Source organism: Cupriavidus sp. SS-3, from assembly GCF_035818815.1.
In the GTDB taxonomy this organism is placed as follows: domain Bacteria; phylum Pseudomonadota; class Gammaproteobacteria; order Burkholderiales; family Burkholderiaceae; genus Cupriavidus; species Cupriavidus taiwanensis_C.
In genome coordinates, this window is record NZ_JAYLVT010000005.1 from 1 (window position 1) to 56085 (window position 56085).

The window sequence follows — 56085 nt, forward strand, 5'->3', positions numbered from 1 at the left end:
GCGCCGGCTGGCCCAGGGCCTTGCCCAGCGCGTCGATCTCGGCGGCCAGCAGCGGGCCGGCGCAGGCGATCGGCGCGAATTTTGCGATGCCGTGGGTGGTGGCTTCGGCGCGGTGCGCGGTGCCGAAGGCGTCGTTGACGTAGACGTCGCAGAGCTTGGCCATCTTCTGCGCCAGCTCGTCGCTGTTCTTCTTCTCGCCCTTGTTGACGCGGCAGTTCTCCAGCAGCACCACCTGGCCGGGCGCCACCTCGACGCCGTCGACCCAGTTCTGTACCAGCTTGACCGGCTTGCCAAGCAGTTCGGACAGGCGCGCGGCGATCGGCGCCAGCGAGTCTTCGGGCTTGAACTCGCCCTCGGTCGGGCGGCCCAGGTGGGACGTGACCATCACCGCGGCGCCGGCGCCCAGGCAGGCCTCGATGGCGGGCACGGAGGCGCGGATGCGGGTGTCTTCGGTGATGTTGCCGGCGTCATCCTGCGGCACGTTCAGGTCGGCACGGATGAACACACGCTTGCCGGAGAGTTTGCCTTGGGAAATCAGATCGGAAAGACGCAGGACAGAGGTCATGACGGTGGATGGCGCGAGATTTCGCTGCGGACTCGGGGAAACCGGCATTTTACCTGAACGCGATCGGGGCTTTGCCGAATCCGGACTGGCGCCGGCCATGATGCGGCCCGCAAGGCACAAACCGACCCGCCAGCCAGTGCCGACGCGCGCCCTGCCGCCCTGACTCCCCACCAAAGAAGGGGCGCACGCGTTTTCCGCGAGACCCCCAAGTGCGGTAATGTACGCAACGTCTGCTACAACAGACACACAATCACGCCAGAGCCGGTTTACAAACGGCCAGGACAAGCGGCAACCGACAAGAGGCTGGCAATACGGCCCGCCGCAAGCAGCCAGAACAACAAAGCATGCCGGGTTGCGAGCGGACGCACCACCGGCGCCGCGCATTTATTTTGTCGCGAATGCAAGGGGTAAGTCAGATGAATGAAGCCGACATTCACGGAGCGATCCGCGGCTTGTACGAGGGCATTCTGGATCCGGGAGCCTGGCAGGACAGCCTGCGCACCCTGACCGGGCTGGCGGGCGCGGCACATGCCTCGATGATGGTCTGGGACACGGTGCGCGACCAGATCAGCGTCAACGAGATCGTCAATCCGGTGGTCGAGCTGTTCACCGAATACGAATCGGATTACCAGGCGATCGACCCGGCCAAGCAGTTCGCGCCGGCCCTGCAGCCGGGCGGCTGGTATATCGACGCGCGCGAGCTGGGCGAAGGCACCATGGCGCGCCATCCGTTCTACCGCGATTTCTTCCACCGCTATGGCCTGCGCTCCTACGTGGCCTGCCTGGTCGAGCGGCAGCCCCATTACGAAGTCTATTTCTCGATGCAGCGCGCGCGCCGGCAGCCGCTGTTCTCGAGCGTCGACACCGGCGGCCTCGACTGGATCATCCCGCATATGCGCAGCGCCATGGCGATGCGCGACCGCACCCTCGGGCTGACGGTGCTGGCGCGGCTGTCGACGCAGCTGGTGGAGCGGCTCAATTTCGCCCTGCTGGTGTTTTCGCCGCAGCGCCACGTGCTGTTGTGCAACCGCGCCGGCGAACGCTGGGCGCGGCGCCTGGACCCGGCGGGCAAGGTGTCGGACTGGACCCTGTCGCGCCCGTTCGCCGACATGGTCCAGGCCGCCTGCGACCCGCGCCACGCCGTGGCCGCCCAGGCGGCGCGCGCCACCAGCGGCGACGCCAGCGCGCAGGTCATCGTGCTGCCGCTGCCGCCGTCGCACGCCTTTGCCGCGCAGTGGCAGGAACCGGCCGCGCTGGTGATCGTGCACGAGCAGGACCGCGCCCCGCTGTTGCTCGGTCCCGTGCTGCGCGACCTCTACGGGTTGACGCCGGCCGAGACCCGGCTGAGCGTGCAGCTGGCGCACGGCCAGGGCCTGCCCGAAGCCAGCCAGCACCTCGGCATCCGCCACGAAACCGCGCGCACGCAGCTCAAGGCGGTATTCCACAAGACCGGCTGCAACAGCCAGGCCCAGCTCACGCACCTGCTCTCGCGCCTGGGCGCGGCGCTGGAACAGGGCTGAACCCGCAAGCCGTGCCACGGGCCGGCGCCGCGCCGGCGGCACGCGCTCTGCCACGCGGGTAAAGTACCAAAAGTACAAGAAGTAAAAAGAAGGGAAGCCATGAGCGACACACAGATGCACGACACCATTCGCGCGCTGTACGAGGGGATTTTCGACGCCGATGCCTGGCAGCGCAGCCTGAGTGCGCTGTGCCAGGCCAGCGGCAGCAGCCACGCGCATCTGCTCGTGCTCGACACCGTGCACCAGCGCGTGCTGGTACACCAGGAGGTCAACCCGATGCCCGAGGCCGTCGCCGCCTATCGCGACCAGTTCGCCGCGATCGACCCGGCGCTGCCGTTCGCGCGGCGCATGGCGGTGGGCAGCTGGTATATCGATTCGCGCGAGCTGGGGCCGCAGGTCATGCGGCAGTCGCCCTTCTACGGCGAGTTCCTGCGGCCGATCGAACAGTCGTCGGTGATGGCCTGCCTGATCGAGCGCCAGCCGCATTACGACGTGTTCCTGTCGCTGCAGCGCCCGCATGGCCACGACCATTACTCACCCGAGGACGCGCGCGCGCTCGACTGGGCCATCCCGCACGTGCGCCAGGCCATGGCGCTGCGCGAGCGCACCCACCAGGTGTCGGCGCTGGCGCATGCGTCGTCGCAGTTGATGGAGCGGCTGCCGTTCGGCGTGATCGTGTTCCGCGAAGATGGCAAGGCGCTGCTGGCCAACAGCATCGGCGAAGCCTGGGTGCGCCGGCTGCTGCCGGCGGTGTCGATCGAGACCAGCGTCGCGGCGCCGCTGGCCGCGCGCGAGGATGGCGGCTGGACCCTGTCGCGCCCGTTCGCGGAAGCGCTGCGCGCGGCGAGCAACCCGGCCAGCGCGCAGCCGGCGCAGGCGCTGCGCGCCGTCGACGGCGCCGGGCGGCAGGCGCAGGTGATCCTGCTGCCGCTGCCCCCGGCGCATCACCTCGCGCTGGACTGGCAGCGCCCCAGCGTGCTGGTGGCGATCCACGAACCGGGCGCCGCGCCGATGACGCTGCCGACCGTGCTGCGCGACCTCTACGGCCTGACGCCGGCGGAGATCCGGCTGGCGCTGCAATTGTCATCGGGCATCGGCCTGCCCGAGGCCTGCGAGCTGATCGGCATCCGGCGCGAGACCGGGCGCACCCAGCTCAAGGCGATCTTCACCAAGACCGGCACCGGCACGCAGGCGCAGCTGGCGCACCTGCTGACGCGGCTGGGCGTGCGCCCCTAGCGCCGCGGGCGCTGCCGCCGGCGACGCATCAGTCGATCGACGCGCCCACGGTCTTGACCACGCCCGCCCACTTCTGGCGGTCGGCCTTCACCGTGGCCTTGAACTGCTCCACGGTCTCGACCCGCGGCGTGTTGCCGGCATCGATCAGCTTCTGGCGGATCGCCGGCGTTTCCAGCGCCACCTTGACCGCGTCATTGACCTTGCGGGCGATCTTCGGGTCCAGCCCCCTGGGCCCGAACAGGCCGAACCAGATGGTGCTGTTGAAGCCGGGCAGGCCGCTCTCGGCAATGGTCGGCACATCGGCGATCACCTGCACGCGCTGTTTGGTGGTCACGCCCAGCAGGCGCACCTTGCCGGCGCGGAACTGCGGCAGCACGCTCTGCACCTGGTTGAAGATGCAGCAGACCTCGCCCTTCACCACCGCCTGCAGCGCGTCGGGGCCGCCCTTGTAGGGCACGTGCACCATGTCCAGCCCGGCGCGCGCATTGAACTCGGCAAACGCCAGGTGGGTGCCGGTGCCGTTGCCGGTGGAGGCAAAGTTGTACTTGCCGGGATTGGCCTTGACCTTCTCGATGAACTCCTTGACCGACTTGACGTCGAGCACCGCCGGGTTGACGGTCAGCACGTTGGAGACCTCGACCAGCGGCGCGATCGGGGTGAAATCGGCGTCGGCATCGAACGGCAGGGTCTTGTACAGCGCCGGGTTGATGCCGTGCGTCGCGGCGGTGCCGAGCAGCAGCGTGTAGCCGTCCGGTTTGGCATGCGCCACCACCTCGGAGGCCACGTTGCCGCCGGCGCCCGGCCGGTAGTCATAGACGATGGTGGTCTTCAGCGACTTCTGCAGCGATTCCTGCAGCGTACGGCCGACGATGTCGACGCCGGATCCGGCGGTGAAGCCCATCAGGATCGTTACCGGCTGCGCCGGCCATTCGCCCTGCGCATGGGCGGGCAAGCTGGCCGTGCCGGCCACGGCGGCGCACAGCGCGGCCACGCGGAAGGCGGAACGGAAGGACAAGCGCGGAAGCAGGCGGGACGAGTTGGGCATGGGGGCACCGTCGGTGAATGTCACAAGGAAGCGGCCCGGCGCGGCGGACTTCGCGGCGGACCTGAGCAATGGCCGGGATCTGAGCCCCGGGCCAGCGCAACAAGATAGCAAGGTTCCTGCCAAAACCAAACGACTGAGTTTGCCTGAAGGTATGCCGTGCGGGCATATGGCAACCGCCTCGGCGCGCACTGCGCTTCAGCGCCGCAGCAGCCCCACCAGTTCGTCGACATCCGGCAGCGGCGCCCCGGTACCGGCGGCGTGGTCGTCGTCGGCTTCCAGCAGGCCGTCGGCGAGTGCGCGCTTGTCGCGGTGCAGTTCGACGATGCGCTCCTCGATGGTGCCCGCATTGATCAGCCGGTACACCGTGACCGGGCGCTGCTGGCCGATGCGGTGCGCGCGGCCCATGGCCTGGTCTTCGGCGGCTGGGTTCCACCACGGGTCGGCGATGATGACGTAGTCGGCCGCGGTCAGGTTCAGGCCGAAGCCGCCGGCCTTCAGGCTGATCAGGAAGACATCGCCCTCGCCCGCCTGGAACGCGGCCACGCGGCGCGTGCGCTCGGCCGCGGGGGTGGCGCCGTCCAGGTATTGCAGCGCCAGCCCGGCATGCTCCAGCCCCTGGCGCAGCAGCTGCAGGAAATCGACGAACTGGCTGAACACCAGGGTCTTGTGGCCGCTGGCGGCCAGCCCGCTGGCCAGTTCGACGAAGGCCCGCACCTTGGCGCCTTGGCTCAGTTGCCCGCTCACTTCCGGCGTGACCAGGCGCGGATCGCAGGCGGCGCGGCGCAGCCGCATCAGCTGCGCCAGCACGTGCAGGCGCGCCTGCGCCTGGTGCTGGGCCTGCGCCAGCGCCCGTTCCCTGGCGCCGGCGGGCGCATCACGGGAGGCCTTGCGCGCGGCTTCGACGCGTGCCAGCGCGGCCTCGGCTTCGGTCTGGGCCTGGCGGCGCAGCGCCTCGTAGTGCGCGGCTTCGACCGGCTCGGGCTCGACCCGGATCACCAGCTCAGTCCGAGGCGGCAGTTCATCCAGCACCTGCGCCTTGGTCCGGCGCAGCACGAACGGCGCGACCATGCGGCGCAGCCGCAGGCGCGCCTCGCGGCTGCCGGCGCGTTCGATCGGGTTGGCAAAATGCTCGTTGAAGCGGGCCAGCGAGCCCAGCAGGCCCGGATTGCAGAACCGCATCACCGACCACAGCTCGGCCAGCCGGTTCTCCACCGGGGTGCCGGTCAGCGCCATGCGGAAGTCCGACGGCAGCGCGAACATCGCCTGCGCCCGCCGCGTGACCGCGTTCTTGAAGGCCTGGGCCTCGTCGGCCACCACGGTATGCCAGGCGCGCGCGCAGAAAGCGTCGCTGGCCTGCTGCAGCAGCGTGTACGAGACAATCACCACATCATGCGGCCCCGCCTGCGCCAGCAGCGCGTCGCGATCGCCCTCGGCATAGACATGGACGTTGAGCGTGGGCGCGAAGCGCCGCGCCTCGGCGGCCCAGTTGCCGCACACCGAGGTCGGCGCGATCACCAGCGCCGCGCCGCCGCCGGCGCGCGCGACCAGCACGGCCAGCGCCTGCAGGGTCTTGCCCAGGCCCATGTCGTCGGCCAGGCAGGCGCCCAGGCCGGAGGCGGCCAGCGTCATGGCCCAGCGGTAGCCGGCTTCCTGGTATGGGCGCAGCTCGGCCGCGAGCGTGGCCGGCAGCGCGATCTCGCTCTCGCGCGCGGCGCGCAGCCGGTCGATGCGCGCGCGGAAATGCGCGTCGGGATCGACACCCGCGCCGGCCAGCACGTCGTCCAGCCACGGCGTTGCCATCTGCGGCACGCGGATGCCATCGCGGGTGCCATCCGTAAAGCGCTCGCCCACGCCGGCAAGATCGCGCAGCCGGCCGCGCAGCACCTGCGTCAGCGCCACATAGACCCCCTGCCCCATCGGCACGAAGCGCCCGGCATGGCTGCCGGTCCAGTCGATCAGCTTGCCCAGTTCCAGCACCAGCCCCTCGGCCACCCGCAGCTCGCCCGCCAGCTTGTACCACGCGCCACGGCTCTCGACCTGCACCCCCAGCTGCGGCAGGTCGGCGGGCAGCACGCGCAATTCCTTGCCGCGCGGCCATTCGACCGCCTGCACGGCGGGCAGCGACGGCAGCGCCTCGACCACCGCGAGCGCATCCTCGGGATCGTCGAGTGCCCAGGTGTACTCGCCGCCCGGCGGCGACAGCGCCACCAGCTGCGGCAGCGCGGCGAAGACCTCGGCCACGCTGGCCAGCTCGGCGTCGAGGTCGCGCTGCGTGGACAGGGTCTCGCCGCGCACCGTGGCCATCAGCCGTTCGCGTCCGGCACCCGGCGCCAGCCGCGGCCCGAGCGGGCCCAGCGGCGTCACCACCAGCCGCAGCGAGATGCCGCGCCCCACCGGCGCCACTTCGGCACGCAGCCGTGCCTCGGCCTCGACCGCGCGCGAGCCCGCCGCGGCATCGGCCTGGATCTGGAACTGGCCGGCCAGCGCGCGCAGGGTCTGGTCGAGCCGGGCGTGGCCTTCCTCGGGAATCGCCAGGCCGTCGCCGATCAGCCGCGCGGCCTCGAACTGCGCCGGGGTATAGCGGATCAGCCGCAGCCGGTGCGGGCCGTCGCGCAGCAGCGTGAACTGGCGCAGCGCCTCGGCCTCCTGCCGCGCGGCGGCGGGCAGCAGTGCCTCCAGCGCCGGCGCCCCGCGCACCGGCGGGAACAGGCGCAGCACGTAGCGGCCGGCGCTGCGCACGGCCTCCAGCGCGGGCGCGTCCTCGACCACGTCCAGCGTCTGCGTGGGCGCGTGGGCCAGCACCACGCCCGGGTGCCCGGCCAGCGCCATCAGCGCCATGGCGCGGTCGAGCACGTAGCGGCGGTTGTGCGAGGCATCGCGGCGGATGGCGCGCGCCACGCGCGCATCCCATGGCTCGAGCCGGTCATCCTCGGCGATGCGCGCCAGCGGCACCGGCCGGGGCTTGCCCCAGCCCTTGGGGCCGCGCACCTGCTCGAGCGGCTCGATCGTGCCGGGCGCGCCGTCGGCGTCCAGCGTCAGCGCCCACAGCAGGCGCCGGGCCGGTGCCGCCGCACCTTGAGCGGTGGCCGGATCGGTGCCGGCAAGGGCGCGCAGCGCGTCCAGCGCCTGCTGCCAGTCGACCTCCGGCGCGCCAGGGGCGTCCGGCAGCGCGTCAGGCTGGGCAGACTGGCGAGGGGGGCTGGAATGTGGGCTCGAAGGCACGGCTTGCAGGAAGGTCGACTGGCGGCACGCCGCCGCCTATGCAGGGACGATGCAGCGACAATGCGGCGACAATGCCGGGGAAAAGCGCATTCTAGACCGCCGCGGCGCCCGCGCCGCGTTGTGACCCATGCCCCCGGGGCTTACAATATCGTTTTTGCTATTTCCACGGCGCAGGGAGAACGGACATGTCGATGGCGGATCGCGACGGCAAGATTTGGATGGATGGCAAGCTGATCGAGTGGCGCGACGCCAAGATCCATGTGCTGACGCATACGCTGCACTACGGCATGGGCGTGTTCGAGGGCGTGCGCGCCTACAAGACCCCCGCCGGCACCGCCATCTTCCGCCTGAAAGAGCACACCCGCCGCCTGTTCAATTCCGCCAAGATCTTCCAGATGGCGATGCCGTTCGACGAGGCCACGCTCGAAGCCGCCACGCGCGAAGTGGTGCGCGCCAACAACCTGGAATCCTGCTACATCCGCCCGATCGTGTGGATCGGCTCGGAAAAGCTGGGCGTCTCGGCCAAGGGCAACACCATCCACGTCGCCATCGCCGCGTGGCCGTGGGGCGCCTACCTGGGCGAGGAAGGCATGGAGCGCGGCATCCGCGTGAAGACCTCGTCGTTCACCCGCCACCACGTCAACGTGTCGCTGGTGCGCGCCAAGGCCAGCGGCTACTACATCAACTCGATCCTCGCCAACCAGGAGGCCACCGGCCTGGGCTACGACGAAGCGCTGCTGCTCGACACGGACGGCTACGTCAGCGAAGGCTCGGGCGAGAACGTCTTCATCGTGCGCAACGGCGTGATCTACACCCCGGACCTGGCCTCGTGCCTGGACGGCATCACCCGCGACGCCACCCTGACCATCGCGCGCGACCTGGGCATCGAAGTGCGCGAGAAGCGCATCACCCGCGACGAGATGTACTGCGCCGACGAAGCCTTCTTCACCGGCACCGCCGCCGAAGTCACGCCGATCCGCGAGCTGGACGACCGCATCATCGGCGAAGGCCGCCGCGGCCCGGTGACCAAGCAGATCCAGGACGCCTTCTTTGCCGCCGTCGGCGGCACCGACGAAAAGTACAAGAAGTGGCTGACGCTGGTGTGAGCACCGGCCGCCGGCCCGCGTGCCAGTCGCCCGCCCCCGCGGGCGCGGCACGCGCCTTGTTTTGACAAACAATACGTTTTATTCCCTGCAACACCATGACGCAAACCGCGACCATCATCGAAATCGGCGCCGAAGACATTCCGCTGCACTGCCCGACCGCCAACACCCCGGCCTGGAACTACCATCCGCGCGTGTTCCTCGACGTGGCCGACACCGGCGAAGCCAAGTGCCCGTACTGCGGCACCGTGTACAAGCTCAAGCCGGGCACCGTGCTGAAGGGCCACCACTGACCCGAGCCGCCTGCCATCGCACTCCCCTGACGCTCCGGGCCGCCCACAGGCGCCCCGGAGCGTTGGCGTTGCCGGCGCCCGCGCCGCTGCGCCCGTGCCGGCTCCTTGCGCCCCTTCCATGAAGAAAGCCCTCGTCATCGCCCCCAACTGGATCGGCGACGCCCTGATGGCGCAGCCGCTGTTCGCGCTGCTCAAGGCACGCCATCCGCGCCTGGTCATCGACGCCCTCGCGCCCAAGTGGGTCGCGCCGGTGCTCGCGCGCATGCCGGAAATCGGCCGCGTGTTCCCGTCGGACCTTGCGCACGGCAAGCTGCAGCTGTCGGCGCGGCTGATGTTCGCACAGCAGCTGAAGAACGAAGGCTATGACCTGGCCTACGTGCTGCCCAACTCGCTCAAGTCGGCGCTGATCCCGTGGCTGGCCGGCATTCCGCTGCGCATCGGCTACCGCGGCGAAGCGCGCTTCGGCATGCTCAACGTGCGCCACGCCAATCCGCCGCGCGACCACCGCCCGCCGATGGTGGAGCACTACGCGCGCCTGGCGCTCAAGCCCGGCGCCCGCCTGCCCGAGAACCTGACCGAGCCGCGCCTGCGCGTGGACCCGGCGCGCGTGGCCGCCACCGCCGAGCGCTTCGGCCTGGCGCCGCACACGCGCGTGATCGCGTTCTGCCCGGGGGCCGAATTCGGCCCAGCCAAGCGCTGGCCCGCGGCGCATTTCGCCAGGCTGGCGCAGATGCTGCGGCGCTCGTATCCGTACGCGCAGATGATCGCGCTGGGCTCGGCCAAGGATGCCGAGATCGCCGCCGAAATCACCAGCGAGGCCCCGTTCGTGCGCAACCTGTGCGGCCAGACCTCGCTCGACGACGCGGTCGACCTGCTGGCGCTGGCCGAAGCCGCGGTCTGCAACGATTCGGGCCTGATGCACGTGACCGCGGCGCTGGGCCGGCCGCAGGTGGCGGTGTACGGCTCGAGCGACCCGCGCCACACGCCGCCGCTGTCACAGGCAGCGAGTATCATGTGGCTGCAGCTGGAGTGCAGTCCGTGCTTCAAGCGCGAGTGCCCGCTGGGCCACCTGCGCTGCCTGAAAGAGATCGAACCGGAAATGGTGTTCGTCGAGCTGCGCAAGCTCCTGCACCGGCCCTGACCTCCCCGCCCTAGCCACGTCCATTGCCAACATGCCTCGCTTTGCCCGCCTGTTCGATTCCGCCGAAGACATCGTCGACGCTTTCCGCGAAGCGCTGAAGCTGCGCGACGCCGAAGGCGCGCTGCGCCTGTGGCTGGACGAAGACTCGATCACCTGCGTGCTGCCCGACGGCCAGCGCCTGATCGGCCACGAACAGCTGCGCCAGGCCTTCTCGCAGCTGCTGGAAGAACAGCCAGTGCTGGTCGACGCCATCGAGACCAGCAGCCATGCGTCGATGGCCGTGTCGATCTTCGACGTGACCGAGGCGCTGCGCTTCGGCAGCGACCGCGTCGAGGCCGACCTGTACGTGCACACCACCTACGTGCTGATGCAGAACCACGAAGGCTGGCGCCTGGCCCACATCCACTGCAGCCCGGCCAACGCGGTGCAGGTTGCCGCGGTGGCCGCCACGCCCGGCCAGGCGCTGCACTGAACCCGCGGCCGCGCAGCGGCCTGCTGCAACACAAGCCGGCATGACGCAGCTTCCGCACCACCGACTGCCCTACGCGGTCCAGGCAGATCCCGCCAGCGCGCACGGCTATGGCGATGGCACGCCGATGCCCTGGTGGCTGCGCGGCGGCCACGCCCAGACCATCATCCCTGCGCGTTTCACCCGCCGCCCGCCGCGCGTGGGCTTTCGCCGCGAACGCTGGGCCACGCCCGACCAGGACTTCATCGACCTCGACTGGACCACACATGCGGTGCAGGCGCAGACGCCGCTGGTGGTGATGTTCCACGGCCTCGAGGGCGACTCCGGCAGCCACTACGCGCAGGCGCTGATGCATGCGCTGTCGCTGCGCGGCTGGCAGGGGGTGATCCCGCATTTCCGCGGCTGTTCCGGCGAGCTCAACCTGGCGCCGCGCTTCTACCACTCGGGCGATTCGGCCGAAATCCGCTGGGTGCTGGAGCGCCTGCGCCAGCACCACTGCGCCGGCGGCCGCAAGCTGCTGGTGGTGGGCATCTCGCTGGGCGGCAACGCCTTGCTGCGCATGCTGGGCGAAGACGGCAGCGCCGCCGGCCACGTGCATGCGGCCGCGGCGATTTCCGCGCCGCTGGACCTGGCCGCCGGCGGCGCCGCGCTGTCGGCCGGCTTCAACCTGGTCTACACGCGCATGTTCCTGCAGACGCTCAAGCGCAAGTCGCTGGCCAAGCTGGAGCAGTTCCCGGGCCTGTTCGACCGCGACACCATGCTGGCCAGCCGCGACCTGTACGCCTTCGACAATGTCGTCACCGCGCCGCTGCACGGCTTTGCCGATACCGACGACTACTGGCGCCGCGCCGCCAGCAAACCCGTGCTGCGCGAGATCGCCGTGCCCACGCTGGTGCTCAACGCGCGCAACGATCCCTTCCTGCCCGCGCGGCACCTGCCCGGCCCGGCCGACGCCAGCCCGCAGGTCTGGCTGGAACAGCCCGAGCACGGCGGCCATGTCGGCTTCATGACGCCGCCCGCGGACTGGCGCCGCCACCTGCCGCTGCAGGCCGACGGACGCTTCGGCGGTCATATCGAATGGCTGCCGGCACGGATCCTGAGATTTTTCGACAGCATGATGTAAGGCGGGCGCCGGTCCCGACAGCCCGCCGGGGAGACCGAGATGGACGACATCGTCAGGCAGGCCATGGCACGCTGGCCCAACGTGCCCAATGCCTACGGCTGGCTCACGCTGGACCGCCGCGGGCAGTGGCGCCTGCGCAATGAGTACGCGCAGCAGCACGGGCTTTCGGGCGACCCGATCCGCCATGAAGCGCTGATCGGCTTTATCGAACGCAACTACCAGTGCGACGAACGCGGCTGCTGGTACTTCCAGAACGGGCCGCAGCGGGTGTTCGTGACGCTGGACTATGCGCCGTGGATCGTGCGGCTGCACCAGGGCGCGCTGCAGACCACCACGGGGCAGCCCTTCACGCTGCAGGCCTGCTTTGCCGACGAGCACGGCAACGTGGTGCTGGCAGGCACCGTCGCCGGCATGGCGCCGGGCACCGCCCCGTCGTTGCAGGCGGCGCTGCTGCACGACCACGACCTGGAGCAGTTCAGCGGCGCCAGCACCTGGCATGGCGAAGCCTGCGGCGCCGACCTGGGCGTGTTCCGCCACGATGGCCGCGACCTGGCAATCGAGCCGATCGCCGAGAGCGAGGTGCCGAAGCGCTTCGGGTTCGTGCGCCAGCCGGCGGCGCCGGCCGGCTGAGCCGCGCCAACCTCGAACCTCAGTTGGGCATGCCCTTGTTGTCCTGCTTGTCCTCGCGGTACTGGCGCTCCAGCTGGTGCAGGCGCGCATCGACCTCCGACAGCGTGTAGAAATCGCCGTCGCCGGCCTTGCGCGCGATCTGCAGCTGTTCGATGGCGGCCTGGTAGGCGCCATCCATCGCATATTTCTCGGCCAGGGCCTGATGTTGCTGCAGCCGCTTGCCCTGGCCGGCGTACGCGCGCGCCAGCATCTCCCACCATTCGCTGCGGCCGGTCTCCTGGCGCGTGCGCTCGCGCAGGAAGCGCACCGCTTCGTCATGGCGGCCGGAGCCGATCAGGGTCTCGGCGTAGGCCACCGACACCGCGTGCGACAGCGGGAAGGCCTTCATCGAAGCGCTGGCCTGCGACAGTGCCTCGGGCACGCGGCCCTGCGCGCGCGCCAGTTCCACCGCCATCACGTCGAGCATCGGGCTGCCGGAACTGGCCCCGGGGATATTGCCGTACAGGCGGCGGGCTTCGGCAAGTTCCTGTTCGGCGGCCGGATAGCGGCGCAGGCGCTGCTCGACCAACGCCAGCGCGTAGTGCACCGCCGGCGCGCGCAGTGCGGAGGCTCCGGCCAGTTGCGTGCGTAGCGCCGCGCGCAGGTTTTGCAGCTCGCTCGGCGACGCTTCCTGGATCACGCGGGCGCGCATGCGCGCGAACTCGTACTCGGGCGTGTTGGGCACCTTGCGCTGGCTGGCATGGCTGACGCGGTCCTGCATGTCGGCGATGCGCTCGGAGGTCAGCGGGTGGGTGCGCACATAGGACGGCACCGAATTTTCGGCGGTGCCCGCGGCGCGCTGCAGCCGCATGAAGAAATCGGGCATGCCCTGCGGATCGAAGCCCGCCGCGGTCAGGATCTGGAAGCCGACCCGGTCGGCCTCGCGTTCCGCGCCGCGCGAGAACGACAGCTGGTTGGCAATGGCGGCGCCCTGCCCGCCCATGGCCAGCGCCGCCGCCGCATCCGGGCTGCGCGTCGCGGCCAGCCCGGCCAGCACCATCGACGCCAGCGCAATCCACATCGACTGGTCCTGCTGGGTGATGCCGCGCGCGATATGCCGCTGCATCACGTGGCCGATTTCGTGGCCCAGCACCGAGGCCAGCTCGGATTCGGTATCGGACTGCACCAGCAGCCCGGTGTGCACGCCGATATAGCCGCCGGGCAGCGCAAAGGCGTTGATGCTGCGGTCGCGCACCGCGAACAGGTCGAAGCCGGTGGCGAAGGTGCCCGCGCCGGTCGAGCCGGAGATGTTCTGGCGCCGCGCCGCCTGCACCAGCCGGTAGCCGAGCGCGTTCAGGTAGTCGGACAGCAGCGGATCGGGCACGTACAGCGGATCGCGCCGGATATCGCGCATGATGCGGTCGCCCAGGCGTTTTTCCATGTCGGGCGACAGCGACGCGGTGGACGGGTCGCCGAGGTCCGGCAGCTGCACGCCGCCCGCCTCCACCACCGCATTGTTGGTGCGCAGGCCGAACTCGGATTTCTGGCCCGCCTTGACGCTGCGGTTCAGGTTGTCATAGACCTGGTCCGCCGCCTCGGCCGAGGTGGCCGGCGCCGGCGCACGGGGCGCAGCCACCGGCGTCGCTGGCGCCGCTGCTGGGCGCGGCGTACCCTGTGGCCAGGCCGGTGCCGCGAACGTCAGCGCCAGCAGCGCCGCCAGCGGCCGCCGCCATGGCGCCCAGGCGCCGCCGGCGCGGCGGCGGCGGCCGGCTTCGCGATGTGACGCGGAACCGGCAGGAACGGCATCCGCCACGGCGCCACGGCCAGATGCGGCAGACCTGCGAAGCGATGGGTGTTTTGGCATGTTGCTATGATAGCGGCCTCCCGTGGCCGTTCCCATCGGACGCGTCGGTCGGACCTTTCGGGGCGACACTGGCGGCACCGGCGGCCCCATGCATGCAGTTCGCCCGAAGCTCTCGATCATGACCCAGCTCACCCATTTCGACACCGCCGGACAAGCCCACATGGTCGACGTCGGCGACAAGGCCAGCACCCATCGCGTCGCGGTGGCGACCGGCACCATCACCATGCAGCCCGCCACCTTCGCCCTGGTGCGCGACGGCAGCGCCAAGAAAGGGGACGTGATCGGCATCGCCCGCGTGGCGGCGATCATGGCCACCAAGCGCACCGCCGACCTGATCCCGCTGTGCCACCCGATCGGCCTGACCAAGGTGGCGGTCGAGTTCGCGCTGGACGAGGCCACCGCCACCGTCGCCTGCACCGTGCGCACCGAGACCCGCGGCCAGACCGGCGTGGAGATGGAGGCACTGACCGGCGTGCAGGTCGCGCTGCTGACGATCTACGACATGTGCAAGGCGGTGGACCGCGGCATGGTGATCGGCAATGTGAAGCTGCTGGAAAAGCATGGCGGCAAGTCCGGGGATTGGGTAGCGGCGGGTTGATTGCTCTGCTCGCGACACAGCGTACGTGACGTGTGCAGTACGCCGGGCCAGGGCGGACGTTGCCTCGTCTTACGCCATCTTCCTTCCCTGGTAATAAAGGTAACGCCGCATTTCCACACGCGCCGTCCCCACCATCCGCGCGCGACAATTTGGTATTCAATATGATTGCGGGCCGCCAGGGATTGCGGCTGGCTGACCCTGTCCGCGACGCGCGCGGGGATGAGGTGGACACCATGAACGGGCGCATGCTCTGCCAGATCGCCCTGGCACTCGCGGCCACGGCCGCCAGCGGCGCCGCCCTCGCCGGGCGGGCCGATCTCCACGATGCCGCCTGGCATGGCGGCGATCTGCGCGACGGCATGGTGAAGACGCGCACCAGCGTAGGCGTCGGCATCTATCTCGGGCCCGGCGCGTTCTACGGCGGCTATCCCTACGGCTACCCCGCGCCGTACTACTACCCGCCCGCCGTGGTCGCGGTGCCCGCGGCGCCGCCAGAATACATCGAGCAAGGCCCGAACGGCCCGGTGCCCGCCCCCGGCCCGGACGGCGTCATGCCGCAGCAGGGCTGGTGGTACCACTGCAGCCAGCCGGAAGGCTACTACCCTTACGTCGCATCCTGCCCGGGCGGCTGGCAACGCGTGCCGGCACAGCCGCCCGCCAATTCCTGACACACGGGGTGACACCATGCATGCCCTGACCCGCGCCACGCTGGCCGTGGCCACCCTCGCCCTCGGCGCCTGCGCCGTGCTGCCCTCCGGGCCCAGCGTGATGGCGCTGCCCGGAACCGGCAAGAACTTCGACCAGTTCCGCGCCGACGACTACAACTGCCGGCAGTTCGCCTTGGGGCGCGTCGGCGGCGTGTCTTCGGCCCAGGCGGCCAACAATGCCGCGCTCGGCAGCGCGGTGGTCGGCACCGCGCTGGGCGCTGCTGCGGGGGCGGCCTTCGACGGCGGGTCGGGAGCGGCGGTGGGTGCGGGCCTCGGCCTGCTCACGGGTGCGGCGGTCGGCGCCGGCAATGCGCAATACGCCGGCTATGGCACGCAGCAGCAGTACGACGCCGCCTACGTGCAGTGCATGTACGCCAGCGGCAATCGCGTGCCCGTGCCGGGGCGCGTGGCCGCCGCCCCGGCGCCGGCGCCGCGGTACTACTATCCGCCGCCCCCGCCGCCGGTCTACTACAGCCCGTACCCGTATTACTAGGTCAGTCCCGGCCCAGTTCCGCAAACCGCCGCGAGCGGTCGAGCACCCAGCCGCAGAACGCCTGCGGGCGCGCTTCCGCCTTGACGCCGCGGCACGCCTGCGCGATCGTCGCGTACTGCGCGGCCTCGTCGCCAAGGTAGTACCAGCGCAGGCGCTCCATCCACTGCCGGCCTTGCGCGGCATCGCCCGTCAGCGCCAGCAGCCATGCCGTGCGCGCGATCATGGTGGGGGTCGGCAGCAGGTGCACCGCCGCGACATGGGCAGGCAACAGTGACGTGGCATTCTCCGGCGTGATCGCGGCCTGTCCCGCCACATCGGCCTGCGCATGCTGGCGGAACCAGAAGCGCGGCATCGGCAGCGCCTGGCGGCCTTCGCTGCTGGCATACTCGCGCGCTTCCGCGCGGCGATAGTCCTGCCACATGGTGCCCAGCACCACCGCGGCCACCGCGACAAACGCCAGCGCCAGCCCCCGCGCCACCGGCAACGGCACCCGCCAGCGCCCAAAGCCCGATGGCTCCAGCCACCCCAGCATGAAGCAGAACGGGAGGAAGAAATACAGGTAATGCAGCGGGTATTCCAGCATCGAATGCGCGCACAGCATCGCCAGCCAGGTCAGCACCAGCACCGTCTGCCTGCGCTCTTCCGGATCGCCATGCCACAAGCGCACCCGCACCACCCGCCACAGCCACGCCAGCAAAATCACGGCGACGCCAACGGTGCCGACGACCCCGGTCTTCGCCAGCAGGTCGAGAATCGCGTTGTGGGCGTGCAGGGACATCTCGACCTTCACGCCCACCTGTTCCAGCTGCTGGAATTGCGCCCAGCCGAACTCGCCCCAGCCGACGCCGAACCACGGATGGGCGCGGAACATGGCGATGGCGTGCGCCCACAGCGCGCCGCGCGCGGAGATCTGGTCTTCGGCCTCGAGTTGGGCGACGGTGTCGAACAGGCGCCAGTCAAAGGCCTGCCCCGCCGCCTTGATCGTGGGTTGCAATATCAAGAGCATCGCCACCATGGCAACCGCGGCGACGACCAGCCCAACCGGGCGCTGCATCGGATCCGTTCCGCGTCGCTCGCCCCGCGCCAGCCATGCCGCAATCAACGCGTAGCACGCGGCAAGGCCCACATGCAGCACGCCGGTACGCGAGCCGGACAGCACGATGCCGCTTTCCAGCAGGGCCACCGCGGCCAGCCACATCGGGAAACGCAAGCGGCCGCGCGAGGCCAGCCACACTGACGCGACCAGTGCCAGGCCGTGTACGGTGGCCTGGTGGTTGGGCTGGTTCAGGTTGCCCCAGAGGCGGCGGTTGGTGTCGTAGAAGTAGGTGGAGACGAGGCCGAAGGAGCGGGGTTCTAGGTGGAAGAGCTGCGCCCATTGGGTGACGGTCCCGAGTAGGCCGGCAATCAACGCCGCAATGGCAAGGGCGTCCGCAGAATCCGACATGCTGCCATGGGTGCGGCGGTACCACCATGCAGCAGATGCCACAGTGGCGCCGAGCAGCAACGTGAGGACAGTCATCAGGCGGCTGCCGGAAACGTCGGCGTGGCCCTGGATCGCGAAGATCAGGCTGACGACAACAAGCCAGAGAAATAGCAGCGAGATGAGCGGCAGCGATGCGAAAGCAACTTCAGTCGAGGTCCCCGGCCGGCGAATCGCTTGAACCACGACGGCAGCAACCGCGACCATGCCGCACAGCGCGGCCGCCCATTCGCCATAGAACGTGGCAAGCGGCAGCGTGTGCCGGGAGACCAGCAGCGGGATGACGATTGCTGCGACGAGAACAGCCGACGAGAAGTTTGGCCGGGAAGGCGGCATTGCGGCGCCTGGGTTGGGAAAAGGCGCATGATAGCTTGGGCGCTAGGCAAAGAAAAAGCGCCCGAAGGCGCTTTCTTTGTTTGAGCGGATGATTAGCAGAGACCCGTGGTTCTGCAGGTTCCGGTTACCGCCCAAGCGATGGCGTTTGCCGCACCAGCTGCGTTTGGCGTGCCAGTCAGGATATAGGTTGCACCTCCCAGCCCGTTCGTACCCACTGCGGTCGCCGTGATAACTGCGGCGGTAGCAGGGTTCGCATTCCCAGTCAGAGCCACAGAGGCAACAAAGCCTGCAGCGGCCGGGTTGGCCGGGACTCCATTAGTACTCGGCGTAGTACAGTTTGCAATTGTTCCTTCCGATTGAAGACAAACTTCGACAGCCGTTTTAATCGGTGCAGTCGCTTGAATGACTTCAGCAAAGCGCGCCTTCGCGCTGTACTGCTGATACTGCGGAATCGCAATCGCAGCCAAAATACCAATGATCGCCACCACGATCATCAGTTCGATCAGCGTAAAGCCCTTCTGGACACGACGGCCCAGCTTCTTCAGTTGTTGTACCCGTTGCATGATTTGACCCCTCGAAGAGATTTTGGTTAAGCGTTGCACGTCTTCGGTTTCGTGACGCGGGGACGATTGAGCAGCAAGTGTGCCAGCGGCATCCCCCATCCGTAGGGGGTGAAAAGCGACAAATTTCGTCACCCGTGGGGGTGATGCTTGCCGCTTGCGCCAAAAATTGTCACCTGGGACCGCTAACACAGGCAAGCGCGACAAAAAGTGCGATCACTCACATGAGTTAGTGGGCATGGGCACCGACACCCCTGGCGCAGCCCCCAATGAAAAAGGGCGGCCAGCTTGCCGCCCCTTCGCGCATGCGCTGGTTGCCGTCAAGCCGTCTGTGCCGACCGGCGGCTCAGCAGCTTGCCGATGATCACGACCAGGATCGCGCCGGCGGCGCCGAAGACCAGGTGGGCGTGCGGCACGTGGATTTCGAACCAGGCGGCGTCGACCGGGTCGCTGACCAGCATTTCGCCGGCGAGATAGCCGAGCAGCGCGGCGCCCAGCACGATGATGACGGGGAAGCGCTCCATCACCTTGAGCAGGATGGTGCTGCCGAACACGATCAGCGGGATCGACAGCCCCAGGCCGACGATCAGCAGCATCAGCTGGCTGCCCTCGGGGCCCTTCTGCGCGGCGGCGGCCACGGCGACCACGTTGTCCAGCGACATCACCAGGTCGGCGATCAGGATGGTGCGGATGGCGGCCCAGATATTGTCCTTGCCGTCGTGGCCTTCCTCGTCGTCATCGCCGGTCAGCAGCTGCACGCCGATATAGACCAGCAGCACGGCGCCGACGATCTTGAGGTACGGCAGGCTCAGCAGCTTGACCGCGGCCACGGTCAGCACCACGCGCATGATGATGGCGGCGGCGCTGCCCCAGAAGATGGCCTTCTTCTGCTGGGCTGGCGGCAGGTTGCGCGAGGCGAGCGCGATCACTACCGCGTTGTCGCCGGACAGGACGATATTGGTCAGGATGATCGATCCCAACGCAATCCAGAAAGTGGTGGAAGACAGCAGTTCCACGGGGAGGCTCCTCGAGTTCTATGTGATGGCGCGCCTCGTCATCTGACGGGATTTCGGATGTCTGAAGGCGCAGACATGACTGTTTACCCGACCAACCTTTCGATTAGATTTCAATCTTGTAATGTTCGGGGTCATCAAGGCCCCTGAATCACTTCCGCGGAAAAGACAATGCCCCCGCCGAAGCGGGGGCATTGAGGGAACGGTCGATCCCGCTGTCGCGGGAAAGTCGGCCAGGGCTTACAGCATTGCCTTCAGCAGGCGGCCCATTTCGGACGGGTTCTTGGTCACCTTGATACCGCAGGCTTCCATGATTTCCAGCTTGGCCTGGGCGGTGTCGGCACCGCCCGAGATCAGCGCGCCGGCGTGGCCCATGCGCTTGCCCGGAGGCGCGGTCACGCCAGCGATGAAGCCGACCACCGGCTTCTTCATGTTGTCCTTGATCCAGTTGGCCGCGTTGGCTTCGTCCGGACCGCCGATCTCACCGATCATGACCACGGCGTCCGTTTCCGGATCGTCGTTGAACATCTGCATCACGTCGATGTGCTTCAGGCCGTTGATGGGGTCGCCACCAATGCCGACAGCCGACGACTGGCCCAGGCCCAGCGCGGTCAGCTGGCCCACGGCTTCGTACGTCAGCGTGCCCGAGCGCGACACCACGCCGATGCGACCCTTCTTGTGGATGTGGCCCGGCATGATGCCGATCTTGATTTCGTCCGGCGTGATCAGGCCCGGGCAGTTCGGTCCCAGCAGCAGGGTCTTCTTGTTCTCGCGGCGCATGCGGTCCTTCACTTCCATCATGTCGCGCACGGGGATACCTTCGGTGATGCAGACCACCAGGTCCAGGTCGGCGTCAACGGCTTCCCAGATCGCGGCGGCGGCGCCTGCGGGCGGCACGTAGATGACCGACACGGTGGCGCCGGTCTGGGCCTTGGCGTCCTTGACGCTGGCGTAGATGGGAATGCCTTCGAAGTCTTCGCCCGCCTTCTTCGGGTTCACGCCGGCGACGAACGCGTTCTTGCCGTTGGCGTAGTCACGGCAGCCACGGGTGTGGAACTGGCCGGTCTTGCCGGTGATGCCCTGGGTGATGACCTTGGTGTCTTTGTTGATCAGAATCGACATGCTTTCGTCCTTTGCTTGACTCGGGCAGCGCGGGCAAAGGCCACGCGCGCTGCCGAAGTTCGCTTGTATTGGGTAACGGCGCCTCGGCTTACTTGCCGGCGGCGGCAGCCACGACCTTCTGGGCGGCTTCTTCCATCGTGTCGGCCGAGATGATCGGCAGGCCCGAGTCAGCCAGCATCTTGCGGCCCAGCTCTTCGTTGGTGCCCTTCATGCGCACGACCAGCGGCACGTTCAGCGACACGGCCTTCGAGGCCGAGATCACGCCTTCGGCGATCACGTCGCAACGCATGATGCCGCCGAAGATGTTGACCAGGATGGCCTGCACGTTCTTGTTGCTCAGCATCAGCTTGAAAGCTTCGGTCACCTTCTCGGTGGTGGCACCGCCGCCCACGTCGAGGAAGTTGGCCGGCTCGCCGCCGAACAGCTTGATGGTGTCCATGGTTGCCATGGCCAGGCCGGCGCCGTTCACCAGGCAGCCGATGTTGCCATCCAGCGAGATATAGGCCAGGTCGAACTTCGAGGCTTCGATTTCGTTGGCGTCTTCTTCATCCAGGTCGCGGTAGGCGACGATTTCCGGATGGCGGAACAGCGCGTTCGAGTCGAAGTTGAACTTGGCGTCGAGCGCGATCACCTTGCCGTCGCCGGTCAGGATCAGCGGGTTGATTTCGGCCAGCGAAGCGTCGGTTTCGTAGAACGCCTTGTACAGGCCTTGCAGGGCCTGGCGGGCTTGCGCCACGCTCGCGTCGGGCACGCCGATCTTGCGGGCGATGTCGTCGGCGTCAGCGTCGGTCAGGCCGGTCGACGGCTCGACGATCAGGGTGTGGATCTTTTCCGGGCTGTGAGCAGCGACTTCCTCGATGTCCATGCCGCCTTCGCTCGACGCCATCAGGGCGATCTTCTGCGACACGCGGTCCACCACCAGCGAAACGTACAGTTCCTTCTTGATGTCGGCGCCTTCTTCGATCAGCAGGCGGTTGACCTTCTTGCCTTCCGGACCGGTCTGGTGCGTGACCAGCTGCATGCCCAGGATGTTGGACGCGTAGGTCTTGACCTCGTCCATGCTCTTGGCAACCTTGACGCCGCCGCCCTTGCCGCGGCCACCCGCGTGGATCTGCGCCTTGACAACCCACACCGGGCCGCCGAGTTGTTCTGCGGCCTTCAGGGCCTCGTCAACCGAGAACGCGGGGATGCCGCGCGGAACCGGCACATTGTATTTGCGCAGGATTTCCTTGCCTTGATACTCATGGATATTCATGCGTGTTTCCTTTCGGGTAGGCGTAAAAGGTAGAAGGGAAGAATCTGAAAGAAGACGAACTCTCTCGTCGGGCTGGCCGATCCTGAGAATCAGCCGGAGGTGCCGGTCGGCCGGTCGGCCGGGACAGCGTCGTTGCCGTCGATTGCGTGACCACCGCGGTCGCCATTGGCCGCGGGCTGCTGCGCCTGAGGCGCGGATGCGACGGCAGGCGCGGCCTCGGCCCTTGCCTTGGGCGTCGGCTGGTGACCATACCAGCGCGGGTAAAACTGACGAACCACCTCGCCGTCGAAACGCAGGGCGTGGCAGCCGTTCAACTGATAGGGCGGCTCCGGATTCGGATCGTCCTCGCCGTTGTCGCGGATACTGATGACCTCGCCGGCAAAGGCCTGGATCGCGGTGCTCGGCAGCACCCCGGCGGCTTCGGTCAGGTGCGAGCAGCCGTGCATGCCGCCCAGGCGCTCGCGCACCGCCTTGCGAAAGCCCTTGCGCAGGTTCAGCCCGATCAGCTTGCGGTAAGCCGGGCCGATCGTGTCGCAATGGGATGGGTACGGCACCCAGTCCGAGCAGGCCTCGGCATCCAGCACCGTCATTTCCTCGTCGATCGTGATGCGCAGCCACAGGTCGTGCAGCGGCTGGCCTTGCGGGCGGATACGGTCGCCGGCCAGTTCGATGTCGCGGGGCTTGGTGTCGGTCAGGCGCACCTCGATGTCCCACAGGCCGTCCTCTCTCTGGTACGCCTCGGCCGCAATGGCACGGCGGTGACGCAGGGAGCGGTTGACGGGCTGGGACAGAGGCATGGCCAGGCTGGGGATACGGAAGATACGGAAGCTACGGAGAATCCGGGGGGCTGGGGCACCGTGGTGCCGCGGCGCCGACGCGGCACCGATTAACCCGGGGAGTTTAACATGGCATGCCGCGTTGGCCGGGAACATCCTTGTGCGGCGACTGTCGCGCCCGGATTGTCGGCCGACCATGGCGCCGCGGCAGGGCGGGCGGCCTTGCCGCAATGCACCAGCAGGCACCGGCTCGCGGCCCCGACAAGAACCGGGGGCCGGCATGGCGAGATGACGCAACGCAGCGAAATACACATGACGGCAGCGCAGGTACTTCCCGAGGCCGCCTCGTCACTCGGCTCAGTCCACGTCGCCGTAGTCCTCGTCCGCGCCCTGGATGATCTTGCCGACCACCGCGCGCGAAAAGCCGCGTGCCACCATGAAGCGGATCTGCTTGGCCCGCGCCTCGGGCGTGTCGGGCGGCGTACCGAAGCGCTTGCGCCAGACCTCGCGCGCGCGCTCGACCTCGGTGGCACGCAGGCGCTCCTGCAATTCGCCCAGCTGCTCGCTGCCGAGCTTGTGGGTCTTGGCTTCCTGCATCACGCGCGCGGTACCGTAGCGGGCGCCGCGGCGATGCACCAGGCTGTCGGCAAAGCGCTGGTTCGACAGCCAGTTCTCGCGCTCCAGCGCGTCCAGCAGTTGTTCCAGCTGCTCGGGCGACTCGGCATGCGGCGCCAGCTTGCGCGCGAGCTCGGCGCGGCTGTGCTCGCGGCGCGACAGATAGCCGACGGCGCGCGCCTTCAGCGACAGCGGGGGACGGGTTGCCATGGGTGACCGGGATCAGCGGTTAACAGAAAGAACGGGCGCCGCGGGCCAAGCAAAAAGGCCGGGGCATCGGCGATGCCCCGGCCTTCCGGATGGCGCAGCGGCCGCCGGCGCGGTCAGTTGGCGCAGCGGCCGCCGGCGCGGTCAGTCTTCGACCGTTGCCGCGGCGGCTGCAGCGGTGGGATTCATGGCCACCACGCCCAGTGCCGCGCGCACCTTGTTTTCGATTTCGGCGGCAATGTCGGGGTTCTCGCGCAGGTATTCGCGGGCGTTGTCCTTGCCCTGGCCGATCTTGTCGCCGTTGTAGCTGTACCAGGCGCCGGACTTCTCGACGATCTTGGCATCCACGCCCAGGTCGATGATCTCGCCCTGGCGCGAGATGCCCTGGCCGTAGAGGATGTCGAAGAAGGCCTCGCGGAACGGCGGCGATACCTTGTTCTTGACCACCTTGACCTTGGTCTCGTTGCCGATCACGTCGTCGCCCTTCTTGATCGAGCCGATGCGGCGGATGTCCAGGCGCACCGAGGCGTAGAACTTCAGCGCATTGCCGCCGGTGGTGGTTTCGGGCGAGCCGAACATCACGCCGATCTTCATGCGGATCTGGTTGATGAAGATCACCAGGCAGTTGGTGCGCTTGATGGTGCCGGTCAGCTTGCGCAGCGCCTGGCTCATCAGGCGGGCCTGCAGGCCGGGCAGCGAATCGCCCATTTCGCCTTCGATTTCGGCCTTGGGCACCAGTGCGGCAACCGAGTCGATGATGATCAGGTCGATCGAGCCCGAGCGCACCAGCGCGTCGGTGATTTCCAGGGCCTGCTCGCCGGTGTCGGGCTGCGAGATCAGCAGGTCGCCGACATTGACGCCGAGCTTGGAGGCGTAGTTGACGTCCAGCGCGTGCTCGGCGTCGATAAAGGCGCAGGTGCCGCCCAGCTTCTGCATTTCGGCCACCACCTGCAGCGTCAGCGTGGTCTTGCCCGAGGATTCCGGCCCGTAGATCTCGACCACGCGGCCGCGCGGCAGGCCACCGACGCCAAGCGCGATGTCCAGGCCGAGCGAACCGGTGGAAACCACCTGGATGTCCTTTTCGACCTCGCCGTCGCCCAGGCGCATGATCGAGCCCTTGCCGAACTGCTTCTCGATCTGGGAGAGCGCGGCGGCAAGCGCCTTCTGCTTCTCGGCGCTCACGCCGGCACCTGCCTTCTTGTCGTCCATGGTCGTCCTTGAATCAAATGGTGTATAAATAGGCCGCATGTGGCGCGGCACCGGCATTTGCCGGCATCGGCGCCGGCCCGGCTGTCTGCGCGGCCGCACTCCAGGGGGTCTCCCCGGGCGGCCCCAGCGGAACGTGCGGGTACTGTATAAAAAAACAGTATGCTTGGCAAGCCCCTTCGCGCCCCCGTGCCGTTGCGCACCGGTGCCGGCTATGCCGGCCAGGGTGGAGACAACCATGCGCATTCTGATCGCCGAAGACGACGACGTGCTGGCCGACGGCCTGACCCGTTCGCTACGCCACTCTGGCTACGCCGTCGACCATGTCGCCAATGGCCTGGAAGCGGATTCGGCCCTGTCGACCCAGACCTTCGACCTGCTGATCCTCGACCTGGGCCTGCCGCGCATGTCCGGGCTGGAGGTGCTCAAGCGGCTGCGCGCGCGCGGCGCGATGCTGCCGGTGCTGATCCTGACGGCCGCCGACAGCGTCGACGAGCGCGTCAAGGGCCTGGACCTCGGCGCCGACGACTACATGGCCAAGCCCTTCGCCCTGTCCGAGCTGGAAGCGCGCGTGCGCGCGCTGGTGCGGCGCGGCGCCGGCGGCGGCGCCACGCTGATGCGCCACGGGCCGCTGGCCTACGACCAGGTCGGGCGCATCGCCTACCTCAACGACCAGATGCTGGAGCTGTCCGCGCGCGAGATCGGCCTGCTGGAGATCCTGCTCACGCGCAGCGGCCGCCTGGTGTCGAAGGAACAGCTGGTGGACCACCTGTGCGAATGGGGCGAGGAAGTCAGCAACAACGCCATCGAGGTCTATGTGCACCGCCTGCGCAAGAAGATCGAGGTCGGCGGCATCCGCATCGCCACCGTGCGCGGGCTGGGCTACTGCCTGGAAAAATTCCAGCCGGCGGTGGCCGCGCCGCACTGATTCCATCACCGCAGGCCGCGTGACCGACCTGAGCGCAATCTCGCCCACATGAGCCTGCTGCGACTGCCCTGGCGGCGCGTGCCGCGCGCCGCGCCCCCTCCTCCTTCCACGGACGCCACCGACCAGGACCTGGCCGACGCGCTGCCGCACCTGGAGGAAAGCACCGCCCATCCCGCGCCGCGCTCGCTGTTCGGCGAGATCCTGGACTGGATGCTGGCGCCGCTGCTGCTGCTCTGGCCGATGAGCATCGCGGTGACCTACCTGGTGGCCAAGTCGATTGCCAACGGTCCCTTCGACCGCGCGCTGGAAGCCAGCGCCATCGTGCTGTCGCAGCAGGTGCGCGAGGTCAATGGCCGGGTCACGCTGCAGCTGCCGTTGTCGGCGCGCGAGATCCTGCGTGCCGACGAGACCGACAACATCTACTACCAGGTGGTCGGCAAGCGCGGCGAGTACATCGCCGGCGACCAGGACCTGCCGCTGCCTTCCGAGGAAGACCAGGGCCACGCCGGGCTGGTGTCGCTGCGCGATGACCGCGTCGCCGGCAACGACGTGCGCGTGGCCTACACCTATATCGAGCTGAAGCAGGTCAGCGGCACCCAGCCGGTGCTGGTGCAGGTGGCCGAGACCCTGGACAAGCGCGCGCGGCTGGCCAACGAGATCATCAAGGGCGTGATCCTGCCGCAGTTCGTGATCCTGCCGCTGGCGGTGGTGCTGGTGTGGTTCGGGCTGTCGCGCGGGCTGGCGCCGCTGACCGCGATCCAGCAGCGCATCCGCGCGCGCAATCCGGGCGATACCAGCCCCATCGACGAACGCGCCGCGCCGCAGGAGATCACGCCGCTGGTGGGCTCGTTCAACGACCTGCTGGCGCGGCTGGACCAGTCGGTGCAGACCCAGAAGCGCTTTATCGCCGATGCCGCGCACCAGATGAAGACGCCGCTGGCGGGCCTGCGCATGCAGGCCGAACTGGCCCAGCGCGAGCAGTCGCCGGAAGAACTGCGGCGCTCGCTGGCGCAGATCGCGGGCAGCTCGGAACGCACCGCGCACCTGGTCACGCAGCTGCTGTCGCTGGCGCGCATGGAAAACCTGGCCGGCACCGGCGGCATGGCCGCGCTGGACCTGGCAGCGCTGGCGCGCGAGGTGGTCAAGGACTGGCTGCCGCAGGCATGGGCGCGCGACATCGACCTGGGCCTCGATGCCGACGACCATCCGGTGATGGTCCAGGGCAACCGCCTGATGCTGACCGAGATGCTGAACAACCTGCTCGACAACGCCATCCGCTACACGCCGCGCGGCGGCCGCGCCACGGTGCGGGTCAGCGCCGACGCCTTCGAACCGTTCGCCTACCTCGACGTGGAAGACACCGGCCCGGGCATTGCGCCGTCGGAGCGCGAGCGCGTGATGGAGCGCTTCTACCGCGTGCTCGGCACCAACACCGAAGGCAGCGGCCTGGGCCTGGCGATCGTGCGCGAGATCGTGCAGCAGCACGGCGGCGACGTCCAGATCTCGGACCACGTCTACCAGCAATCGCCACGGCTGGCCGGCGCGCACTTCCGCGTGACGCTGCGCCGCCCCGAAAACTTTCCGTCCGCATGAACGACACCCCTGCCCCCGGCAGCGCCGACGCTCGCCATCGCCTTGCCTGGCATCGCAACCTGCGCTGGATCTGCGGCCTGCTCGCGGTCTGGTTCACGGTCACCTTCGTGGTGGCGTGGTTTGCACGCGACCTGCGCTTCAATTTCTTCGGCTGGCCGTTCTCGTTCTGGGTCGGCGCACAGGGCGCGCTGGTGGTCTATGTGCTGATGGCCGCGCTCTATGCCTGGCGCATGAACCATGACGATGCCGAAGCCGTCAGCGCCGAGCCGCCGCCGGCGGCAATGCCATCGCAAGGCGCCTCGCGCGGACCCGGCGCGGATGCTGCATAGCCGCACGCCCGCAACGCGCATAACCATGCGGAGCGCATGCGCCGAGGACCCGCAGCGCAGCATCCACAGCCCCGTGCGCGCCTAGCGTATACCCCGACGTTTTTTGCTGGCGGCGCGCCGGAATCTGTCAGAACGCAGTAAGTTTCGCCACCCACAATCCTCTGCAACTCTGGGCATAGCGGCCAGCCGCGCGGCGCTTTCCGCGCGCCACGCCCGCCCCGGGATCCATTCCAGACGGAGGAGACAAATGGCAAACGTGCAAAACGTTGCGGTGCCCGGAGGGGGCGCGCAGAACGCACCGATGACTGCCGAAGAGCGCAAGGTGATCTTTGCCTCGTCGCTGGGCACGGTGTTCGAGTGGTACGACTTTTACCTGTATGGCTCGCTGGCGGCAATCATCGCCAAGCAGTTCTTTGCCGGGCTGGATCCGACCTCGGCCTTCATCTTCGCGCTGCTCGCGTTTGCCGCCGGCTTTATCGTGCGGCCGTTCGGCGCGCTGGTGTTCGGCCGGCTCGGCGACATGATCGGGCGCAAGTACACCTTCCTGGTGACGATCCTGATCATGGGCGTGTCGACCTTCATCGTCGGCCTGCTGCCGGGCTACGCCACCATCGGCTGGGCCGCGCCGATCATCCTGATCGCGCTGCGCATGCTGCAGGGCCTGGCGCTCGGCGGCGAGTACGGCGGCGCCGCCACCTACGTGGCCGAACACGCCCCGCACGGCAAGCGCGGTGCGTACACCTCGTGGATCCAGACCACCGCCACGCTGGGCCTGTTCCTGTCGCTGATCGTGATCCTGCTGTGCCGCGAGGCGACCGGTCCGAACTTCGAGGTCTGGGGCTGGCGCATCCCGTTCCTGCTTTCGATCCTGCTGCTGGGCGTGTCCGTCTATATCCGGCTGTCGATGAACGAATCGCCGGCGTTCCAGCGCATGAAGGCCGAGGGCAAGACCTCCAAGGCACCGCTGACCGAATCGTTCGGCCAGTGGCGCAACCTGAAGATCGTGATCCTGGCGCTGCTGGGCCTGACCGCCGGCCAGGCCGTGGTCTGGTACACCGGCCAGTTCTACGCGCTGTTCTTCCTGACCCAGGTGCTCAAGGTCGATGCCAAGACGGCCAACCTGCTGATCGCCGGCGCACTGGTGATCGGCACGCCGTTCTTCATCTTCTTCGGCGCGCTGTCGGACAAGATCGGCCGCAAGTGGATCATCATGGCGGGCTGCGCGCTGGCCGTGCTGACCTACTTCCCGCTGTTCAAGGCCCTGACCCACTACGCCAACCCGGCGCTGGAGCGCGCCCAGCAAAGCGCCCAGATCGTGGTGACCGCGGATCCGAAGCAGTGCTCGTTCCAGGGCAGCCCGATCGCCCGCGAGATCGACTTCCGCAGCTCGTGCGACATCGCCAAGCGTACCCTGGCGCAGGCTTCGGCCAGCTATGAAGTGGTCGAGGCACCGGCCGGCACCGTGGCCACCGTCAAGATCGGCGACAAGGAGATCAAGGCCTTCGATGCCAAGCTGGTGAACGGCCACAGCTTCGACGACGCCAGCAAGCAGCAGATCGCGGCGTTCAAGAAGGAGGTGGGCAGCTCGATGGCCGCGGCCGGTTACCCGACCAAGGCTGACCCGGCGCAGATGAACACGATCATGGTGCTGGTGATCCTGGTCATCCTGGTGATCTACGTCACCATGGTGTACGGCCCGATCGCCGCCATGCTGGTGGAACTGTTCCCGACCCGCATCCGCTACACCTCGATGTCGCTGCCCTACCATATCGGCAACGGCTGGTTCGGCGGCCTGCTGCCCACCATCTCGTTCGCGCTGGTGGCCCAGAACGGCAACATCTACTACGGCCTCTGGTACCCGATCATCATCGCCGCGCTCACCTTCGTGGTTGGCGCGCTGTTTATCCGCGAGACCAAGGACGTGAACATCTACGCCAACGACTGAGCGGTCGTGCGGCACCAAGAAGAACGGCAGGCCCGCGGGCCTGCCGTTTTTTATGCACGGAAGCCTCGTGCAAAATCTTCACCGGAAGGTGTTGACAGCCGAGAAAGCCCAGGTATAATCTCAGTCTTCGTTGGCGAATTAGCTCAGTCGGTTAGAGCGACGGAATCATAATCCGCAGGTCCGGGGTTCGAGTCCCTGATTCGCCACCATCTATTTGAAAAGCCGCGATCCCGCAAGGGTTCGCGGCTTTTTGCCTTGGTGCCCAAGGACAGGCGTTCGTGGCAACGACATAAGGCCGCCCATGCCGGACGGCCCCGCGGGCAACGCTTACCAGTAGCGCACGCGCCCGGTGTCGATATGCACGAACTGGTCGGTCTCGTAGTAGCCGACGCCGCCGCGCTGCAATGACTTGGCGGCATCGCGCACATCGGCCAGCGACACGCCGGCGAGCCGGATGTCGATGGCCTTGCCGTCCATATGCAGGCTGTGCTTGGCCACCCCGCCGCCGCGCGAGTTGCGCAGGCGCGAATTGGTGGCCGGGCTGCGGTAGCCGGAAATGACCTGGAACGGCTTGTCGGTGCCCAGTTCGCGGCGCACCTGGAACAACAGGTCGAACAGCTGCGGATCGATGGTGCCGACCTTGCCGGAATAATGGTCGCGCAGGAAACCGTTGAGCGTGGTCAGCGCGTCGGGCACGAAACGGTCGCCCACGGCATAGACCAGCGACACGCGCTCGCCGGTGTGGGTGTGGTCGAAAGCCAGGGTGCGGGCATCCGGCAGGCCGGCCAGCGGCTGGTTGGCGGGCACGTTCGGGGGCAGGCTTGCCAGCGCGCGGCGGGACGCCAGCGGCATCAGTCCGGCGGCGAGCGCCAGGGTTCCGGTGGTATGAAGAAAGCGGCGGCGTGCCTTGCGCGTCGCGTCAGTCATGGTACTTCCTCTGAATATGCGGGGTGCGGCGCCTCAATGGATGACGCCGGAGGCGCTTGCCACAGCGCGCGGCTGGGGGCGACCGTTGCGTTGACGCAGCGCCTTGTCCAGCAATTTGTCGTGACCGTAGATGTCAGGCAGGAAGGATACACGACCATCGGCGCGCGCGATGACCGTGCCGTAAGCCAGCACCACCGGCAACGGCTGCTGCAGGCGCACCGTGTTCGACTTGCCACGTGCCATCGCCTCGCGGATCCGGGTCTCGTTCCAGTCCGGCATATCGTGCAATACGAATTGCGCCAGCGCTACTGGGGCTTCCACGCGGATGCAGCCGTGGCTGAAGTCGCGCCGGTCGCGCTTGAACAGCTGCGGCGACGGCGTGTGGTGCAAATAGATGTTCTCGTTGTTGGGGAACACGAACTTGATGTCGCCCAGCGCGTTGAGCGGGCCGGGCCGCTGGCGGATGCGCAGGCTGCCGTTCAGCACCGCCTCCAGGTTCTCCTCGGACAAGGTGGTCACGGCCTTGCCGTCGCCGCCGACGAACTCCAGCCCCTGCCGGTTGAAATAGCCCGGATCGCGGCGCAGCCGCGGCACCGTCTCGCGCCGCGCGATCGACGGCGGGATGTTCCAGTACGGGCTGAATTCGATATAGCGCATGTCCTCCTCGAACAGCGGCGTGCGCGTGTCGAGCGCCTTGCCGACGATCACCTTCATCTCCAGCTTGATGTCGAGCTTGCCGTCGCGGATTTCATAGGCGCGCAGCATGAACTCCGGCACATTGACCACGATCATGCGCGGACCGTCCAGCGGGGTCCAGCGCAGGCGCTCCATGGTCAGTTCGATCTGCCGCACGCGCTCGGCGATGGGCAGGTTCAGCTGCGCCAGCGTGGCCGCGCCGATCACGCCGTCGGGCTGCAGCCCATGGCGCGACTGGAAGGCCTTGACGCCTTCGACCAGCGCGCCCTCGTAGCGCGGCGGCGCCTGCGTGCCGGCCGGCAGGTCGCCCAGCGCCACCAGGCGCGCGGTCAGCGCGGCGGTGCCGGCCCAAGGCTGGCCCGGCGTGAGCTTGCTGGCCGGCAACGGCGGCAGCGGCTGCTGCCACACCGGCTGCCGGCCGATGTCGCGGTAACGGGCCAGGGCCTGGCGCAGCGTACCGTACAGCGGGAACGTCGGCGCGGCCTGGCGGATGGCATCGGGCAGGCGGTGCTGGGCAACGGCATCGCGCAGCCAGGTGGCGGCATCGAAAGGCCGTTCGGCCGGCGGCGCGAAATTGGCATGGACCGCGCGCGGGTTGATGCGGCCGCCGTGCAGGTCGGACAGCATCCGTTCCATGGCGGCGCTCAGCGCCGCATCGAGCCGGGCCGCGGCATCGGGGGGCAGCGCCGGGCCGTGGGTGGCCTGGGTCACGGCCTGGCGCAGGGCCTCGGCATCGTAGTCGCGCGGATCGAGGCCATCGGCGGCCACGGCGGCCAGCGCGTCCACCGCCTGGCGTGCCTCCGGCACTGGCCGGCCCTGCACGAACCACATCGGCTCGTTGGCGAAGGCGGGAGCGGCGAGCCACGTGGCGCCGGCAATGGCGACGGCGCCGAGGCGGCGCACGGCAGCATTCAGGATCTGGGGCATCGGGCGGATAGCTCGGATTCGTCACAGATGCCCACAGTCTACCCGCGATAGCCGATGGGCGCGGCAAGGCGTGGCAGAAGGCGCATGCCGCGGGCAAACCCGCCAGGCAACGTTCACCACACCAGCTGGTGCCGGCGCGCGTAGTCCACCATCTCGACCAGCGAGCCCACATGCAGCTTGGCCATGATGTTGGCCTTGTGCGTGCTGACGGTCTTGCTGCTGATCAGCAGCTGCGCGGCGATCGACTTGTTGGAGTGTCCGCGCGCCAGGTATTGCAGGATGGTGATCTCGCGGTTGCTCAGGCGCGGCAGGCCGGCCTGTTGCTGCTCGCCGAGCTGGCGCACCGTCTCCAGCGTCTGCAGCGGAAACACCAGATAGCCGCTCAGCACGCCGCGCACGGCCTGCATCACTTCCTCGACGCCGCGCTGCTTGACCACGAAGCCGTGCGCGCCGGCGCGCAGTGCCCGTACCGGCGCCTGGGCAGTGTCGTTGCCGGACAGTACCAGCAGCGGCACGCCGGGCAGCGTGGCGATCACCCTGCGGACAAAGTCGATGCCGGGATTGCCGAAGCGTTCGACGTCGACCAGCACCAGGCCGGGCCGGTGCTCGCGGGCGAGGCGGTAGCCCTCGCGGACTCCATCCGTTTCCAGGACCTCGTCGGTGTCAAACTCGGCGGCGAGTTCGGCGCATAACAAGGTGCGGAACCTCGAGGGTTCGTCGACGATCAGCGTTGGGGGCAATTCAGGGCTCCTTAACAACTGGCGGGGAATTGGCCAGGGAACTGGCTATGCCAAGGTTAAGGGCCCTGAGGAACCTTGATGCGCCGAATCCTCACTGCGCGGACGCAGCAGATTCTGCACAAGAGTCAGGCTTTTCCTTCGATGACGCGGCTGGCGTCAAGTGGCTGCAGCGCCGGTCATTCCGACCCGCTCATTCCGTCCCGGCCGGCAGGAAGCGCGGCGCGGGCGCGGAGCGCGGCACCTCGCGCTCGCCCTGCTGGTAGAGACGATACGTGCCCCGTGCCTGGTTGTGCGGATGGCGTGCGGCCTCGTCCAGCGTCAGCACGCGCGCGAAGCACACGTCGGTGCCGCCCAGCACGGACTCCCAATGCGTGCTGGGCCTGGCGGCAATCGCCGCGGCGATGCGTGCCTTGACCGCCGGCCACTGGGCGCGGTCGTACTGCGCGGCCGGGTCGATATCGGTCAGTTCCAGGCGCTCGAGCAGTTCGCGGTAGAACTGCGGCTCGAGCGCGCCGAGGGTGATGGCACGCCCGTCCGCGCACGGGAACACATCATAGAACGGCGAGTCATGGAACGGACTCGGTTGCGGGCCGCCCAGCGTGCCGGCCGCGCGCGACACCTGCACCAGCGAGCCGAGCATGGCAACGATGTCGGTGATGGCGGCATCGACCACGCAGCCCTCGCCGCTGGCGCGCGCGCTGAGGATGGCGCTGGTGATGCCGAACGCCAGCCCGAGCGCGCCGGTGGCATCGCCCATCACGGTCGGCGGCACCATCGGCAGGCTGCCTTCGCGCGCGGCCATCGACAGCAGGCCGGTCAGCGCGATGTAGTTGAGGTCATGTCCGGCGCTCTGCGACAGCGGGCCGCTCTGGCCCCAGCCGGTCATGCGGCCGTAGACCAGGCGCGGATTGCGCGCATGGCAGGCCTTGGGGCCCAGCCCCAGGCGCTCCATCGCGCCCGGACGCAGGCCCTCGATCAGCGCGTCGGCGCCGGCGACCAGGTCGAGTGCGGCGGCCACGTCCGCGGGCGCCTTCAGGTTCAGCTGCACCACGCGCTTGCCGTGTTCCAGCTCCATCTCGGCCGGCACCGACTGGCCGCGCAGGATGCGGCGCGCGTCGGGAGCCACCGGGCGGGTCACCAGCGTAACCTCTGCGCCGAGGCCGGCCAGCATGGCGCCGCACAGCGGGCCGGGGCCGATGCCTTCGAATTCCACGACCTTGATACCGCGCAGGGGCTGCAGGTTGCCGCGCTCACTCATGATGGTTGTCTCCGGTTCGCCGCCTGCGCGCACCGTGGCGGGAGGCGGCTGGTATTGGTGGTTGGATCGTGTGCCCGTTGCCGCACGGGCGGGCCATGCAGGCCGTGGGGCTCGGGAGCATGCTACGCGCCGCCGTGTTGACGGGGCAATGGCCAAATGCATCAGCCGGAATGACGGAATAAATCAACGGACCGGCCGACCGGTTATCGCACCAGGAAATCGGACAATTCCGATCCGACTTGATCTGAATCGCATCCTGGCGGGACACTAGGGGGCATGATGGTTCCAGATGGCGTTGCGGCCACATGGCCGCGGCGCTTCCGACAGCCCCCATCCAGGAGATCCCGCCATGACCAATATCGTCCTCGCCACCGACGGCTCGGCCTTCAGCGACGCCGCGGCACGCTTTATCGCCGAAGGCAAGCTGCTGCAGAACGGCTTCACCGTGCATGTCGTCCATGTCGCGCCCGAAGTGAGCGGCCAGGTGCGCGCCTTCGTCAGCAAGGAAACCATCGACGACTGGCACAGGGAAGCCAGCGACAAGGCGATGGCGGCGGTCTGCGATCTCCTCGCCGCGGCCAATGTGCCGTTCGAGCGGCACCCGTTGCACGGCTTCGCGCCCGAACGCATCGTCGCCTATGCGAACTCGGTGGATGCGGCGGCCATCGTGATGGGCACGCACGGGCGCGGCTCGTTCTTCGATGCCGTGATCGGTTCGGTGGCGGGCCGGGTGCTGGCCCAGGCGGAGTGTCCGGTGGTGCTGGTCAAGACCCCGGAAAAGAAGGGTTAAGCCCCCAACTGACTGGCGGTGCCGCAATGGCGCCGCCTTGCGGCAGGCCTCAGGCGCCCCACAGGGGCGCTTCGTCCATCAGCGCGACCTGTTCGCGCAATTCCAGGATCCGGTCCTGCCAGTAGCGCGCGGTGCCGAACCACGGGAAGGCGGCCGGAAAGGCCGGGTCGGCCCAGCGGCTGGCCAGCCAGGCGCTGTAGTGCAGCAGCCGCAGCGTGCGCAGCGCTTCGACCAGCCACAGTTCGCGCGTCTGGAATTCCGCAAAATCCTCGTAGCCTGCGACGATGTCCGCCAGCTGGCTTTGCATGGCCGCGCGGTCGCCCTCGAGCAGCATCCAGATGTCCTGGATCGCGGGGGCCATGCGGCTGTCGTCGAAGTCGACGAAGTGGGGGCCCGGCTCGCCATGGGCGCCGCCGCGGGCATCTTCTTCGTCGATCCACAGCACATTGCCGCGATGGCAGTCGCCATGGACGCGCAGCAGCCGCACGTCGCCGGCGCGTTCATAGCAGCGCTGCACGCCGTCCAGCGCCAGTTGCGCCACCGACTGCCAGGCCGGCAGCAGATCGGCCGGAATGCAGCCGCTGGCGAGCAGCCAGTCGCGCGGGGCAATGCCGAAGGTGTCCAGGTCCAGCGCCGGACGCGCCTGGTAGGGCTGGGCCGCGCCCAGCGCATGGATGCGGCCGATGAACCGGCCGAGCCAGGTCAGCGTATCGGCGCGGTCCAGCGCCGGTTCGCGCCCGCCGCAGCGGGGGAAGACGGCAAAGCGGAAGCCCGCGTGCTGCAGCAGCGTGCCGGCCTCCCCGGGCGCCAGCGCCATGGCCGGCACGGCGGGAATCTCGGCGTCGGCCAGCTGCTGCACGAAGGCGTGTTCTTCCAGGATGGCCGCATCGGTCCAGCGGCCCGGGCGATAGAACTTGGCGATGACCGGCGCGGCGTCCTCGATACCTGCCTGCCAGACCCGGTTCTCGTAGCTGTTGAGGGCCAGCAGGCGCCCGTCGGGGCGCAGGCCGGCGCCCTCGAGCGCGTCCAGCATCAGTTCGGGCGTCAGGCCGGCGTAGGGAACACCGGAATCGGCGGGGGCGTCGGACGCGTGCATGGTTGCCGGCCGGCTCCGCGTTAGCGCGCCGGCTTGCGGTTGCCGCCCAGCAGCGCCGCCTGCGGCGCCGGACGGCGGTTGCGCGCCGGTGCCGGCGCGGCGTCATTGGGCTGGCGCGCGGGCTGGGCCGCGGCGCGTTGCGGGCGTGCCGGGTCCTGGCCGTCGCGGCGCGCAGCGGGGCTGCGCGCGCCGGCGGGCTGGGCGGCACGGTTGCCGTTGGCGGCGCCGTTGCCGCGCTGGGCCTGGCCTTGGCCTTGGCCCTGGCGCGGCGCGCCCTGCCCCTGGCGGGCGGCACGCTGGCGCTGCGCGCCTTCGCCGTCGCCGGCCGGACGCGCCTCGGCCCGTCCGCGGCCCTGGCCCTGGCCGCCACCGCCGCGCTGCTGGCGGCCCTTCTGGATCGGCTCCGGGGCGATGCTCGGGTCTACTTCGAAGCCCGGCAGCACGGTCTGTTCGAGCTTGCGCTTGATCAGGCGTTCGATGTCGCGCAGCAGGCCCAGCTCGTCCACGCACACCAGCGAGATCGCCTCACCCTCGGCGCCGGCGCGGCCGGTGCGGCCGATGCGGTGGACGTAGTCCTCGGGCACGTTGGGCAGGTCGAAATTGACCACGTGCGGCAGCTGGTCGATGTCGATGCCGCGCGCGGCGATATCGGTCGCCACCAGCAGCCGCAGCGTGCCGGCCTTGAACTCGGACAGCGCGCGCGTGCGCGCCGACTGGCTCTTGTTGCCGTGGATCGCCAGCGCCGACAGGCCGTCCTTGGTCAGCTGCTCGGCCAGCCGGTTGGCGCCATGCTTGGTGCGCGTGAATACCAGCACCTGGTGCCAGTCGTGCTGGCGCACCAGGTGGGCCAGCAGTTCGCGCTTGCGTTCGCGGTCGACCGGGTAGACGCGCTGGTCCACGGTCTCGGCGGTGGTGTTGCGCCGCGCCACTTCGATCGACGCGGGATTGTTCAGCAGGCGGTCGGCCAGCGCGCGGATATCGTCCGAGAACGTCGCCGAGAACAGCAGGTTCTGGCGCTTGGCCGGCAGCACGTTGAGGATCTTGCGGATATCGTGGATGAAGCCCATGTCGAGCATGCGGTCGGCTTCATCGAGCACCAGCAGTTCCACCTGCGACAGGTCGATGGTGCGCTGTGACACATGGTCCAGAAGGCGGCCGGGCGTGGCCACGACGATCTCCACGCCGCGCTTGAGCTGCTCGATCTGCGGGTTGATGCCGACCCCGCCGAACATCACCATCGAGCGCAGGCGCAGGTACTTGCCGTAGTTGCGCACACTCTCCTCGACCTGCGCCGCCAGCTCGCGCGTGGGCGTCAGCACCAGCGCGCGCACCGCCACGCGTGCGCCGCGCGGGGCGCTGCTGGCATGGCGGGCCGCGGTTTCGGACAGCAGCTGCAGCATCGGCAGGGTAAAGCCGGCGGTCTTGCCGGTGCCGGTCTGGGCGCCGGCGAGCAGGTCGCCGCCCTTGAGGATGGCGGGAATTGCCTGGGCCTGGATGGGAGTCGGGGTGGTGTAGCCCTGTTCGGCTACGGCACGCACAATCTTTTCGGACAAGCCGAGTTCAGAAAAAGACATGAATTGCTGCTTGGGCCATCGCTGCGCACGCGGTGCGCCAAACGCCGGATGGCTCCTTGTAATCGATCGGAATCGGAACGCGAACGCCGGGAAGCCGGCCTGGCAGGGCACCGGCCCGCCCGCGAAGGAAAGAGCGGTAGTGTACCAGTCCGGCGCAGGCGGGTTCTGCACTGGATCCCGCCGCGCATGCGCGCCGGCGCACACGGGCTGCGCGCGGGTGGCGCTGCGCTATCATGACGGCCTCCGCCCGCCCCGCCGCCACGGGCCGGCACGTCGCCCCGCCTGCCCGGAAAGCCGCCATGCGCTTGCGTTTCCTCGAAGACCAGGAAGTCACACTGCTCGCGGCCATCCCGGTCGGGATCGTCGCCGCCATTGCCACCACGCTGTTCAAGGAGGCGCTGGACGGCGCGGGCATCGTGCTGTTTGCCAGCCACGCCGACGTGGTCACGGTGTTCGCGACGCTGGCGCTGGCATGGCGCGTGGTGGTGCCGGCCGTCGGCGGCGCGCTCGCGGGCGGCCTGCTGGTGCTGGCCAACCGGCTGGCCAGCGCCCACCCCGGCGCCACCGACTATATGGAAGCGGTCGCCAACGGCAGCGGCCGGCTGCCGGTGCGGATCACGCTGCTGCGCGCGCTGTCCTCCTTTTTCTCGATCGTCAGCGGCAGCTCGGTCGGCAAGGAAGGCGCGATGATCCAGCTGGCGGCGCTGTGCGGGTCGCTGTTCCCGTCGACCCGGATCGAGCGCGGCGGCGGCTCCAACATGCGCCGCATGCTGACCGCCTGCGGCGCCGCGGCGGGCCTTGCCACCGTCTACCACACCCCTTTTTCCGCCGCCGTCTTTGTCGCCGAAGTGGTGTTCGGCGCGCTCGCGGTGCAGCGCCTGATGCCGCTGTTCCTGGCCTCGGTCGCCGGCGCCATGGTCAGCCAGTGGCACGGCGGCCTGCAGCCGCTCTACCCCGGCCTCGATATCGCCCCGGATCTGCGCCCGCAGATCCTGCTGGCCGCGGCGGCGCTGGGCGTGGCCGCCGGCATCGCGGGCGCGCTGTTCCTGCGCGCCGCCGGCTTCGCGCGCAGCCGCTTCGCGGCGCTGCCGGGCGGGCCGGTGGCACGGCTGACGCTGGGCGGCGCGCTGGTCGGCGTGCTGGCGATGGCGGTGCCGGAAGTCGTCGGCAACGGCTTTTCCACCATCCAGACCCTGCTGCAGGAGCAGCCGCTGAGCGTGCCGGTGGCCGCCGTGCTGCTGGCCAAGCTGGCGGCCACGGTGATCAGCATGGGCTCGGGCGCGGTCGGCGGCGTGTTCACGCCGTCGCTATTCGTGGGGGCGGCGCTGGGCCAGCTGCTGGCGCTCGGCATGCAGGGCCCGGGCGCGGCGCCGCTGCTGCCGCTGGTGGGCATGAGCGCCTTCCTGGCGGCCACCAGCCAGGCGCCGTTGATGTCGGTGCTGATGGTGTTCGAGATGACGCTGGCGCCCGCGCTGCTGCTGCCGTCGATGATCGGCGCGGTGGCGGCGTACTACACCGCGTCGCGCTGCCAGACGCTGTCGCTGTACAGCGTGATCGCCGAGCGCGCGCAGGCATCGGCGGCCGCCGAGCATGCCCGCGCGCTGACGCTGGCGGGCCTGTGCGACCCGACCGACACCGTGCTGGATCCCAACGCCACGCTGGCCGCGGCCGCCGACAAGTTCGCCGAGACCGGCACCCGCTACCTCTACCTGGTGCAGGCCGACGGCCGCCTGCTGGGCGCGCTGTCGATCCATGCCTTGCAGCGCGCGCAGCGCGAAGGCGCGCCCGACGACGTGCTGGCGCTGGCGGAACGCGACTTCCCGGCGCTGACGCCGGATTCGCGGCTGCGCGATGCCCTTGCGGTATTCGCCGAGCACGGCATCAACCGGATCCCGCTGGTGCGCGACCCGGCCGGGCGCGAACTGATGGGGACGGTTTCCAAGCAACGCGTGCTGCAAGAGGCATCCTGCCTGTTCTGACGCCGCTTGCCTGCCACGCTGCCTGCCACACCAAGCCGGCGCCGGCGAGGTAAAATGCGCGGTTGCCCGCCTTTCGGCCACAGCCAGCGGGTCATCCACCCACCGCACTGCCCTATTTGTCGGAGTTCCCCATGCCAGCAGGTCGTGATACGCGCCGCGAGGCGCCGGAGTTCGTGACATCCAGCCGCCTGCGCAAGCGTTGGGCAGGACTGGCGTGCGGCGCGGCGCTGCTGCTGGGTGCGGCAATCGCGGCGGCCCAGCCGGTGCGCGCGATCCCGGACGATGCCGCGGCGGCCAGGCTGGTCATCGCCGCGCCGTCAGCCGGCGCGCCCCAGACTGCCACGCTCGACGGCAAGCGCGTGGGTGTGGCGCCGGGCCTGCGCCTGTTCGGCACCGACAACCAGTTGCTGGCCAGCGCCGTGGTGGCGGGCCAGAAGCTGCCGGTGCGGTACAAGCTGGACCTGTACGGCCAGCTGCTGACCGCATGGGTGCTGAGCGAGGCCGAACAGCAGGCGCTGAAGAAATAACCACCCCGAAGTGCGACCGGCGTGCCCCACGCGCCGGCCGTGTTGTTGCAACACCCTGATGCCCCCAGGTCAACCACTGAGATCGGCATATGAAGAAAGTTTTCGTCAAGACGTACGGCTGCCAGATGAACGAGTACGACTCGGACAAGATGGTCGACGTCCTCAACGCCAGCCAGGGGCTGGAGCCTACCGACAACGTCGAAGACGCCGACGTGATCCTGTTCAACACCTGCTCGGTGCGCGAGAAGGCGCAGGAGAAGGTGTTCTCGGAGCTGGGCCGGATGAAGGCGCTCAAGGCCGTCAAGCCCGACCTGGTGATCGGCGTGGGCGGCTGCGTGGCCAGCCAGGAAGGCGCCAGCATCGTCTCGCGCGCGCCCTATGTCGACGTGGTGTTCGGCCCGCAGACGCTGCACCGCCTGCCTGACCTGATTGCGCGCCGCCAGCGCACCGGCCAGTCGCAGGTGGACATCTCCTTCCCCGAGATCGAGAAGTTCGACCACCTGCCGCCCGCGCGCGTCGAGGGCCCCAGCGCGTTCGTGTCGATCATGGAGGGCTGCTCCAAGTACTGCAGCTATTGCGTGGTGCCATACACCCGCGGCGAGGAAGTGTCGCGCCCGTTCGAGGACGTGCTGGCCGAGGTCGCAGGCCTGGCCGACCAGGGCGTGCGCGAAGTCACGCTGCTGGGCCAGAACGTCAACGCCTACCGCGGCAAGATGGGCGATACCGCCGAGATCGCCGACTTCGCGCTGCTGATCGAATACGTGGCCGAGATCCCCGGCATCGAGCGCATCCGCTACACCACCAGCCACCCGAAGGAATTCACCTCGCGCCTGGTCGAGCTGTACGGCCGCTGCGACAAGCTGGTCAACCACCTGCACCTGCCCGTGCAGCATGCGTCCGACCGCATCCTGATGGCGATGAAGCGCGGCTACAGCGTGCTGGAGTACAAGAGCATCATCCGCAAGCTGCGCGTGCTGCGCCCGGACATGTCGATGTCGTCGGACTTTATCGTCGGCTTCCCCGGCGAGACCGATGCCGACTTCGACAAGCTGATGGCGATGATCGAGGAGATCGGCTACGACACCTCGTTCTCGTTCATCTTCAGCCCGCGCCCGGGCACGCCCGCGGCCAACCTGCACGACGACACCCCGCGCGAGGTCAAGCTGCAGCGCCTGCAGCGGCTGCAGGCCACCATCGAGGAAAACGTGCAGCGCATCAGCCGGAACATGGTCGGCACGGTGCAGCGCATCCTGGTCGAAGGCCCGGCGCGCAAGGACCCGACCGAGCTGCATGGCCGCACCGAGAACAATCGCGTGGTCAACTTCGCCCTGCCGGGGGTACCGCAGGCGGGCCGCGACCGGCTGGTCGGCCAGCTGGTCGATGTCAGCATCACGCAGGCATTCCCGCACTCGCTGCGCGGCGAGATCGTGGTGCGGCAGTAACGCTCCGACCCATCCACCCAGCAGCTTCCAGCGAGGCCATCGCCCACCGATGAAAGTCCCTTCCGCAGAATTTGTCGCCCCGCGGGACGACAACACCCGGCTGCAGAACCTGTGCGGCCCGCTCGACGAGAACCTGCGCCAGATCGAGCAGGCGCTGGACGTGACCATCCAGCGCCGCGGCCATCGCATGACCATCCGCGGCGGCCACGCGCAGGATGCCGCGCTGGCGCTCGAGCGCTTCTATAACCAGGCGCGCACGCCGCTGTCGATCGACGACGTGCAGCTGGGCCTGGTCGAGACGCGCCAGCTCAGCGCGCATGGCAGTTACCTGCCCGGCAACGGCAACGGCGATGACGACGAGGCCGAGCGCGAGGAAGGCGACGAATCGCCGGTGCTGCACACGCGCCGCACCGGCCTGCAGGGCCGCACCGTGGCGCAGCGCGACTACCTGCGCAATATCCTGTCGCACGACCTGACGCTGGGTGTCGGGCCGGCCGGCACCGGCAAGACCTACCTGGCGGTGGCGTGCGCGGTCGATGCGCTCGAGCGCGACGCGGTCAAGCGCATCGTGCTGACGCGCCCGGCGGTGGAAGCCGGCGAGCGCCTGGGCTTCCTGCCCGGCGACCTGGCGCAGAAGGTCGACCCCTACCTGCGCCCGCTGTACGACGCGCTGTACGACCTGCTCGGCTTCGACCGCACGCAGAAGATGTTCGAGCGCCAGATGATCGAGATCGCGCCGCTCGCCTACATGCGCGGGCGCACGCTGAACCACGCCTTCATCATCCTGGACGAGGCGCAGAACACCACGCCCGAGCAGATGAAGATGTTCCTGACCCGGATCGGCTTCGGCTCCAAGGCGGTGATCACCGGCGACACCACGCAGATCGACTTGCCCAAGGGGCAGAAGAGCGGCCTGGTGGAAGCGCAGCACGTGCTGCGCGACGTGCGCGGCATCGCCTGCACCCGCTTTACCAGCATCGACGTGGTGCGCCATCCGCTGGTGGCCCGCATCGTCGATGCCTATGACGAATACCACGCCCAGCACAAGGACGCGTAATTGAAATCCCCGAAATCCAAGTCTTCCGGCGTCAGCCTGACGCTGTTCGATAACGAAGGCCGCGCGCGCAAGAGCGCCGCGCATGCGCTGCGCGTGCAGCTGCCCGACGGCCGCAGCCTGACGCTGGACCTGTCGCAGGCCGCCGATGGCGTGGTCGCGCTGCTGGCCGAGCACACCGATACCAACCAGCAGGCCGGCCTGCTGGTGCGCCCGGACAACCATGACGCGCTGTCGGTGGCGGTGACCGCCGCGCCGCTGACCACCACCACCGGCACCCCCGCCACGCCGCCGGCGCTGGAGCTGGAAGTCCAGCACGGCGACGGCATCGCCAAGGGCAACGGACTGCCGGCGCGGCGCAAGCTCGAGACCTGGGTCAAGTCGGCGCTGTACGCCGACGCCGCGCTGACCATCCGCTTCGTGGGCGAGGAAGAAGGCCGCACGCTGAACCGCACCTATCGCGGCAAGGACTACGCCACCAATGTCCTGACCTTCGCCTATGCCGAGCGCGAAGAGGATCCGGTCACCGGCGACATCGTGCTGTGCTGCCCGGTGGTCGAAGCCGAGGCGCGCGAGCAGCGCAAGCCGCTCGAGGCCCATTACGCCCATCTGGTCGTGCATGGCGTGCTGCATGCGCAAGGCTACGAGCACGAGGACGACGCCGAGGCCGAAGAAATGGAAGCGATCGAGACCGAGACGCTGCAGGCGCTCGGCTATGCCGATCCTTACCGGGCGGAGAAGGCCGACCGGGCCGCGTGACGCGGCTGCCGCAGGCAGCGCCGGCGAGCGTCTCCTGCGGCACATCTGAAGTACGGCCGCGGCCCGCCGTCACGGGCCCGACAGGCTTTTAGTGTATCCTTCAGACGATCTCCACCACGCGCTCGCCGCGAAATGAACGACCCCTATCCCAGTTCGAAGCCCGCTTACCTGAAGCAGGCCGATCGGCCAAGATCGCTGCTCGAACGCCTGTCAGACCTGATCTCCCCCGAGCCGGACACCCGCGCGGAATTGCTTGAAGTGCTCCAGGAAGCGCATGAGCGCAGCCTGATCGATGCCGATTCCCTGTCGATGATCGAGGGCGTGTTCCAGGTTTCCGAACTGACCGCCGCCGACATCATGGTGCCGCGCGCGCAGATGGATCTGGTCAATATCGCCGACGCGCCGGAGACTTTCATCCCCTTCATGCAGCAGACCGCGCACTCGCGCTTCCCGGTCTACGAAGGCAGCCGCGACAACATCATCGGCATCCTGCTGGCCAAGGACCTGCTGCGCTACTACACCGATCCCGCCTTCGACCTGCGCGAGACCCTGCGCCCGGCGGTGTTCATTCCCGAATCCAAGCGCCTGAACATCCTGCTGCGCGAGTTCCGCATCAACCGCAACCACATCGCCATGGTGGTCGACGAATACGGCGGCGTGGCCGGGCTGGTGACGATCGAGGACGTGCTGGAACAGATCGTGGGTGATATCGAGGACGAATTCGACCTGGACGAAGACCAGGACAATATCCTGCCGATGCCCGACGGCAGCTGGCGCGTGCACGGCCTGACCGAGATCGCGCAGTTCAACGAGGCCTTCGGCACGGGCTTTTCGGACCACGATGTCGACACCGTCGGCGGGCTGCTGTCCAACCACGTGGGCCACGTGCCCCATCGCGGCGAGGTCATCACGCTGCCGCCGATCCGCTTCGAGGTGCTGCGCGCCGACGCGCGCCAGGTGCACCTGCTGCAGGTGCACCGCGAAGCCAACACCGACAGCGCCAGCGCGGCCAGCGCATGAAGCTGCCCGCCCCGCTCCCCGACGGCGCCGCTGCCGACGCCGGCGCCACCGGCGTGCGCGGCACGCGCGCGCAATCGCGCGCCGCGGTGCTCGCGCGCCTGCTGCTGGCCGGCGTGCTCGGCATCGCCCATACCCAGGCCTTCGCCCCGCATGACTGGTGGTGGCTGCAGATCCTGTCGCTGGCCGGCCTGGCCGCGCTGATCGCCGAGGCGCCGCGCACGCGCGCGGCCGGCGCCATCGGCTATGCCTTCGGCCTGGGCTGGTTCCTGTCCGGCATCTGGTGGCTCTATATCAGCATGCACGTGTACGGCGAGATGCCGTCGTGGATGGCCGCGCTGGCGGTGGTGCTGTTCTCGGGCTTCCTGTCGCTCTACCCTGCGCTGGCCGGCGCGCTCTGGCACCGGCTCACGGCCCGCCTGCCCGCGGGCACGCTGCTGGCGCCGCTGGCGTTCGGCGCGGCGTGGGGCCTGACTGAATGGCTGCGCGGCGTGGTGTTCACCGGCTTCCCGTGGCTGTCGGGCGGCTATGCGCACGCCGACGGCCCGCTGGCGGGCTTCGCGCCGGTGCTGGGCGTGTACGGCATCGGCGCGCTGGCCGCCACCGTGGCGGCGCTGCTGGCCGCCGCCGTGCGCGGACTCGGCCGTGGCGAACGGGGCCGCGCGCTGGGCGCGCTGGCGCTGGCCGGGCTGGTGCCCGCCGCCGGCGCGGCGCTGGTGCCGCTGGCCTGGACCACGCCCGCGGGCAAGCCGCTGACGGTGCGGCTGCTGCAAGGCAACGTGGCGCAGGACATCAAGTTCGAGCCCGCCGGCATCCAGCGCTCGATCGAGCTGTACCGCGACATGATCACCGCGGCGCCGGCCGACCTGGTGGTGACGCCCGAAACCGCGTTCCCGGTGATCCTGCAGGAGCTGCCGGTCGACGTCGCCGTCACCGTGCGCGACTTCGCGCTGGAAAGCGGCACCACGGTGCTGTTCGGCGCCGCCGGAGCCGATTCCCCGGTCGACTTCACCAACAGCGTGTTCGGCCTGGGCCCTGAAACCGAGCGCCTGTACCGCTACAACAAGCACCACCTGGTGCCGTTCGGCGAATTCATCCCGCTCGGCTTCCGCTGGTTCGTCGACATGATGAAGATGCCGCTGGGCGACTTCCGCAGGGGTGGCCTGGACCAGCCCTCGCTGCCGGTGCGGGGCGTGCGCGTGGCGCCGAACATCTGCTACGAGGATTTGTTTGGCGAAGAGATCGCGCAGACGCTGCGCCAGCAGCCGGCGCCGGCCAACCTGCTGGCCAACCTGACCAACCTGGCGTGGTTCGGCGACACCATCGCACTGGACCAGCACCTGCAGATCTCGCGCATGCGGGCGCTGGAAACGCGCCGCCCGATGCTGCGCTCGACCAATACCGGCATGACCGCGGTGGTGCGCCCGGACGGCTCGGTGCAGCAACGCCTGCCGACCTTCACCGTCGGCACGCTGACGGCCGAGGTGCAGGGCATGCAGGGGCTGACACCCTATATCCGCTGGGGCAACGCGCCGGTGCTGGCGCTGATTGCGCTGGTGCTGGGCATGGCGGCCTGGCGCGCGCGCCGGACGCGCACCACCGGCTGAAGGCGCAAGGCTGGGCGCCGGGCGCGGCGGATCACCGCTGCGGGCCCGGTACCGGTGGCGCGTCAGGTCCGCGCCGGCAGGTTCAGTTCAGCAGCCCGGTCACCACGGACACGGTGGCCGCGGCGATCATGACCGCGATTGCGACCAGATAAGGTTTGCGAGAAAGAAGTGCCATGATCCGAATGTCCCCATCAATAATCAGTTCCTGACATACGGCTGCCGCGGCAAGACCGGGCAGCCGCCGTGCCTGCATACCGGCACGGACTGTCAATCGCAACGCTCTGAAACGGGTTGCTTACTCATACTGTATACAAAAACGTTATCGGCAAGCAGCGGCGCGACTTGAAATCCGCGTCAGTATTTTCCCGATGCGTTGTGCGCGGCCGACATTGGCGCACCGCCGCGCGCCGGCCCGGCCATCGGTGCGTGCCCTATGCAGCCCTGCCAAACGGGGCGCCGCGCCAAAAAGCCGATAGAATTCAGGGTTTGGCAAAATCCGTATGCGGCGGCTCCGGCACGCGCTGCGCGGCCTCGGCTTGCCTCCGCTTGCCTCTACCTAGTCTTCCTATGCTGACCTTCCAACAAATGATTCTGACCCTGCAGGCCTACTGGGACCGGCAGGGCTGCGCGCTGTTGCAACCCATCGATCTGGAGGTCGGCGCCGGCACTTCCCACGTACATACCTTCCTGCGCGCGATCGGCCCCGAGCCGTGGCGTGCCGCCTACGTGCAGCCGTCGCGGCGCCCCAAGGACGGCCGCTACGGCGAGAACCCGAACCGGCTGCAGCACTACTACCAATACCAGGTGGTGCTCAAGCCCGCGCCGGAGAACATCCTGGAGCTGTACCTGGGCTCGCTCGAGGCGCTCGGCCTGGACCTGAAGCAGAACGACATCCGCTTCGTCGAGGACGACTGGGAAAACCCGACGCTGGGCGCCTGGGGCCTGGGCTGGGAAGTCTGGCTCAACGGCATGGAGGTGACCCAGTTCACCTACTTCCAGCAGGTGGGCGGGATCGACTGCAAGCCCATCACCGGCGAAATCACCTACGGCATCGAACGCCTGGCGATGTACCTGCAGAAGGTCGAGAACGTCTATGACCTGATCTGGACCGAGTGGGTCGAGAACGGCGAGACCCGCCGCCTGACCTACGGCGACGTCTACCACCAGAACGAGGTGGAGCAATCCACCTACAACTTCGAGCACAGCAACACCGAAATCCTGTTCCGTCATTTCGCCGAGCACGAGGGCGAGGCCAAGCGGCTGATGGGCAATGGCGACGGCGCCGACGCCGCTCAGGAATCCGGCGCGCGCCTGGCGCTGCCCGCCTACGAACAGGTGCTCAAGGCCGCGCACACCTTCAACCTGCTCGATGCGCGCGGCGCGATCTCGGTCACCGAGCGCGCGGCGTATATCGGCCGCATCCGCAACCTGTCGCGCCAGGTGGCGCAGGCCTACTACGACTCGCGCGAGGCCCTCGGCTTCCCGATGTGCGGCCAGCGCGATGGAGCGCGGGCATGAGGCTGCTGGCGCGCAGCGCGCTGGGCTGCGCCCTGGCCCTCGCCACGCTGGCCGCGGCGGGCAATGCCGCCGGCGCGCGTGCGCAGGCCGCTCCCAGCGCGCAGGTGCTGATACTGCCGGCCGAACTGAGCAATGTGTGCGAGGCCGACGCGCAGGCGCTGCAGCTGGCGATGGCGCGCCAGTGGCGGCCGTCGCTGAACGCGCTGGACCAGTGGACGCAGCTGGTGCGCTCGTTCTCGTGCGACCTGTCCGGCCAGCGCGACCTGGGCTGGCATCGGGTGCCGCTGCGCGCCTATGAAAGCGCGATCCGCTACCCGCTGACCTGGGTCGAAACCGAGACCCACAACGGCCGCACCCGGCGCAAGGTCAAGACCTACTACTCGGCCTCGCAGCTGCCGCCAAAGATCGATTTCTGGGTGGGCGGGCGCATCGACGAGATCCGCTACGACAAGCGCCTGCGCCGCATCGACGCGCGCTTCCCGGCGGCGGGCAGCCGCGGCGGCACCAATGGCGCCGCCAGCGCCGCCGCAGCAGCAGCAGCCGCGCAATGCGCCTACACCACGCTGCAATTCCGGCAACAGAACGGCCTGTGGCTGCTGTCCGGAGTCGAACCTAATCTTTCGCCGCGCTGCTGAGCCAGGCTGCGCGCGCTACAACCTGTTGGATACGATTCATGTCGCAACCCATGACCGACTCGCTGCTGATCGAACTGTTCACCGAAGAGCTGCCCCCCAAGGCGCTGGCGCGCCTGGGCGACGCCTTCGCGCAGGGCCTGTTCGCCGGCCTGGGCGAGCGCGACCTGCTTGAGCCGGGCGCCACCGTGACGCCGTTCGCCACCCCGCGCCGCCTGGCGGCGCTGGTCAGCGGCGTGCGCCGCAACGCGCCGGACCGCGAGCAGCGCGAGAAGGTCCTGCCGCTGTCGGTGGCGCTGGACGCCAACGGCGAGCCGACCGCCCCGCTGGCCAAGAAGCTGGCCGCGCTGGCCAAGTCAATCGGCGTTGCCGAGATCGACTGGCAGTCGCTGGAGCGCGCCTCCGACGGCAAGGCCGAGGCCTTCTTCTACCGCTATACCGCGCGCGGCGCCGAGCTGGCCGCCGGGCTGCAGGCCACGCTGGAAGACACCGTGGCCAAGCTGCCGATCCCCAAGGTCATGAGCTACCAGCGCCCGGACGGCAGCACGGTGCATTTCGTGCGCCCGGCGCACAGCCTGATCGCGCTGTTCGGCGCCGAGATCCTGCCGGTGACGCTGCTGGGGCTGCAGGCCAGCAACCTGACCCAGGGCCACCGCTTCCTGTCGCATGGCGCGATCGAGATCCGCCATGCCAACGACTATGCGCAGCAGCTCGAGTCCGCCGGCCGCGTGGTGGCGAGCTATGCCGAGCGCCGCGAGCGCATGCGCAGCGCGCTGCTGCAGGAGGCCGGCGCTGACCAGGTCATCATGCCCGAGGCGCTGCTCGATGAGGTCAACTCGCTGGTGGAATGGCCGGTGGTGTACGCCTGCCATTTCGAGGAAGCCTTCCTGGCGGTGCCGCAGGAATGCCTGATCCTGACCATGCAGACCAACCAGAAGTACTTTGCGCTGACCGATGCCGACGGCCACCTGCGCAACCGCTTCCTGATCGTCTCCAACCTGGCCACCGAGACGCCGCAATCGATCATCACCGGCAACGAGCGCGTGGTGCGCCCGCGCCTGGCCGATGCCAAGTTCTTCTTCGACCAGGACCGCAAGAAGACCCTGGCCTCGCGCGTGCCGCAACTGGCCAGCGTGGTCTACCACAACAAGATCGGCACGCAGCTGGATCGGGTGCAGCGCCTGCAGCAGATCGCCGGCCATGTCGCCGATGCGCTCAACGCCGCCGGCGTGGCCACCGACAAGGCCGCGGCGATGCGCGGCGCCGAACTGGCCAAGGCCGACCTGCTGACCGACATGGTGGGCGAGTTCCCCGAGCTGCAAGGCACCATGGGCACCTACTACGCGCGCCACGACGACGAAGCCGAGGACGTGGCGCTGGCCTGCTCCGAGCACTACCGCCCGCGCTTCGCCGGCGATGAGTTGCCGGCAAGCGCGGTCAGCACCGCGGTGGCGCTGGCCGACAAGCTCGAGACCCTGGTCGGGATCTGGGGCATCGGCCTGCAGCCCACCGGCGAGAAGGATCCGTTCGCGCTGCGCCGCCATGCGCTGGGCATCCTGCGCATGCTGATCGAAAAGCCGCTGGCGCTGTCGCTGTCGTCGCTGCTGGCGCTGACGCAGCAGGCCTTCGCCGGCATCGCCGCGGTCAAGCCGGCGCCCGAGGCCATCCTCGACTTCCTGTACGACCGCGTGCGCGGCTACCTGAAGGACAAGGGCTACACCACCAACGAAGTCGAGGCCGTGGTCAGCCTGCGCCCGGACCAGCTGCATGACATCCTGGGCCGCATGGAAGCGGTGCGCACCTTCGCCGCGCTGCCCGAAGCCGAGGCCCTGGCCGCCGCCAACAAGCGCATCACCAACATCCTGCGCAAGAACACCGAGCCGGTCGGCGCGGTGAACGCGGGGCTGTTCCAGGAAGGCGCCGAAGGCGCGCTGCACGCCGCCATCGAGCGCGTGCGCCCGGCCGTCGAGGCCGCCTTCGCCAGCGGCGACTTCACCGCCGCGCTGCGCGACCTGGCCCAGCTGCGCGACGCCGTCGACCAGTTCTTCAACGACGTGATGGTGATGGCCGAGGACACGCAGTTGCGCGCCAACCGGCTGGCGCTGCTGGCCTCGCTGCATGCGCTGGCCAACCGCGTCGCCGACATCTCCAAGCTGGCCGCCTGAGCGGTTGCCTTAGCCACGCCCCCAGCAACCGCCGGAGCCGCACATGCCGCAGACACCGCCCAAGTTTGTCATCCTGGACCGCGACGGGGTGGTCAACCTCGACAGCGACCAGTTCATCAAGACCCCCGATGAATGGGTGCCGATCGACGGCAGCCTGGAAGCCATCGCCGCGCTCAACCAGGCGGGCTACCGCGTGGTCATCGCCAGCAACCAGTCCGGCATCGGCCGCGGGCTGTTCGAGATGAGCGCGCTCAACGCCATGCACGAGAAGATGCACACGGCGCTGGCACGGCTGGGCGGACGCGTCGAGGCGGTGTTCTTCTGCCCGCATACCGCCGCGGACGGCTGCGAATGCCGCAAGCCCCGCTCGGGCATGCTGGAACAGATCAGCGAGCGCTTCGGCATCGAGCTGCGCGGCGTGCCGATCGTCGGCGATTCGCTGCGCGACCTCGAAGCCGGCGTGGCGGTCGGCTGCGCGCCGCACCTGGTGCGCAGCGGCAAGGGCCTGAAGACGCTCGACAAGGGCGGGCTGCCGCCCGGCACGCAGGTGCACGACGACCTGCGCGCCTTTGCCCGCTGGCTGACCGGCAACGACGGCGGCCTGCCGGCCCAGAGTGGCCCGAGTGGCCCGAGCGGCCCCAGTGGCCAGGGCGGGCATGCCGCCGCCGGCTGACCGAGCCTGCGGCCCACGCGTCCGCACCCATTCCCTTTTTTGCCCCCGCATGACGTTCCTTCGTTCCCTGTTGTTCGCGCTGTACCTGCTGGTGCTGACGCCGCCCTACGCCTGCGCCTGCTTCCTGGTGTTCCCGTTCATGAATGCCGACCAGCGCTTCCGCTTCGTGCGCGGCTGGCCGCGGCTGGTGATCGGCGCCGCCCGCGTCATCTGCGGCATCCAGTACCGCATCCAAGGCCATGAGCACATGGACGGCATGCTCGACAAGCCGGTGGTGCTGCTGTCCAAGCACCAGTCGGCCTGGGAAACCGTGGCCTACGTCGCGCTGATGCCCAAGCCGCTGTGCTTCGTGTTCAAGCGCGAGCTGCTGCTGGTGCCGTTCTTCGGCTGGGCGCTGGGCATGCTGAAGATGGTCCATATCAACCGCAAGGAAGGCACGCGCGCGTTTGCCTCGGCGGCCCGCCAGGGCCGCGAGCGGCTGGCCGAAGGCGCGTGGATCATCATGTTCCCGGAAGGCACGCGCACCCCTTCGGGCCTGGTAAAGACGCGCTACAAGAGCGGCGGCGCGCGCCTGGCGGTGGAAACCGGTGCCTGGGTGCTGCCGATGGCGGTCAACTCGGGCCGGGTCTGGCCGCGCAATTCGTTCATGAAGTATCCGGGCATGGTGACGATCTCGGTCGGCCCGCCGATCGCATCGGCCAACAAGACCGCCGACCAGCTCAACCAGGAAGTGGCCGACTGGATCGAACGCGACATGCGCCGCATCGACCCGGAAAGCTACCAGGCTGCGCAGCGCAGCGAGTCGACCGCATGAAGCTGCTGCGCCCCGCCGCGGACGCCGACGGCGCGCAGCTGGAGCTGCCGCTGGCGGAACCCGCCCACGCGCCGCAGCCGGCGGCGCCGCTGGCACCGGAGCCGCCGCAACCGCAGCAAGCACCGGCGTGGCCGGTGCCGCAGCCCAATGCGCGCCTGCTGCAGATCGGTGAGCGGCCGCTGCACTACACCCTCAAGCGCTCCGCGCGCCGCACCATCGGCTTCACCATCGACGACCGCGGCTTGTCGATCACGGCGCCGCGCTGGGTCACGCTGGCCGATATCGAGGCGGCCATCCTGGAAAAACAGCGCTGGATCTTCAACAAGCTGGGCGAGTGGCGCCACCGCGAAGCGCGCCGCGTGCTGCCGACGGTCCAATGGCGCGAAGGCGCCGCCCTGCCCTTCCTCGGCCAGCCGCTGACGCTGGCGCTGGAGTCGCCGATCGGCGCGCTGCTGTTCGATGCCGAGCGCCGCGTGCTGCACCTGGCGCTGCCGGCCCATGCCGACGAGCAGCAGATCAAGGACCGCGTGCAGGGCTGGCTGCAGCAGCAGGCACGCCGCCTGCTGGCCGAGCGGCTGGACCTCTATGCCGCCAGGCTGGGCGTGCGCCACACCGGCTTCGCCCTGACCTCGGCCGCGACGCGCTGGGGCAGCTGCACCGCCGACGGCAAGATCCGGCTGAACTGGCGCCTGATGCATTTCCCGCTGTCGATGATCGACTATGTCGCCGCGCACGAACTCGCGCACCTGAAGGAAATGAACCACGGCCCGCGCTTCTGGGAAACCGTCGAGTCGATCTTTCCCGAGTTCCGCGACGCCCGCGCGCAATTGCGCGCGCACCCGCCCGAGCTGCTGCCGACGTTCTGAGGGCCGCTACCGCTACCGGGGCTGGGCCCGGTGGGTTTCGGCCAAAGGCACTAAAATGGCGCCTTCCTATACCGATAACAGTTGAAGGCCCTCCCATGCGACTCCTCCACACCATGCTGCGCGTCGGCGACATGCAACGCTCCATCGATTTCTACACCCGCGTGCTCGGCATGCAGCTGCTGCGCCAGAGCGACAACCCCGAGTACAAGTACCGCCTCGCCTTCGTCGGCTACGGCCCCGAGAGCGAAACCGCGGTGCTGGAGCTGACCTACAACTACGGCGTCGACAGCTACGACCTCGGCACCGCCTACGGCCACATCGCGCTGGAGACCGACGATGCCGCGGCGGCCTGCGAGCGCATCCGCGCCGCGGGCGGCAAGGTCACGCGCGAAGCCGGCCCGGTCAAGGGCGGCACCACCGTGATCGCCTTCGTCGAAGACCCGGACGGCTACAAGATCGAGCTGATCGAGCGCCATTCCACCCGCGACGCCAGCCGTCCCTGAAGGCCTGCGCCGTGAGCACGCAGAGTATCGCGCGCCAGCCGCTCGACGCCACCGCCATCGGCCTGATGGTGGTGCTGTGCGCCGCCTGGGGACTGCAGCAGGTGGTGATCAAGGTGACCGCGCCGCTGATGGGCGCGGTGCTGCAGGCCGGGGTGCGCTCGGCGGTGGCGGCGCTGCTGGTGTTCGGCTTCGCGGCGTGGCGCCGCACCCCGCTGTGGCGGCGCGACGGCACGCTCAACGCCGGCCTGCTGGCGGGGCTGCTGTTCGGGGCGGAGTTCTTCTGCATCTTTGTCGGCCTCGGGCACACCACGGCCTCGCGCATGGCGGTGTTCCTGTACACCGCGCCGATCTTCACCGCGCTGGGACTGCATTTGGTGGTGCCCGGCGAACGGCTGCATCCGGGCCAGTGGCTGGGCGTGGCGCTGGCGTTCGCGGGCATGGCACTGGCCTTTGCCGATGGCATCGCCGCGCCGTCGGCGCAGGGCAGCACGCTGCTGGGCGATGCGCTCGGCATCCTGGCCGGCGCGCTGTGGGCGGCCACCACCGTGGTGGTGCGCGCCAGCCCGCTGGCCGGCGCACCGGCCAGCAAGACCCTGCTGTACCAGCTGGCGGTGTCCGCGGTGATGCTGCTGGGCATGGCGCTCGCCGGCGGCCAGACCGCCACCGTGCAGATCGACGGCGTGGTGCTGGCGAGCCTGTTCTACCAGTCGGTGCTGATCGCCTTTGCCAGCTACCTCGCCTGGTTCTGGCTGCTGCAGCGCTACCTGGCGTCGCGGCTGTCGGTGTTTTCCTTCCTGACGCCGCTGTTCGGGGTCGCCTTCGGCGTGGTGCTGATGCACGACACCGTGGGCCCGCGCTTCGCGGTGGCGGCGGTGCTGGTGCTGGCGGGGATCGTGCTGGTGAACCGGCGGGGGTGAGAGATTGGAGCTCCCCTCTCCCGCCTGCGGGAGAGGGAGCAAACCCTCAGCGCGCTCAGCGGCGCGCCTCGAACGAGAACATGCCCAGCGCGTCGCGCACTTCCTCCAGCGTCTGCTGGGTCAGTTCGCGCGCCTTCGCGGTGCCCTGGCGCAGGATGTCGAAGACATAGTCCGGATCCTTGGCCAGCGCTTCGCGGCGCTCGCGGATCGGGGCCAGCATGTCCTGCAGCACGCCCTCGATGCGGCGCTTGAGCACCATGTCGCCAAGACCGCCGCGCTGGTAGTGTTCCTTCAGGGCCTGGACCTCCTCGGTGTTCGGATCGAACGCATCGAGGTAGGTAAACACCACGTTGCCCTCGACCTGGCCAGGATCCGACACCTTCAGGTGGTTCGGGTCGGTGTACATGCTGTGCACCGCGGCCTTGATCTGCTCGGGCGCGGCCCCCAGCGCGATCGCGTTGCCCATCGACTTGCTCATCTTGGCCTTGCCGTCGACGCCGGGCAGGCGGCCGAACTGCGGGATCATCGCCTTGCACTCGGGCAGCACGTCGCGGCCGACCTGGTGGTTGATGCGGCGCACGATTTCGTTGGTCTGCTCGATCAGCGGCGCCTGGTCCTCGCCCACCGGCACCACCTCGGCCTTGAAGGCGGTGATGTCGGCGGCCTGCGAGGCCGGATAGCACAGGAAGCCGGCCGGGATGTCGCGGCCAAAGCCGCGTGCCTGGATCTCTTCCTTGATGGTCGGGTTGCGCTCCAGCCGCGCCACCGTGACGAAGTTCAGGTACATCAGCGTCAGCTCGGCCAGCGCGGGCAGGTGCGACTGCACCGTGATGGTGGTCTTGGCCGGATCGATGCCCACCGCCAGGTAGTCCAGCGCCACCTCCAGCACGTTGCGGCGCACCTTGTCGGGATCGTGCGCGTTGTCGGTCATGGCCTGGGTGTCGGCCAGCAGCAGGTATTGCTCGTGTGAATCCTGCAGCGCGACGCGGCTCTTGAGCGAGCCGACGAAGTGGCCGAGGTGCAGCGGGCCGGTGGGACGGTCGCCGGTCAGGATCACGGGACGCCGGTTGGTTGGGCTGGTTTGGGCTGTCATGGGACGGTCTTGCACGGAAATAGTCGCGGGAGAATCGGGATGCTTTGGGAATGCGGGAATTCGGCTGCCGCGCTCAGGCGGCCTGACCCGAGGCCTTGTCGCCCAGGCGCCGGGCCAGCTCGACATACTCGCCGACCGGCACTTCCTCGGCGCGCCGGCCCAGGTCGAAACCCATGGCATCGAAATCGACCTGGTCGCGCAGGAACGAGAGCGTGTTGCGCAGCACCTTGCGCCGCTGCGAGAACGCCGCCGTGACCACGTCGCCGAGCACGGTGATGTCGCAATCGGCATGCGGTGAACGCAGCCGGCCATCGCCGTGGCGCGGCCACGGGATCATGCGGACCACGGCGGAGTCGACCTTGGGCGGCGGATTGAAGGCGCCCGGCGGCACGTCCAGCACGTGCTCCATGTAGTAGCGCACCTGCAGCATGATCGACAGCCGGCCGAAGGCCTTGCTGCCGGGCTCGGCGACCATGCGCTCGACCACCTCCTTCTGCAGCATGAAGTGCTGATCGTGCACGTGGTCGGCAAACTCCATCAGGTGGAACAGCAGCGGGCTTGAAATGTTGTACGGCAGGTTGCCGACGATGCGCAGCGGTCGGCCGGGCACGGCCAGCTTGTCGAAGTCGAAGTCGAGCGCGTCGCCGGCGTGGACCTGCAGGCGCTCGCCATAGCGGCGGCGCAGCCGCTCGACCAGGTCGCGGTCCAGTTCGACCACCTGCATCTGCGCGATCCGCTCGAGCAGCGGGTCGGTCAGCGCGCCCAGGCCCGGCCCGATCTCGACCAGCACGTCGCCGGCCTGCGGGCTGATGGCATTGACGATGCCGTGGATGATGGTGTCGTCGACCAGGAAGTTCTGCCCGAATCGTTTGCGGGCCACATGGCCCTGGTGCACGTTAGAACGCATGATGTATTAGTCCGGCGTCAGCATGGCGGCTGCGTGCCGGTAGGGATATGGCCCGGGGCACCGCCGCCGGGCCGTCGGCCGTTGGCGTGGCCAGACATGATAACCGCCGTGCGAATGGCCTCGATCATGCTGCCGTGCTCGGCCTGGCCGGTGCCGGCGAGGTCGAGCGCGGTGCCGTGGTCCACCGACGTGCGGATGAAGGGCAGCCCCAGCGTGATGTTCACGCCGTGGCCGAAGGTGCCGTACTTGAG

At 68.8% G+C, this 56085-nt stretch carries 53 protein-coding genes and 1 tRNA gene (1 of these 54 only partly in view); 32 read left to right on the plus strand and 22 right to left on the minus strand.

Annotated features, from left to right (window positions below; genetic code table 11):
- A partial coding sequence (gene pgk, locus U9J39_RS09580; RefSeq protein WP_326346970.1) for a phosphoglycerate kinase occupies positions 1 to 565 on the minus strand: 565 nt, incomplete at its 3' end.
- 416 nt (positions 566 to 981) lie between these two features.
- On the opposite strand from pgk, the gene U9J39_RS09585 reads away from it, so the two are divergent.
- Both U9J39_RS09585 and U9J39_RS09590 read left to right on the plus strand, forming a co-directional pair.
- Complete coding sequence (locus U9J39_RS09585) at positions 982 to 2085, plus strand: helix-turn-helix transcriptional regulator (RefSeq protein WP_326346971.1); 1104 nt, start codon at positions 982 to 984, stop codon at positions 2083 to 2085.
- Positions 2086 to 2184: 99 nt separating this feature from the next.
- Positions 2185 to 3321, plus strand: coding sequence for a helix-turn-helix transcriptional regulator (locus U9J39_RS09590; RefSeq protein ID WP_326346972.1), 1137 nt, complete (start codon positions 2185 to 2187; stop codon positions 3319 to 3321).
- Positions 3322 to 3349: 28 nt separating this feature from the next.
- Here the strand turns inward: U9J39_RS09590 and U9J39_RS09595 are convergent, their stop codons facing one another.
- Together U9J39_RS09595 and U9J39_RS09600 are read right to left on the minus strand one after the other, a co-directional pair.
- The gene (locus tag U9J39_RS09595; protein WP_115711551.1) at positions 3350 to 4366 is read right to left on the minus strand and encodes a Bug family tripartite tricarboxylate transporter substrate binding protein; all 1017 of its coding nucleotides are present in this window, start codon (positions 4364 to 4366) and stop codon (positions 3350 to 3352) included.
- A gap of 195 nt (positions 4367 to 4561) precedes the next feature.
- On the minus strand, positions 4562 to 7588 hold the full coding sequence (locus U9J39_RS09600; RefSeq protein ID WP_442784894.1) for a DEAD/DEAH box helicase: 3027 nt from the start codon (positions 7586 to 7588) through the stop codon (positions 4562 to 4564).
- A gap of 185 nt (positions 7589 to 7773) precedes the next feature.
- Between U9J39_RS09600 and U9J39_RS09605 the strand changes: the two genes are divergently transcribed.
- The 6 genes from U9J39_RS09605 (at position 7774) to U9J39_RS09630 (ending at position 12347) form a co-directional block, all read left to right on the plus strand.
- Positions 7774 to 8694 carry a branched-chain amino acid transaminase gene (locus U9J39_RS09605; protein ID WP_111518487.1) on the plus strand — a complete coding sequence of 307 codons (921 nt, stop codon included), beginning with the start codon at positions 7774 to 7776 and terminating at the stop codon, positions 8692 to 8694.
- A gap of 95 nt (positions 8695 to 8789) precedes the next feature.
- Entirely contained in the window at positions 8790 to 8984 is a 195-nt protein-coding gene (locus tag U9J39_RS09610) for a zinc-finger domain-containing protein (RefSeq protein ID WP_010812205.1), read from the plus strand.
- A gap of 118 nt (positions 8985 to 9102) precedes the next feature.
- The gene (waaF, locus tag U9J39_RS09615; protein WP_115708275.1) at positions 9103 to 10125 is read left to right on the plus strand and encodes a lipopolysaccharide heptosyltransferase II; all 1023 of its coding nucleotides are present in this window, start codon (positions 9103 to 9105) and stop codon (positions 10123 to 10125) included.
- A gap of 31 nt (positions 10126 to 10156) precedes the next feature.
- A complete protein-coding gene (locus tag U9J39_RS09620; protein WP_012351840.1) occupies positions 10157 to 10597 on the plus strand; it encodes a YybH family protein in 441 nt (146 codons plus the stop codon).
- 40 nt (positions 10598 to 10637) lie between these two features.
- Positions 10638 to 11717, plus strand: a complete 1080-nt coding sequence (locus U9J39_RS09625) for a YheT family hydrolase (protein ID WP_116312181.1) — start codon at positions 10638 to 10640, stop codon at positions 11715 to 11717.
- A 39-nt stretch (positions 11718 to 11756) separates the two neighbouring features.
- Entirely contained in the window at positions 11757 to 12347 is a 591-nt protein-coding gene (locus tag U9J39_RS09630; RefSeq protein WP_326346973.1) for a DUF2946 family protein, read from the plus strand.
- 19 nt (positions 12348 to 12366) lie between these two features.
- Here the strand turns inward: U9J39_RS09630 and U9J39_RS09635 are convergent, their stop codons facing one another.
- Positions 12367 to 14190 carry a beta-barrel assembly-enhancing protease gene (locus U9J39_RS09635; protein WP_116312179.1) on the minus strand — a complete coding sequence of 608 codons (1824 nt, stop codon included), beginning with the start codon at positions 14188 to 14190 and terminating at the stop codon, positions 12367 to 12369.
- Between the two features lie 118 nt (positions 14191 to 14308).
- On the opposite strand from U9J39_RS09635, the gene moaC reads away from it, so the two are divergent.
- The 3 genes from moaC to U9J39_RS09650 all read left to right on the plus strand — a co-directional run bounded on the left by moaC (position 14309) and on the right by U9J39_RS09650 (position 15988).
- Entirely contained in the window at positions 14309 to 14788 is a 480-nt protein-coding gene (moaC, locus tag U9J39_RS09640) for a cyclic pyranopterin monophosphate synthase MoaC (RefSeq protein WP_035816150.1), read from the plus strand.
- Between the two features lie 233 nt (positions 14789 to 15021).
- Complete coding sequence (locus U9J39_RS09645) at positions 15022 to 15456, plus strand: hypothetical protein (RefSeq protein ID WP_116312178.1); 435 nt, start codon at positions 15022 to 15024, stop codon at positions 15454 to 15456.
- A 16-nt stretch (positions 15457 to 15472) separates the two neighbouring features.
- Entirely contained in the window at positions 15473 to 15988 is a 516-nt protein-coding gene (locus U9J39_RS09650) for a hypothetical protein (RefSeq protein WP_115708265.1), read from the plus strand.
- 1 nt (position 15989) lies between these two features.
- On the opposite strand, the gene U9J39_RS09655 is transcribed toward U9J39_RS09650, so the two are convergent.
- The 8 genes from U9J39_RS09655 to recA form a co-directional block, all read right to left on the minus strand.
- On the minus strand, positions 15990 to 17804 hold the full coding sequence (locus U9J39_RS09655; RefSeq protein ID WP_326346974.1) for a PglL family O-oligosaccharyltransferase: 1815 nt from the start codon (positions 17802 to 17804) through the stop codon (positions 15990 to 15992).
- Positions 17805 to 17896: 92 nt separating this feature from the next.
- Positions 17897 to 18367 (minus strand): pilin, encoded by a 471-nt coding sequence (locus U9J39_RS09660; protein WP_326346975.1) that lies wholly within the window; start codon positions 18365 to 18367, stop codon positions 17897 to 17899.
- A gap of 317 nt (positions 18368 to 18684) precedes the next feature.
- Complete coding sequence (locus U9J39_RS09665; RefSeq protein WP_326346976.1) at positions 18685 to 19380, minus strand: TerC family protein; 696 nt, start codon at positions 19378 to 19380, stop codon at positions 18685 to 18687.
- A gap of 237 nt (positions 19381 to 19617) precedes the next feature.
- A complete protein-coding gene (sucD, locus tag U9J39_RS09670) occupies positions 19618 to 20499 on the minus strand; it encodes a succinate--CoA ligase subunit alpha (RefSeq protein WP_115679443.1) in 882 nt (293 codons plus the stop codon).
- Between the two features lie 88 nt (positions 20500 to 20587).
- Positions 20588 to 21754, minus strand: coding sequence for an ADP-forming succinate--CoA ligase subunit beta (gene sucC / locus U9J39_RS09675; protein ID WP_115679441.1), 1167 nt, complete (start codon positions 21752 to 21754; stop codon positions 20588 to 20590).
- Between the two features lie 89 nt (positions 21755 to 21843).
- Positions 21844 to 22551, minus strand: coding sequence for a DUF2889 domain-containing protein (locus U9J39_RS09680; protein ID WP_115708258.1), 708 nt, complete (start codon positions 22549 to 22551; stop codon positions 21844 to 21846).
- A 336-nt stretch (positions 22552 to 22887) separates the two neighbouring features.
- Positions 22888 to 23355, minus strand: a complete 468-nt coding sequence (gene recX, locus U9J39_RS09685) for a recombination regulator RecX (protein ID WP_115708256.1) — start codon at positions 23353 to 23355, stop codon at positions 22888 to 22890.
- Positions 23356 to 23496: 141 nt separating this feature from the next.
- Positions 23497 to 24561: a recombinase RecA gene (gene recA, locus U9J39_RS09690; RefSeq protein WP_115679438.1), complete on the minus strand. Its 1065-nt coding sequence runs from the start codon at positions 24559 to 24561 to the stop codon at positions 23497 to 23499.
- A 235-nt stretch (positions 24562 to 24796) separates the two neighbouring features.
- On the opposite strand from recA, the gene U9J39_RS09695 reads away from it, so the two are divergent.
- The 5 genes from U9J39_RS09695 to U9J39_RS09715 all read left to right on the plus strand — a co-directional run bounded on the left by U9J39_RS09695 (position 24797) and on the right by U9J39_RS09715 (position 29562).
- Complete coding sequence (locus tag U9J39_RS09695; RefSeq protein WP_115679437.1) at positions 24797 to 25486, plus strand: response regulator; 690 nt, start codon at positions 24797 to 24799, stop codon at positions 25484 to 25486.
- Between the two features lie 48 nt (positions 25487 to 25534).
- Positions 25535 to 27079 (plus strand): sensor histidine kinase, encoded by a 1545-nt coding sequence (locus tag U9J39_RS09700; RefSeq protein WP_115708252.1) that lies wholly within the window; start codon positions 25535 to 25537, stop codon positions 27077 to 27079.
- Positions 27076 to 27408, plus strand: a complete 333-nt coding sequence (locus U9J39_RS09705; protein WP_115708250.1) for a DUF4212 domain-containing protein — start codon at positions 27076 to 27078, stop codon at positions 27406 to 27408. Before U9J39_RS09700 ends, U9J39_RS09705 begins: the two co-directional genes overlap by 4 nt.
- Positions 27409 to 27655: 247 nt before the next feature.
- Complete coding sequence (locus U9J39_RS09710) at positions 27656 to 29353, plus strand: MFS transporter (protein ID WP_115708248.1); 1698 nt, start codon at positions 27656 to 27658, stop codon at positions 29351 to 29353.
- Between the two features lie 132 nt (positions 29354 to 29485).
- Positions 29486 to 29562: transfer RNA gene (locus tag U9J39_RS09715), tRNA-Met, on the plus strand.
- 118 nt (positions 29563 to 29680) lie between these two features.
- Here U9J39_RS09715 and U9J39_RS09720 read toward each other — a convergent pair.
- The 4 genes from U9J39_RS09720 to U9J39_RS09735 all read right to left on the minus strand — a co-directional run bounded on the left by U9J39_RS09720 (position 29681) and on the right by U9J39_RS09735 (position 33901).
- Positions 29681 to 30280: a YcbK family protein gene (locus tag U9J39_RS09720; protein WP_326346978.1), complete on the minus strand. Its 600-nt coding sequence runs from the start codon at positions 30278 to 30280 to the stop codon at positions 29681 to 29683.
- Between the two features lie 33 nt (positions 30281 to 30313).
- Positions 30314 to 31903: a L,D-transpeptidase family protein gene (locus U9J39_RS09725; protein ID WP_326346979.1), complete on the minus strand. Its 1590-nt coding sequence runs from the start codon at positions 31901 to 31903 to the stop codon at positions 30314 to 30316.
- A 113-nt stretch (positions 31904 to 32016) separates the two neighbouring features.
- Positions 32017 to 32643, minus strand: a complete 627-nt coding sequence (locus U9J39_RS09730) for a response regulator transcription factor (RefSeq protein WP_115708243.1) — start codon at positions 32641 to 32643, stop codon at positions 32017 to 32019.
- Positions 32644 to 32833: 190 nt separating this feature from the next.
- Positions 32834 to 33901: a CaiB/BaiF CoA transferase family protein gene (locus tag U9J39_RS09735; protein ID WP_115679431.1), complete on the minus strand. Its 1068-nt coding sequence runs from the start codon at positions 33899 to 33901 to the stop codon at positions 32834 to 32836.
- Positions 33902 to 34250: 349 nt separating this feature from the next.
- Here U9J39_RS09735 and U9J39_RS09740 point away from each other — a divergent pair, with 349 nt between their 5' ends.
- A complete protein-coding gene (locus tag U9J39_RS09740) occupies positions 34251 to 34691 on the plus strand; it encodes a universal stress protein (protein ID WP_116312171.1) in 441 nt (146 codons plus the stop codon).
- 49 nt (positions 34692 to 34740) lie between these two features.
- On the opposite strand, the gene U9J39_RS09745 is transcribed toward U9J39_RS09740, so the two are convergent.
- Positions 34741 to 35787 carry a serine/threonine protein kinase gene (locus U9J39_RS09745; protein WP_116312170.1) on the minus strand — a complete coding sequence of 349 codons (1047 nt, stop codon included), beginning with the start codon at positions 35785 to 35787 and terminating at the stop codon, positions 34741 to 34743.
- Positions 35788 to 35807: 20 nt separating this feature from the next.
- Entirely contained in the window at positions 35808 to 37361 is a 1554-nt protein-coding gene (locus U9J39_RS09750; protein WP_115708239.1) for a DEAD/DEAH box helicase, read from the minus strand.
- A gap of 299 nt (positions 37362 to 37660) precedes the next feature.
- Between U9J39_RS09750 and U9J39_RS09755 the strand changes: the two genes are divergently transcribed.
- The 7 genes from U9J39_RS09755 to lnt all read left to right on the plus strand — a co-directional run bounded on the left by U9J39_RS09755 (position 37661) and on the right by lnt (position 45746).
- Positions 37661 to 39340 (plus strand): ClcB-like voltage-gated chloride channel protein, encoded by a 1680-nt coding sequence (locus U9J39_RS09755; protein WP_326346981.1) that lies wholly within the window; start codon positions 37661 to 37663, stop codon positions 39338 to 39340.
- Between the two features lie 131 nt (positions 39341 to 39471).
- Positions 39472 to 39867, plus strand: coding sequence for a hypothetical protein (locus tag U9J39_RS09760; protein WP_326346982.1), 396 nt, complete (start codon positions 39472 to 39474; stop codon positions 39865 to 39867).
- A gap of 89 nt (positions 39868 to 39956) precedes the next feature.
- Complete coding sequence (gene miaB / locus U9J39_RS09765) at positions 39957 to 41309, plus strand: tRNA (N6-isopentenyl adenosine(37)-C2)-methylthiotransferase MiaB (RefSeq protein ID WP_115708233.1); 1353 nt, start codon at positions 39957 to 39959, stop codon at positions 41307 to 41309.
- Positions 41310 to 41358: 49 nt separating this feature from the next.
- Positions 41359 to 42366 (plus strand): PhoH family protein, encoded by a 1008-nt coding sequence (locus U9J39_RS09770; RefSeq protein WP_116312166.1) that lies wholly within the window; start codon positions 41359 to 41361, stop codon positions 42364 to 42366.
- Entirely contained in the window at positions 42367 to 43122 is a 756-nt protein-coding gene (ybeY, locus tag U9J39_RS09775) for an rRNA maturation RNase YbeY (protein ID WP_115679423.1), read from the plus strand.
- Between the two features lie 132 nt (positions 43123 to 43254).
- The gene (locus U9J39_RS09780) at positions 43255 to 44142 is read left to right on the plus strand and encodes an HlyC/CorC family transporter (RefSeq protein WP_115679422.1); all 888 of its coding nucleotides are present in this window, start codon (positions 43255 to 43257) and stop codon (positions 44140 to 44142) included.
- On the plus strand, positions 44139 to 45746 hold the full coding sequence (gene lnt, locus U9J39_RS09785) for an apolipoprotein N-acyltransferase (protein ID WP_326346983.1): 1608 nt from the start codon (positions 44139 to 44141) through the stop codon (positions 45744 to 45746). Before U9J39_RS09780 ends, lnt begins: the two co-directional genes overlap by 4 nt.
- An 82-nt stretch (positions 45747 to 45828) precedes the next feature.
- On the opposite strand, the gene U9J39_RS09790 is transcribed toward lnt, so the two are convergent.
- Positions 45829 to 46017 (minus strand): hypothetical protein, encoded by a 189-nt coding sequence (locus U9J39_RS09790; RefSeq protein WP_147298393.1) that lies wholly within the window; start codon positions 46015 to 46017, stop codon positions 45829 to 45831.
- A gap of 296 nt (positions 46018 to 46313) precedes the next feature.
- Here U9J39_RS09790 and glyQ point away from each other — a divergent pair, with 296 nt between their 5' ends.
- From glyQ to U9J39_RS09830, 8 genes are all read left to right on the plus strand, one after another.
- Entirely contained in the window at positions 46314 to 47264 is a 951-nt protein-coding gene (gene glyQ / locus U9J39_RS09795; RefSeq protein ID WP_116312164.1) for a glycine--tRNA ligase subunit alpha, read from the plus strand.
- Positions 47261 to 47899 (plus strand): hypothetical protein, encoded by a 639-nt coding sequence (locus U9J39_RS09800; RefSeq protein ID WP_115708225.1) that lies wholly within the window; start codon positions 47261 to 47263, stop codon positions 47897 to 47899. Before glyQ ends, U9J39_RS09800 begins: the two co-directional genes overlap by 4 nt.
- Positions 47900 to 47937: 38 nt before the next feature.
- Positions 47938 to 50061: a glycine--tRNA ligase subunit beta gene (glyS, locus tag U9J39_RS09805; RefSeq protein ID WP_326346984.1), complete on the plus strand. Its 2124-nt coding sequence runs from the start codon at positions 47938 to 47940 to the stop codon at positions 50059 to 50061.
- A 43-nt stretch (positions 50062 to 50104) separates the two neighbouring features.
- Positions 50105 to 50734, plus strand: coding sequence for a D-glycero-beta-D-manno-heptose 1,7-bisphosphate 7-phosphatase (gmhB, locus tag U9J39_RS09810; RefSeq protein WP_115708223.1), 630 nt, complete (start codon positions 50105 to 50107; stop codon positions 50732 to 50734).
- Positions 50735 to 50783: 49 nt separating this feature from the next.
- Positions 50784 to 51548, plus strand: coding sequence for a lysophospholipid acyltransferase family protein (locus tag U9J39_RS09815; RefSeq protein ID WP_115708222.1), 765 nt, complete (start codon positions 50784 to 50786; stop codon positions 51546 to 51548).
- The gene (locus U9J39_RS09820) at positions 51545 to 52414 is read left to right on the plus strand and encodes a M48 family metallopeptidase (RefSeq protein WP_115708221.1); all 870 of its coding nucleotides are present in this window, start codon (positions 51545 to 51547) and stop codon (positions 52412 to 52414) included. The genes U9J39_RS09815 and U9J39_RS09820 overlap by 4 nt, the downstream gene beginning before the upstream one ends.
- A gap of 95 nt (positions 52415 to 52509) precedes the next feature.
- Entirely contained in the window at positions 52510 to 52917 is a 408-nt protein-coding gene (gene gloA, locus U9J39_RS09825; RefSeq protein WP_018008824.1) for a lactoylglutathione lyase, read from the plus strand.
- A 65-nt stretch (positions 52918 to 52982) separates the two neighbouring features.
- Positions 52983 to 53834, plus strand: a complete 852-nt coding sequence (locus U9J39_RS09830; protein ID WP_172581768.1) for a DMT family transporter — start codon at positions 52983 to 52985, stop codon at positions 53832 to 53834.
- A gap of 55 nt (positions 53835 to 53889) precedes the next feature.
- Here the strand turns inward: U9J39_RS09830 and trpS are convergent, their stop codons facing one another.
- The 3 genes from trpS to pdxA all read right to left on the minus strand — a co-directional run.
- Positions 53890 to 54927: a tryptophan--tRNA ligase gene (gene trpS, locus U9J39_RS09835; protein ID WP_116312162.1), complete on the minus strand. Its 1038-nt coding sequence runs from the start codon at positions 54925 to 54927 to the stop codon at positions 53890 to 53892.
- A 73-nt stretch (positions 54928 to 55000) separates the two neighbouring features.
- Positions 55001 to 55834, minus strand: coding sequence for a 16S rRNA (adenine(1518)-N(6)/adenine(1519)-N(6))-dimethyltransferase RsmA (gene rsmA, locus U9J39_RS09840; RefSeq protein ID WP_115679412.1), 834 nt, complete (start codon positions 55832 to 55834; stop codon positions 55001 to 55003).
- Between the two features lie 17 nt (positions 55835 to 55851).
- A protein-coding gene (gene pdxA / locus U9J39_RS09845; RefSeq protein WP_116312161.1) for a 4-hydroxythreonine-4-phosphate dehydrogenase PdxA crosses the window boundary here: on the minus strand, positions 55852 to 56085 show its 3' portion. The gene runs 855 nt beyond the window's last position; the window shows 234 of its 1089 coding nt (coding positions 856-1089); its start codon lies beyond the right edge, outside the window; it ends in the stop codon at positions 55852 to 55854.

Coding starts and splice junctions, on each gene's coding strand:
- U9J39_RS09740 (WP_116312171.1), top strand. CDS start 34,251: ATGACCAATATCGTCCTCGCCACCGACGGCTCGGCCTTCAGCGACGCC.
- U9J39_RS09655 (WP_326346974.1), bottom strand. CDS start 17,804: ATGCCGCCTTCCCGGCCAAACTTCTCGTCGGCTGTTCTCGTCGCAGCA.
- U9J39_RS09660 (WP_326346975.1), bottom strand. CDS start 18,367: ATGCAACGGGTACAACAACTGAAGAAGCTGGGCCGTCGTGTCCAGAAG.
- U9J39_RS09605 (WP_111518487.1), top strand. CDS start 7,774: ATGTCGATGGCGGATCGCGACGGCAAGATTTGGATGGATGGCAAGCTG.
- U9J39_RS09610 (WP_010812205.1), top strand. CDS start 8,790: ATGACGCAAACCGCGACCATCATCGAAATCGGCGCCGAAGACATTCCG.
- U9J39_RS09595 (WP_115711551.1), bottom strand. CDS start 4,366: ATGCCCAACTCGTCCCGCCTGCTTCCGCGCTTGTCCTTCCGTTCCGCC.
- U9J39_RS09755 (WP_326346981.1), top strand. CDS start 37,661: ATGCGCTTGCGTTTCCTCGAAGACCAGGAAGTCACACTGCTCGCGGCC.
- U9J39_RS09680 (WP_115708258.1), bottom strand. CDS start 22,551: ATGCCTCTGTCCCAGCCCGTCAACCGCTCCCTGCGTCACCGCCGTGCC.
- U9J39_RS09750 (WP_115708239.1), bottom strand. CDS start 37,361: ATGTCTTTTTCTGAACTCGGCTTGTCCGAAAAGATTGTGCGTGCCGTA.
- trpS (WP_116312162.1), bottom strand. CDS start 54,927: ATGACAGCCCAAACCAGCCCAACCAACCGGCGTCCCGTGATCCTGACC.
- rsmA (WP_115679412.1), bottom strand. CDS start 55,834: ATGCGTTCTAACGTGCACCAGGGCCATGTGGCCCGCAAACGATTCGGG.
- U9J39_RS09695 (WP_115679437.1), top strand. CDS start 24,797: ATGCGCATTCTGATCGCCGAAGACGACGACGTGCTGGCCGACGGCCTG.
- miaB (WP_115708233.1), top strand. CDS start 39,957: ATGAAGAAAGTTTTCGTCAAGACGTACGGCTGCCAGATGAACGAGTAC.
- U9J39_RS09710 (WP_115708248.1), top strand. CDS start 27,656: ATGGCAAACGTGCAAAACGTTGCGGTGCCCGGAGGGGGCGCGCAGAAC.
- U9J39_RS09725 (WP_326346979.1), bottom strand. CDS start 31,903: ATGCCCCAGATCCTGAATGCTGCCGTGCGCCGCCTCGGCGCCGTCGCC.
- U9J39_RS09820 (WP_115708221.1), top strand. CDS start 51,545: ATGAAGCTGCTGCGCCCCGCCGCGGACGCCGACGGCGCGCAGCTGGAG.
- U9J39_RS09800 (WP_115708225.1), top strand. CDS start 47,261: ATGAGGCTGCTGGCGCGCAGCGCGCTGGGCTGCGCCCTGGCCCTCGCC.
- glyQ (WP_116312164.1), top strand. CDS start 46,314: ATGCTGACCTTCCAACAAATGATTCTGACCCTGCAGGCCTACTGGGAC.
- U9J39_RS09705 (WP_115708250.1), top strand. CDS start 27,076: ATGAACGACACCCCTGCCCCCGGCAGCGCCGACGCTCGCCATCGCCTT.
- U9J39_RS09770 (WP_116312166.1), top strand. CDS start 41,359: ATGAAAGTCCCTTCCGCAGAATTTGTCGCCCCGCGGGACGACAACACC.
- U9J39_RS09645 (WP_116312178.1), top strand. CDS start 15,022: ATGAACGGGCGCATGCTCTGCCAGATCGCCCTGGCACTCGCGGCCACG.
- recX (WP_115708256.1), bottom strand. CDS start 23,355: ATGGCAACCCGTCCCCCGCTGTCGCTGAAGGCGCGCGCCGTCGGCTAT.
- sucC (WP_115679441.1), bottom strand. CDS start 21,754: ATGAATATCCATGAGTATCAAGGCAAGGAAATCCTGCGCAAATACAAT.
- gmhB (WP_115708223.1), top strand. CDS start 50,105: ATGCCGCAGACACCGCCCAAGTTTGTCATCCTGGACCGCGACGGGGTG.
- U9J39_RS09745 (WP_116312170.1), bottom strand. CDS start 35,787: ATGCACGCGTCCGACGCCCCCGCCGATTCCGGTGTTCCCTACGCCGGC.
- sucD (WP_115679443.1), bottom strand. CDS start 20,499: ATGTCGATTCTGATCAACAAAGACACCAAGGTCATCACCCAGGGCATC.
- gloA (WP_018008824.1), top strand. CDS start 52,510: ATGCGACTCCTCCACACCATGCTGCGCGTCGGCGACATGCAACGCTCC.
- U9J39_RS09650 (WP_115708265.1), top strand. CDS start 15,473: ATGCATGCCCTGACCCGCGCCACGCTGGCCGTGGCCACCCTCGCCCTC.
- U9J39_RS09735 (WP_115679431.1), bottom strand. CDS start 33,901: ATGAGTGAGCGCGGCAACCTGCAGCCCCTGCGCGGTATCAAGGTCGTG.
- moaC (WP_035816150.1), top strand. CDS start 14,309: ATGACCCAGCTCACCCATTTCGACACCGCCGGACAAGCCCACATGGTC.
- recA (WP_115679438.1), bottom strand. CDS start 24,561: ATGGACGACAAGAAGGCAGGTGCCGGCGTGAGCGCCGAGAAGCAGAAG.
- U9J39_RS09700 (WP_115708252.1), top strand. CDS start 25,535: ATGAGCCTGCTGCGACTGCCCTGGCGGCGCGTGCCGCGCGCCGCGCCC.
- U9J39_RS09630 (WP_326346973.1), top strand. CDS start 11,757: ATGGACGACATCGTCAGGCAGGCCATGGCACGCTGGCCCAACGTGCCC.
- U9J39_RS09625 (WP_116312181.1), top strand. CDS start 10,638: ATGACGCAGCTTCCGCACCACCGACTGCCCTACGCGGTCCAGGCAGAT.
- waaF (WP_115708275.1), top strand. CDS start 9,103: ATGAAGAAAGCCCTCGTCATCGCCCCCAACTGGATCGGCGACGCCCTG.
- lnt (WP_326346983.1), top strand. CDS start 44,139: ATGAAGCTGCCCGCCCCGCTCCCCGACGGCGCCGCTGCCGACGCCGGC.
- U9J39_RS09830 (WP_172581768.1), top strand. CDS start 52,983: ATGGTGGTGCTGTGCGCCGCCTGGGGACTGCAGCAGGTGGTGATCAAG.
- U9J39_RS09720 (WP_326346978.1), bottom strand. CDS start 30,280: ATGACTGACGCGACGCGCAAGGCACGCCGCCGCTTTCTTCATACCACC.
- U9J39_RS09590 (WP_326346972.1), top strand. CDS start 2,185: ATGAGCGACACACAGATGCACGACACCATTCGCGCGCTGTACGAGGGG.
- U9J39_RS09780 (WP_115679422.1), top strand. CDS start 43,255: ATGAACGACCCCTATCCCAGTTCGAAGCCCGCTTACCTGAAGCAGGCC.
- U9J39_RS09620 (WP_012351840.1), top strand. CDS start 10,157: ATGCCTCGCTTTGCCCGCCTGTTCGATTCCGCCGAAGACATCGTCGAC.
- U9J39_RS09585 (WP_326346971.1), top strand. CDS start 982: ATGAATGAAGCCGACATTCACGGAGCGATCCGCGGCTTGTACGAGGGC.
- glyS (WP_326346984.1), top strand. CDS start 47,938: ATGTCGCAACCCATGACCGACTCGCTGCTGATCGAACTGTTCACCGAA.
- U9J39_RS09760 (WP_326346982.1), top strand. CDS start 39,472: ATGCCAGCAGGTCGTGATACGCGCCGCGAGGCGCCGGAGTTCGTGACA.
- U9J39_RS09815 (WP_115708222.1), top strand. CDS start 50,784: ATGACGTTCCTTCGTTCCCTGTTGTTCGCGCTGTACCTGCTGGTGCTG.
- U9J39_RS09635 (WP_116312179.1), bottom strand. CDS start 14,190: ATGCCAAAACACCCATCGCTTCGCAGGTCTGCCGCATCTGGCCGTGGC.